The organism is Candidatus Bathyarchaeota archaeon (genome assembly GCA_029882535.1).
GTDB lineage: Archaea > Thermoproteota > Bathyarchaeia > Bathyarchaeales > SOJC01 > JAOUKM01.
This window is the reverse complement of sequence record JAOUKM010000011.1, coordinates 1-46441: the sequence shown is the minus strand read 5'-3', so window position 1 is coordinate 46441 and position 46441 is coordinate 1. Positions and strand designations below refer to the sequence as shown.

The following is a 46441-nucleotide window of genomic DNA, read 5'->3' as shown; positions in this document are numbered from 1 at the left end:
TTAATCCCCGGCTCAGTCGGAGGAGTCTTAGGAACAGCCCAACTCTTCAAGACACCGTTCATTTCCAACCTCAAGTCATAGTGAAGATGAGTTGCATCATGCTTCTGAATCACGTAAATGCTTCCTTCACCCATTTTCTCCCTACCCTCCGGTTCACTCGTTTTATCAAAATCTCTTAGCTGCCTATACTTCTCAAGCCGCCTAGGCACAATCACCTTCCTGTTAAACACCCACACTCTCTGCAACTTCAAATAAATCAAGCGAAATCAGCTTGACTCTGGTAGGAACACCATTCCACGACCATCCACGAGCCTGATAGTAGTCATCAAGCATCCGCTCAAACTCACTTCTCCTAATTCTGCTGCCTTTTGACACTCCCTTAGGAATAGCGTCTTCAAACACTCGGCCAGGCAAAGAGTCAGCCTTTCTATCAAGCCCCTCTCTAGCGTTAAAAGCTCGTTGCAGATTGTACACCCTCTCACCAATTGTGAAAAGGTCAGCAACACTAGGCTCCATCCCAATAACCGCTTCAATCATTTCCGGATAAGCTTCGGCGAAGAACATATGCCGAGTAAACTTGCACACACCTACAATGTCGTATAACGTCATCAAGTCTTCATGAGCCTTAATTTCATAACCCTTATTCTCAGCCGAAAACCTGTCTATACCCGAGAACTTCCACCATTTTCCAACAAGCTCCGTTCCATAAACCACTGCTGTCAAGTGGTCACCGCCGCGAACAGCAACAGCCACTGCAAGTCCCATTCCCTTAATTCCTCTAACATCATAAGCTGGCAACTCAAGTCCCTTAGAGTGAATAGCGAAGTGACTAGAGCCTCTACCCAGCTTTTCACTGGCTGCCTTTACGCCGTCTGACAAAAGTGCACCGACTTTTCCTTCTCTATAAGCCATCTTCCGCAAAACTTCCAACGTCGCGTCAACGTCTCCGAACTTTAACTCCACACCATCCAAATCTTCCCTAGTAAGCAATCCCTTCTCAAAAGCTTCCATAGCCCACGAAACAGTACACCCCGCAGAGATAGCGTCCAATCCATAAAGGTCGCACATCATCTGAATGTGGCATAGCGCTTCAAAATTGTCAATTTCAAGATTTGCACCAAGAGAATACATTGTTTCATACTCTGGGCCGTCAAGTTCAGTGCCTGCATATTTGCCTTCATCAATTCGAACAATTCTGCCACACGGTTTAGTGCAATTTGGGCAAGGTTTGTTTCTAACAGTGTATTTTGGCGCCCAATAATAAGGATCTAATTGGGTTAACTCCCCCTCTTTTAAATCGTCGAAAGATTTTTGGAAGTAGCCTTGTTGCCAGTTGCGACTCGGATGAACACCCTTGTCCTTATTCATCCAAACGTAAAACTCTCCTGTTCCATACTTCATATCCAGCTGCGAGCCAGGATTTTCTCTAATACTCTTCGTCCATTTAATTACCAAATCATGCAAAGCCTGTGAGTCGGCGTATTCAATTTTAGAAGTGCCTTTCACAGCAATTGCCTTAAGTTTTTTAGAACCCATAACAGCGCCAACACCCGTTCTCGCAGCCTGCCGTTCACCGGAGTCAATTCCAGCTATTTTTGAAAGATTTTCACCAGCTGGCCCAATCACAGCAGTTGAAAAACCTTCATACCGTTTCTTCAACATCGCAGCAGTTTCCCGCACGTTTTTGCCCCAAAGCTCATCAGCACTATCTATTTTCACCACGTGATCAGCGACAACCAAGACAACAGGTTTCGAACTTTTCCCTTCTATTACTAGAATATCATATCCAGCTTTCTTCAATGCAGGCCCAACCGAAGCGCCTGCGGCTGCTTTTCCAAATCCACCAGTAAGAGGAGACTTCGCTATGAAAATCGTTTTTGAAGCAGTTGGGATGCCAGTTCCTGTCAGAAGCCCCGGTGCAACAATAAGCTTGTTATCTGCGCCGAGAGCGTTTAAGCCCTTTTTTGTTTCTTTGAAGAGTAACATGCTTGCAAAGCCCATTCCACCTAAAAATTTGTGTGGCCATTCGGGTGGCAGTGTCTCTGCTTTGAAAGAGTTGTTCGATAAGTCTACTCTTAATATTTTACCTGCGTATCCTCTCAATTTCTCCACCAATACTGCCTAGGTAGCATCGAACCATGATTAAGGTTTTCTGTGGCGCTTGGTAAAAAAGCAAATATATAGAGATACTGTTAGTAGTCAAAAACATGAGGAGGAACCGTAAGAAATGTCTATCGATCCGGACTTTATGAAAAAGCCGGTAGCTGGTACCCACAATGGTCATGATGTAAGAGGAGAAATAGATCCGCCTAAGAAACTTGGTATTCACGGAACTCAGGTAGCTGTGGACCAAGACATATGTAATGGAGATGCTATCTGCGTCTCAGTTTGCCCCGTATCAGTTTTCGAAATGATTGACACGCCTGGGCATCCTGTTTCGGAACAAAAATCAGACCCGGTTAACGAGCCTGAATGCATCTTCTGCAAAGCTTGTGAAGTCAACTGTCCCACTCAAGCAATTAAAATAACAGAGCCTTAGTTGTTCACTCCCGTCGCTTCTATCCGCTATCTTAAAAAAAAGACCGTTCAAAAAATGGAAGATAAAGAACGAGTTCAAAAAATCATCAAATTTCTTGCAAGGGAGCATCCAGATGCGAAAATAGCGCTTCACTACCGCAACCCCTTAGAGCTTCTGGCTGCAACAATGCTTTCAGCCCAATCAACCGACAGAACAGTCAACGAAGTTACGAAGAACCTGTTTAAGAAATACCGGAAAGCCGAAGACTATGCAAATGCAGATCTTAAAGAATTAGAAAAAGACATCAGATCTACAGGTTTTTATCGAAACAAAGCTAAGCACTTGAAGGAAACGGCTCAGATGTTGGTGGAAAAGTTTGAGTCGAAAGTGCCGAAGACGATGGACGAATTAACTACATTGCCTGGGGTGGCGAGAAAAACTGCAAATATTGTATTGTCGAATGCTTTTGGAGTTGTTGAAGGAATTGCTGTTGATACGCATGTTCGAAGGCTTGCTCAAAGATTAGGATTAAGTAAGAATAAAGACCCAAACAAGATAGAGAAAGATTTGATGGAGTTGGTTCCGAAAGAACAGTGGCCGAAGCTTACTGATTCGCTTATCTTTCACGGTCGACGAGTTTGTACCGCCAAGAAGCCTAACTGCATAGACTGCGTTATGAACAGACTGTGTCCTTCTGCCTTCTCTTTCGAATAACGATCTAAGCCTTCTTGACACAATTTAGCTTGAACTTTTTTTGGCTTATACCCATTTCTGTGTTCTTTGGCAGAAATTTTGTATTTTTTCGGAAGTTTTTAATACAATCATAGTTCACTTTAAAACTAGAAGGTACATCGTTATGGGTGAAATTAATAGAAGAAAACTAGCTATTGTCGTTCAAGGAGGCACTTTAGATAAACTTTATTGCGCGTTTATCTTGTCCTCTACTGCCGTGGCTATGGACATGGAAGCGCATTTGTACTTTACTTTCTGGGGCTTGAATATGCTTGAGAAAGGAAAAATGGAAAAAGCGAGTTTGCCAACAACGTATAAGCATTTGGAGGAACAAATGAGGAAGAATCTGGAGAGCATGAAGTATCCGACGCCTTATGAGATGCTTAAACGTTTGAAACAGTCTGGTATGCTTAAGATTTATGCTTGCAGTCCATCCATGGAAATGTTCGGAGTAAAAAGAGAAAACTTGATTCCTGAAGTGGACGAAATAGCTGGTGCCGCAGCTTTTCTTGAAATAGCTACTAAAGCAGATGTAACGCTGTTTATCTAACGCAGCATTGGAAACAACACGCTTTCTAGCTTTCTTGGGAGGTGCTCTGCTTTTATTTGAGCGTTAGCATTTTAGCTAGGATCGACATTTCATATATGGTTGGAGCGTTACTGGATGAAGCGAGTTTTGGTATTGGCTGGTACGCCTGGCGTTGGCAAGTCCTCAGTATCTAGTCTCTTGACTTCTCGCCTATGCGGTATACTTGTCAGCTTGGGTAATTTGGTTAGACATGAGGGATTAAGCTGTGGCTTAGACAAGAATCGTGGAACTTTAATTGCTGACTCAGAAAGAGTTTCTAAGCGTGTTAGAGGAATTATTGAGCAAACTAAGGGTTATGTTATTGTTGACGGTCACTTCGCTATGGATGTAGTGGCGGCTGAGGACGTTTTCTTGGCTTTTGTTTTGAGACGTAACCCAGACGAGTTGCGGGAGATTTTGAAGGAGCGAGGTTTTAAGGAGGGAAAGATTGCAGAGAATGTTGCGGCTGAGATTTTGGATGTTTGTCTGTTTGACGCTGTGAAGGCTTATGGGGAGAAGAAGGTTTGTGAAGTTGATGTTTCAGGTAGAACTGTTGAGGAAGTTGTTGACGAAATAATGTGTGTTGTTAATGGTCGCAGCAAGTGTCGTGTTGGCGTTGTAGACTGGTTAACAAAGTTGGAGTCAGAGGGGCGGCTTGACGAGTTCTTGGTTTGATTTAACGAATCATAGACTATAAGCATTTTCTTGGACACATAGAAAAAAGAAGGGGATATAGATGGAAAACCGCCTAGCCTTCTATCTTTTCTAGATAAGGCTTCAAACCATACTGTTCAATGATGTCGCTTTTGTCAAAGAACATGTTGTCGAAAGCTTCGTTTATTAGCTGATTTGCGCTCGCCATGGTGATATCGCCACTGTGGGAGGATTCGAATCAGACGTATTCCACTTTGATAGTCGCACAAACGCTCTCGCATGTTAGATTTCTCTTCGCTTGGGTTCTCTTACAAGACTCACCAACAGGACAGCTGATACGAGTTCAGCGGCTGTAAAAAGGTAGAAGGGTGTGGTTGGGTCAACCTGAAATAGAAAGCCTCCTGTAAGTGTCCCAAATGCTGAAAAAATTGCACCACTAAGTTGCCAAAGAGCTGTTATTCGCCCCCTCATTCTTCTGGGCGTAAAATCAGCCTGCAACGCTTCGTGAGCTGGAGCATAATAGATTCCTGTGATTATAAGGAGCACTGCCACAACCAAGGTTTGGAAGAAAGACCGTGCCAACGAAAACAATATTGTACAAGGCGCACAAGCTAGTAATGAGAATATCATTACGTTTCTTTTCCCAAACTTGTCGCTCAACCATCCGCCCGGAATTTTCAGTGTTATTGAGAGGGATTGAATGCAGGCAATTGGAGCCCACTGTAATGGCGTGAGCCCTATTATACTAGATGCGTAGAGAATGTAGTATGGTCCTACAGCTGCGTTTGCAAACGCTATTAGAGCGTATGAGAGCATTAACGCCTTAAGACCCGTTGGGAACAGACCTCTAAGCCTAATCACATTTTTGAGCTTCCCAAGATGAGAAGTTTCCATATCCGAGTCCTGTCTATACCATAACGTTTCCCTCAAAAATAAAAGGAGGATAAAAGCTGAAATGAACGCCGTAGCTCCAGTATACACACACGCTAGCTTGAAGCCATCAATCAAACCATAATTCTGAATCAGCCAACCCCCCACCAAAGGGGAAAACGTTGCCGGAAGAGAAGAGACAACTTGCAAGACCGCTATTCCAGTGGTTCGCCTTTCAGGAGAAATCGAATCAACTACTAGCGCTCGCGAAGCTGGAGTCGAGATTGATCCAATAGCAGCACCTAAGCTTAGAACTACAAATAGACGCCAATTCAGTGTGAAGACATAAAGCAAGGGAAAAAACCCAGCATAGAATGCTGATGTGACAACAATTGCCCTTCTACCATAATAATCAGCTACAACCCCTCCAAAAAGAAACATAAAAGCACCGATGATTGATGATGATGCAATCATCACACCCAACATCAGGGGACTTCCGCCAAGTCCGACAAAATAGAGCGACATGTAGGCACTTATCAGTCCGCTGCCAAAACCCCTCGCAATATTGCTTGCCCCCAAGACGACCAAGTTCCCCTTAAACATACTTCTGAAGCTAAATCGAGTCGTTTCGCTGTTGTCAGGAATAGTTTCACTAACGCTAATGTCCTCTTTCTTCAATCCTCCTGTAACTAGAGAAACCATGATCGTACGTCTCCCATTCTTTGCCTTTTGGGTTTAAAGGTCACTGTAGTTCCAATATGCAAATAGTAAGAAAATTTTTGTGAGCGATCAATTAGTAGCCAAAATCAAGCTTCACGTTTGTTCCTATGAGAGAACCCGTAAAAATTGTACCGCCCATGTCCTCTCATTATTCATCATCTTTTTGCTTCGACTTCATGACTTATTGGATTGGAGTCAGCAGTTTTTCAAAGTCTCTCTATGCCAAGTGAAGATAGACATCAATATTGCTACTTACATTTACTCCCATCTGAGCAGACATAGATCTAAGACTCCATCCTGTGAAGCTGCATAATGAGTAGTTTCTTAAGCAAGTGTGAAGCCTGTTACCACAAAAAATTCTTGTTGACGAATGTTCGTCTTCGTTCTAGTAAGTGTTTAGTTCACGTTTGGTTAGAAGGATTACGCCTTTTCGGTTTGCGTAGGCTTTTGCGTGGCTGCTGAAAATTTCTGATATTACGATGGGTTTTTTGAAGCCGACGTCTTCTGATGCTTTGTCGAGGTTTATGACTATGTTGACGCCGACTGTGCGTTTCCAGTTAAGTATTTTGACTACACGTTGTTCTTTTGACTTTGTTATTATCAAGCCAAATTTGCGGAGAATGCCAGAGGCACCTTCAAGTGTAATATTACGCTCTATTTTGTAGCCTTTTTTGCGGAAGTATTTTGTTGTAAGTTCGTTGAGAGTGGCGGGGGTCATTTTGTTTTTGTCCTTTTATTATGTATTAAATACTTGTTCGGGTGAAAAAGGTTTTGTAGGTTTCACTATGTATTTGATTGTGGTTTGTGGGGGTTGTGGAAGGTTGTTAGTAGCGGATGCTGGTAAGAAGAGCCGGAGGTGTCCTTATTGTGGGGCTAGAATGCGATTGGCTAAGGCGAAGCGGGTGGGAAGTGCAGAGACTGCTAGGGAAGCGTCTGAGTTGGTGCAGCATTTGAAGCGGAGGCAGTTGTGAGCGTGTTTGAAGCCACCTTCGATTAACTACGGAGATAATATAGTTTACAGCGTTCCCGCCGTGGAGGACCTCAAAGAGCTTGTGAAAAGCTGAAAAAGTCGCTGTTTGCATTTCAAGTCGAAAAGCATACGCTCACAGACGATACATGCTTCGAACGCTTTTTTGAGCTTAGCCTTTGCCTTTCAGTTTGCCAACTTTCAGTTTAAACTCCTGTAAAGACATTTCTGCGACTTTGGGAAATGCCTCTGCTACACAAACTATAATGACCTCTCTCAAGTCTGTCTTAGCAAGTTGATTTTGCTTCAGCTCTTCCTGTTGAAAGAGCTGTACTGTCTGTTTAACTTTGTTACGTAGTTTTCTCGCGCGCACGCCGAAAGAAAGGAGCAGAAATACTGAGAAAAGTCAAGTCCTTCGAGGAAGAAGCAATCAGACACATGAAGAAAGCACTTGAAGAATGGGAAGCACCTTAAGACAAAATTTCACTCTCAACAATCTCCACTTTTTTAGCTAAAAGCATGTAGGATAGTGAGTTAAAGCGATTTAGGAATCTTAGTCAAAACTTTTTCGTCGTATCCACCGAAGATGTTGGCAACTTTCCTTAAATAATCAATTTTTCCAGGATCTATACCCATTAATTTAGCTGTGACTGCATCAGCTTCCACCGAATTTTTGCTTCCCACAAAAACGCCTAATTCTTTCATCTCGTTAATCCAGTAGCATGGTGAGAAGAGACTGCGGTAGATTTTGTTGATGTCTACAATACTTCGAGACAGGTAGCTGTCGTTCTTGCCATGCCATTTTCCATATCGTGCGGGGTCAGGGATTAAGCCAAACAAGTTTTTGGTTGAGAGAGATACATGTTCGCGGATTCGGCGGCTGTTATTGAGACTAATAAAAGTACTGTCTCTAAGCTCGTAGACTTTCGTAGGCACAAAACTGTACACCTCTTGCCTAACTAATATCCCGTATTTGTTGTCAACAAAATCTCTAACTTCATCAGGGTTAAGGGTTCTATTGGACCAAACTTCTTCTGTGACATTTATGTATTCAACGTCATATTTTGACAAGATTTTATCAATACCGCTGAACCTTAGAAACCATTTGTCTTGCTCTTTAATCCACTGCCACTTCGCTTTGGCGTTACTCGGAGTTATTACTTCTTGCGGTTCGGGTCCAGTATTAAGCTCATTACGCCACGCAGTATAACCCTCAATCACTTTGATTCTGCCTTTCAGAGCAGAAAAAAGCCAATCAAGCGTCTCAGCTGAAGTAAAGGTGTTGGCATTGCTCCAATTAGGTTTTACCACAAAAACAACGCCTTTAACATCAAGTTCCTTCAGAAAATGACGAAAATCCTTTGCACTGTCAACTTTACCAACAACTACCATAGGGCGACATCTCTATGAAACCACAACTAAACTACAGAACGTCCAGATTATTAAAATAATTCTTCGCTTCCCATTTTTCGGTTTCAGTTATTTTGAAAGAAGCTAGCAAGACCAACTTGTTTTTTCTTTATTCTCTTTTTGGCTTCCTGCTGTTGTGGTGTCAGTCCGAGAATCTTTTCGATTAAGCTTAAGCAGTTTTCAGGGGCATAACCATGAAAGTGATTGTTGAAGAAGCCAAGAACTTGTTTAACTTGCCTTGAGGTCTCCAACACCTTCGGAATCCAAGGCTCGAGTTCTTCTTCCTTATAGAGATAGTCAAACCACGGCTTTTCTCCTCTTCCATGCCAACGGAAGTAAGCAAAATCTGCTGTAATGTGAACCTCTGGGGGTAGAAGAGGCTCGTCAACGTTTGCATAAGCAACATTGTGTTTCTTCAACAGTTGCCAAGTCTCCCTTCTCATCCAAGAAAGGTTTCGGAACTCAACAGCAAATTTAAACTGAGGAGAGAGCATTTCAAAGAAAGCCTCCAAATTTTCAGGGTTGTAATCGTAACTGGGTGGAAGTTGTATAAGGAGACATCCGAGTTTTCCATTTAATTGAAGTGGCTGCATAATCTCTAAGAAGTTTTCTAGGTCGGATTTCACATCGTCTTTAAGACCTAATTTTTTTTCGTGAGTGATGAGTTTAGGAAGCTTTGCGGTGAAGATGAAGTTTGAAGGTGAATAGCGCAGCCATCCCATGACTGTTCCTCTTGAAGGATACCGATACCAAGTAGAGTCAATCTCGACGATTTGAAAAACTCGTGCATATGCTCGAAGCTTGCTCTTCTCGCCCTTTCTATAGAAAGCTCCCTCCCATTCTTTGTAGCTCCACCCTGAAGTGCCTAGTAAAATATTGTTTATGCTCATAGGATAGCCTTCAGTTCCTTGGTTACTTCTTTAACATCACTGTAGGTCTTTTCATGTATTTTATTAAGCAATTCGGATAAGTGAACTCTCTTTTCAGCTGTCAAATCGATCACTTTCCAGCCTTGATTCTCAATTAGTTCTGCTTTTGTTGAGGGAAATCTAGCATCTTCTTTGAGAACTGCTCTTGCAGAATCAACGCCGGTATAGGCGGTTACTGGAAGAAAATTGCCGGTTTCTTTGTATTTTTTGAACCTTGCTGCATCGCTAGTCATTTTTACTCCATGCCATGTAATGATCGCCATTTTAACTGAGGCGTCAATTGCTTTTCTATCGATTTTTTTTAGTTCATCGTCTGTAAATTGGTAAATGTTGTGTTTTCCTTTACCAAATACTCGGCTATAGATGGTATCGGATTCGCTTGAAGGGTTTTCTCTTGATAAATCGATCGAATGGACTATTTCAAAGTCTCTCATTATATTTGCTAGTTTTGTTTCTTTTTGGCTTCTAATTTCCCAAGCGAGGCGAACTCCTTTCAGGTCAATTGACGAGAAGAGGTCTTTTACTTGGCTTATCTTTTCGTCGTCGAAAACATAGCTTGCGGGTGTTAGCAGATGAAGGAAAGGAGCTTCTAATATTTTACATATACTTATCATTCGACTGAAAACAGCGTAAGCTTCGTCAACCGGTTTCAAACCAATTCTATGAGTTAAATCTCGATGGCACCTCACAGTGAACGTGAAGTCGCTAGGCACTGTACGTCGCCATCTTTCAACCATTTTGACACTTGGGTATTCATAGAAGGTATAATTAACTTCAACAAAATCAAAAACTTCAGAATAGGCTTTCAAAGAGGATTTGTTTGGGATTTTAAAATAAGCCCACCCACCAGTGCCAATAAGATATTCTGTCAATCTTCACCCTCTCGTTTACTTTCACATTCTGACAGATTAAGCTTCATTAACGCTTTTACTTTCACTCTACTGTGTCCCTCCTTTCCTAGAATGTCTTAATGCTTAATCCTTAAGAGCCTCAGAATCCCTTGTATCTAACCCCAACGCTGAGGAGAAAGGAGGTTCACCTTGTCAACAAAGACATTAGTAGAGAGTATCCCATCTCAATTACGCTTGTCTTTCAACATAGAAAAAATAGATAATTTGTTTCCAGGCTTCACCTTAGGTAACTTTGCCGTCCTACGTGGCTCTTCTGCTGTCATGCCTTTGTCAATGCTTCTTTGCGTTAGGGCTCAGCTTCCATACCAGCTTGGAGGCTTAGAAACAAACGTGGTATTTGTAGATGGCGGTAACACTTTCAGATTGTACGATGTTTCTTATATTGCTCAAATTCAGGAGCTCGATCCTAGAAACGTCTTGGAAAAGATCTTCATTTCGAGAGCGTTCACAGCGTATCAAATGACTTCTCTAATCCTCGATAAATTGCAGGCTACAGTTGAGAAATATGACTCGAAACTTGTGGTCATATCGGACATTGCAGAGTTGTATCTTGATAAAGACGTCCCTAAGAGAGAGACTAGAGACGTTTTCAATCAGTTAACTGTTCATCTTTCAAAGTTCGCCAAAGAAAACCATGTGATAGTAGTTGCAACTTATCTTCCACATTATCCATCAGATCGGAACATTTTTTTTAAAGCCATAGCTTGTGGGCGTGCAAATGTTGTAGCCTTAGTAAAACCCTCTAGACATGGTCAACAGTTTGTTTTGGAAAAACATCCTTTCTTCAAATTAGGAAGCATCGATTTTCCTTCAGAGAATCTCACACTCACACAGTTTATGGAGGCATGAATATGGGAAAAACCATAGCATCCTATCGCATGGCCTTGGACAGAGAATTACAGAGATGGAGTGGATTTACGAGGGCTTTGCGCAACGAAGACAGAGCGGCTTTTGAGCAGATGACAGATGCTTGCAGAAACTATGCTTCAGCAGGAAGTAATGCTACACGTCCTGTTGTATTCGAATCTATGGTCATGTCGATCCTTCTAAACCAACAGAAAATGCTGAACAGATTAGAGAAAGAGCTAGATGCAATTAGAAAACAATGCAACCGATCTTAAACGTGTGAAAGGTTGGATACTAGACCTTTATCCTTCTGCGTTTGGACAAATGAGCATCTGGATAATCACTGAGAATGGCGAAAGAATATGCCTTGTAGATGTGTTTAAGCCGAAAATCTACATTTCTGGCAAAAAAGAAGATTTAGAGAGATTATTCACCCGATTCTATGCAAACAGATCCATAGCGTCGTGCAGTTTCGTCTACAAATATGCCAATCCAACTGATACTGAAAAAACCAAGGTTTTAGAAGCTGCGTTAAAAGATTGTAGGAGGGTCCCTTTTTTTGTTCGTAGAGTTTTAGAGGCGGGCAGATACTTGCGTTATCAGTTGCATAATTGTGACTTGAAAAGCGCTCAAGCATATCTTTATGATCGTGACATTTTTCCTCTTGCTTTTGTTGAAATTAAAGTTGAAAGGCACAGGTTGAAATACCGTCTTCTTGATTCGGTGGAGAGTGTTGATTATGAAATCCCGCCTTTGAAAGTTATGAGAATTTATGTTGACATCGCTAAGAAAGGAAAAATAGCCAGCTTTGACGATCCAATAGAGCAGTTGGTCATTTCTCAAGATGGTGAAAAGATAGTTATTGATTCTGGCAGCGAGAAAAATAAGCTGCTACGGTTCATTAGTGTGGTTAAGAGACTTGATCCAGATATTTTATTCACTAGAGGTGGTGATGCACATGTTCTTCCTTATCTTGCTAGAAGAGCATCGCTAAATGACGTTTTGGATAATTTTGTCTTGAGTAGGGAAAATATACCTCTTATAGCCAAACGTAGACGTGGAACAACCTATTTTTCCTATGGTAGAACATATTATCGTGCTCCTACGAGGAGACTTTACGGTAGAGTTCACATTGATGAATATAACTCGTTTATTCAAAGGGATAGTGGGCTTGACGGGTTAATTGAGATTGCTAGAACTTGCAGAGTGCCATTGCATAGAGCTTCTCGTTCTTCAATAGGGTCTAGTATGTCGTCTCTTCAGTTTTATCAGGCTGTGAAAGATGATGTTTTGATTCCTAGGAATAAGCGTATTCCAGAAGCTTTCAAGTCGGCTTATGAGCTTCTAGTTGGAGATCGAGGAGGCTTTGTTTACGAGCCTAGAATGGGGATTCATGACCATGTTGGTGAAGTAGATTTTTCTTCTATGTATCCTTCCTTGATGGCGAAGTACAACATATCTGCTGAAACTGTTCTTTGCAAGTGTTGCTCAGACTCAAAACTACGTATTCCTGAGCTTAGTTACCATATTTGTGAAAAACGTGTTGGAATTGTGCCTAAGGCTTTGAGGTTGGCACTTGGGAAAAGGTTACGTTACAGAAGGTTGATGAGAGAAGTAAAGGATGCTAGGCTAAAGGAAATTTATGATAGGCGTCAAGGTGCTTTGAAGTGGATTTTGGTGACTTGTTTTGGCTATTTGGGGTACAGGAATGCCAAGTTTGGCACTGTTGACGGGCACATTGGTGTTTGCGCTTTTGGCAGACAGGCTTTCCTGAAAGCTGCTCGTATGGCTGAAAGAAAGAGGTTCACTGTAATTCATGGTATTGTTGATTCATTATGGCTTAAGAAGACAGATGCAACAGCGCAAGAATACATCAGCTTATGTGAAGAAATAAGTGAAAAGATTGGAGTGCCATTAAATTTTGAGGGTCGTTATAAATGGATTGTTTTCCTTCCCTCTAAAAGACATCAAAATGTCCCTGTGTTAAACCGTTATTATGGGGCAAAGGAAGATGGCAAGATCAAGGTTAGAGGGTTAGAAATTAGAAGAAGGGATACGCCGAAGTTTGTTTATGATGCTCAGATGGAAATGATTAGAGTGCTGGCAACAGCCAATAACTCTGAAGCTTTCATGGAGAAAATACCTGAGGCTTTGAAAGTTGTTAGAGAGTTTCGAAGGAAATTGTTAGAAGGAGAGGTTTCTTTTTGGGATTTGATAATTACTAAGCGTCTCTCTAAGAATGTAGAAAATTACAAGCAGAAGGTTAGTCAGGTGATTGCTGCCGAACAACTTTTGAAAGAGGGAGTCGAGATTTCTGCTGGAAAAAGCGTTAGGTTTCTTTTTACTAGTGCAGAAAACAAACGGTATGAGAGAAGAGTTAAAGCAGAAGACTTGATTGAAGCTAAGACTAATTCTGATGTTAGAAAATACCTTTTGCTCCTGTACTCAGCAGCTTCAAACATCCTAAGTCCTTTCGGCTATTCAACCAGAGATATTCACGATTCGGTCAGGAGTTTTCAGCTCACAAAACTCGATTTGTTCTGAACTTTATTATAGTCAACGAAAGCAACAATGGAATACCACAAAACTAAAGACGCCCTCCACATCAAACAACTATTAGGACACAAAAACATCAACAACACCCTAATCTACACCCAGCTCATCAGCTTCGAATCCGACGATTACCACGTAAAAACCGCTAAGACATTTCAATAAGCTTGCGAGTTAGCTGAAGTAGGTTTCGAATACTTCACTACAATAGAAGGAGTGCAGGTGTTCCGTAAGCGAAAATAATAGTGTTAAGGCGAAAATCATAGTTGATAAAGATTTATATGGAATGAAAAAAAAGGATACTATCTCACCACTCTCGACTCTACATCATTAATGAAAAAACAGAGGTTCTTACATGAAAAAAACCAAGGTAATAATTATGGGAGCAGCAGGCAGAGACTTCCACAACTTTAACGTCTACTTCCGAAACAACGATTCATACGAGGTAGTAGCCTTCACTGCCACGCAAATACCTGGAATCGAAAAACGAAATTACCCTCCAGAACTCGCAGGACCAAAATATCCACAGGGAATCCCCATATACCCCGAAGAAAAATTGCCCGAGCTTATCAAAAAACATGATGTTAGCGAGGTTGTTTTCGCTTACAGCGACGTACCTCACGAATATGTCATGCACCAAGCATCACTAGTACTGTCTTGTGGAGCAGACTTTAGGCTAATGGGACCGTCCACGACAATGTTGAAAGCCAAAGTTCCAGTAGTTTCTGTTTGCGCAGTTAGAACTGGCTCTGGAAAAAGCCAAACTTCGCGAAAAGTAGCTATCCTCTTGAAGAAAATGGGCTTCCGCATAGCGGTTATTAGGCATCCGATGCCCTACGGAGATTTGGCAAAGCAGATTTGGCAACGGTTTGCGTCTTACGAAGACCTTGACAAGCATGAATGTACAATTGAAGAGCGAGAGGAATACGAACCCCACATTGCCAACGGAATATTGGTTTTTGCAGGTGTAGATTATGAAAAAATCTTGAGAGAAGCAGAGAAAGAAGCGGACATAGTTGTCTGGGATGGCGGAAACAACGACGTCCCATTCTATTGTTCCGATCTTCTCATAGTGGTTGCGGACCCCCACAGACCAGGTCACGAACTCGCGTACTATCCCGGAGAAACAAACTTGAGGATGGCAGACGTTATAATTATCAACAAAGTGGACACTGCCAGCCCAGAGGGTATAGAAACCGTGCGGAAAAACATTAAAACAGTGAACCCCGACGCTTTAATCATCGAAGCATCTTCTCCCATTACTGTAGACAACTCTGATTTGATTAAAGGAAAGCGAGTTCTAGTGGTGGAAGATGGTCCTACATTGACGCATGGCAACATGGCTTATGGCGCAGGAGTTATTGTGGCTAGGAGATTAGGTGCAAGCGAAATCGTCGACCCAAGGCCTTATGCTGTGGGCTCAATAATGGAAACTTTCAAGAAATATACGCATCTTGGAACGTTGCTTCCCGCCGTTGGGTATGGCAAGGAACAAATAAAAGAACTAGAGAAAACGATAAACAACACGCCATGCGATATCGTGGTAATCGGTACTCCCATAGACTTGAGACGGGTTTTGCGCATTAACAAACCTGCTATAAGAGCGAAATACAACCTTAAAGAACTAAGCTCTCCAACCCTAGAAGACGTGCTAAAGAAACACTTCCAAAAGTGAAGCAGATGACTGAGGAAAGTATAACGCGCGTACTAATTAAATTCTATATAGAAGATATCGGCGAAGCTGAAGGCGAATTAATTCGCCACTTAGCACCAAGAACAGTTGATGCCATAACGAAGACTCTTCCAATTGAAGGCAGGGCGGCTTTGTGGAAAGAAGAGGTCTACTTTGAAATTCCAATTAAGATGGGTGACGAGAAAGCTAAACCAAAAGTTGAGAAAGGCACGATTGCCTATTGGCCTATGGGAAACTCTCTCTGCATATTTTACGGGGATACTCAGCCTTATAGCCCTGTTAACATAATTGGGACAGTAACGAAGAACTTGGAGATTTTTGCTGAGACAAAAAGCGGGACTAGAATTAAGGTTGAGAGAAAATAAAGTCTAACTTTAAAAAACAAACGTGCTTTCAGCCCACTTTTTTAAAATCTTTCCGCATTCATCTTTCACAGCACGGCTTTTTGATTTAATTCTTAAAATCCTCAAAAACTCGATTCTTTTCTCAACGCTTCTCGCCTCGGCAGCTCCACCATAATACAATTTCCCTTCTAAGAACTCTTTCATCTGCGACGCTTTCTGTACAAAAAATCCTGCTGCATCAATAGGATTTTCCAACAGCTGCATGTTTGCCCAAATGGCTGCTTCTGCTTCACGTAGTTGGCTGAAACCTTCAATCTCAACAATTTGCCTGATGTAGCTTCTTAAAAAGCCGTAGAATCCAGCAGTCTTAACATGATTCAAAGCTTCCTTTACTCTTTTTTTGAAGCGAGGGTGCCCCTTTACAATTAGTCGATGTTTATATCCAGATTCTACAAGTTCTCTGGCTTTTTCCAATTCATCCACAGTGTAGACTCGTTTGGGAAAACCAGAAACCATCAGTGTCTCTTCTCTTATAGAGAATTAATAAAAAGCTAGTCTATGGGTTTGTAGATTTTGAGATTTCGACTCTTGGAAATAAACTCGATCATGCCTTTGCGCTCTAATTCGTTCAGAAAGCCTCTAGCAACGCTCAAACGTACGTCAAAGCGGGATGCAACAGAATAGGGTGTTATAACCTTCATCTTCTTCAGCTCATTTGCAAACTTGTCACTTTTCAAGCTTGGTGGTGTAATTCCTGGAATAGACTTTTTTTCGCTTGGTGCTGCCGCAGATTTTTCCTTTTTACCACTTTCCTTTTTCTGCGCTTTCGTCATTTGCCTTATAGATTGCTTCTTCTTTCCGCCCATAATTGTCTCCTCAACTACTTGAGAAAAGAGGTGATGCGTCCTTATAGTCTTTTTCTGTCACGCAACCGCAGCAATTTCTTGTTTGTGTTTTTTCTGCCACTGGGATAGCGGAATGCCTAGCTTTTTTTCTATTTCTGCTCTATGAATGTTATTCATTGTACAGAAAGGGATTATGCGTCCGTCAGGCACGGCGTAGTGAATGCAGCATCTTTGCACTCTTTCTAAGTCGAAGTTGTAAGAGTCCATAAAATGCATTGAAGAGAGCAGTATGGCTTTCCTTTGAAGGTCACCTAGGGCTTCATAGCTTGCGGTTTTCAAGACAGGTAGAAGGTATTTTCTCAACATGCCAAACCCTACATGCCTCAACGCTCCGACTAGGCGCATTTTTGCTCGGGTTTCATGCCCCTTTTGTGCTTCTTCGTAAACTTTTTCCATTGTTTCGATAAACTTATCTACGTTTCCATAACGTGTAATTGGCGTTATTTCTCCGTTCTCAACGAAAAGGTAGGTTGCCATGCCACAGTGAGGGTGAGCGGTGAATTCGACGTAACGTTTGTGTTTTATTGCACCGATGGCTTGAGAGATTGGCACTACTGTAGGGACCGGATAGAAGTCGTCTACCTTTATTTTCCCGTCTGTTTGTTCCTCACAGAGACGCATGAAGTCGGGTATGGTTATGCGCATCTTCTCTCTTTCTTCTTCTGGCAAACGCCCGCATAAGCTCACTGGCTGAACGTTTATGCAACGTACTACATCGAAGTTTTCGACTGTAAAGCGTATTATGTCGCCGAGTTGATGGTCGTTTACTCCTTTGACGAGCGTCATCACTAATACGATACTGTCAAGACCTGCTTCTCTACAGTTGTCAATAGCTTTCATTTTTGTTTCTAAAAGGTCGACGCCACGAGTGAAGTTGTAAATGTCACTGGTCAAGCCGTCGAATTGTAAGTAGACGGTACTCACGCCAGCTTCCTTAAGGGTTTTACAGTACTCTACGCTTTGGGCAAGGCGAATGCCATTAGTGTTGACTTCCACGTGGCTAAATCCTAAATCTTTCGCCATCTTAACTAATTCAGGCAAGTCCTCGCGTATCGTGGGTTCGCCGCCACTGAATTGTAATGCGGTGGCTGGAACTGGGCTGTTTTGGCGTAGGTTTTGGAGCATGTCTTGAATTTGCTGTTTTGTGGGTTCGTACACATATCCTGCTGCAGCTGCGTTAGCAAAACAGACGGGACATCGAAGGTTGCAACGGTTGGTAACGTCGATTATGGCAAGACCTGTATGACTTTTATGTTGTGGGCAAATACCGCAGTCCAGAGGACAGCCTTTGATTGCCTGAGTATGTGGGTTGTTTAGACCTTCTCCTTCTTTTCGGTATTTTTCTGCACGCTTGTATTGCTTGTAGTCGCTCCAGTAAAGCGCGGTGTATTCGCCATGTTCTGGGCAGGTTTTTTCTATGTAGACCTTGTTATCTTTTTCATATATGGTAGCGTCTAGAAGTGCGAGACATTCGGGACACAGGCTTTTGGTTTGTTTTATTATTAGCGTCTTTTTCACCACTGGTGGTTGTAAAACGTTTTTAAGTAAGGCGAGTATTTGAAGTTTTTCCGAAGTTTCAGAAGGTGAAAGATGGGTTGGATCAAGTTGTTGGAGAGGGAGCAAGGAGAGTTTTGCGTGATTTAGGGTTGACGACTTACGAGTCAGCTGTTTATCTAAGCCTCGTGGAGAGGGGAGTGATGACAGCTAGTGAAGTGAGTGAGAGTGCTAACGTGCCCTTTTCAAAGGTTTACGAGGTTTTGAACAACTTGGAACGGAAGGGGTGGGTAGATATTGAGCGGGGTAGACCGAGCCGGTATTTTGCGAAGTCGCCTTTAGAGGCATTTGAGGCAGCTAAGCATAAGCTTGAAGGAAAAATGCAAGCTTGGGAGCGAGCAGTGGTTGGGGAGTTGCAGCCTCTTTATGAAAAACGTGAGTTGCGAGAGAAGCCTGATATTTGGATTTTGCGAGGTGAGACTAGTGTGTTGGCGAAGTTGCGAGAGATGTTGGGTAAGGCGCGTAGTCAGGTGATGATTGCAGCGCCATTGTTTGCACGAGGTTTGGCTGAGAAGGCGATGCCGTTGTTGGCTAGTTTAAGATTGAGTGATGTGAAGGTTTTGGTTATGGTTGCTGGTGAGCCCAAAGATTGGGGGTTAGAGGGACTGATGAGTGTTGTAGAATTGAGAGGACGCGACGATATGTTTGGAGGTGGAGTGATTGTAGACGGGGAGGAGGCTTTGCTGTTTTTGGGAGAAGAGGACAAGCCTAGCTTAGTTATTTGGAGTAATCATGTGGGCTTAGTGAAGTTCGCGAAAGATTATTTCCAATATTTATGGAATTCAAGTACGAAGGCTTAGATATTTCGAGAGCTTCCTATGAAGAAGAAAGCGCGTTCAAAAACAGCAAAACTATTTGGAACAAGATTTAATTTAACCTAAACGATATCAATATTCCCACTTGCGAGCGGGGGTTGCCAAGCATGGCCAAAGGCGTAGCCCTGAGGCGGCTATCCCGTAGGGGTTCGTGGGTTCAAATCCCACCCCCCGCATCTGAAATGTAGGCACATTCTGAGCTTGTTTCAGCCAAATAAACCCAATTCAGAACGTTGCGGAAGCCTTGTGACATCTACAACATGGTCACCACAACTTTTACGCAAACCATTAGCATGAATAAGTTAACAGTATCAGTGCACCAAATATTTTTATGCAGGTTCAGCAGAAAAGGGGTTCGTGGAGGTTGTGTTGAAAATGAAAGGTGAAAATATGTCTGTTCAAGGCCTCTGCAATGCCAGGTGGTAGGCGTTCTTTCTTGGTTGATTACTGAAAAGAAGGTATTCTCTTCCGTATTTTGACCAGAAAGCTTTAAATCTTACGTATTTGTTGTTTTTCTGTCGAAAAAAGGTTTGATTAATGAATGTATGACTGGAATAAGATTAGGCAAGATGTGGAGAACTTCAGCAGCGAATTGGAAAAAGAATGGTATCTCAACTTGTCCGGTCTAAAGCAGGAAGTGAACCTCTCACCTATTTATAACAAGTATGGGCATTTGTTCACGAAGGAACTAATTCTAGCACTCAAAGAAAAGAGGGAACATGCAAAAGGAGAAGATGAAAGAAAACTTAGACACCTGCAACGATTCTTCGCCAGTAGATACCTGGTCAACACGGTAAAAGAGGTTACTGAAAAAGCAGATACAATGGAATCGAAAGAAACTGTCAGATTAGATGGAGAAACTATCCCTTTCAGACAAGCGTTTGCGAGAGCGGCAAGTGAACCAAACCGAGAAAAGAGAAGCCGACTCTATGAAGCGAGAAACGAAGTAGTAGAAAGAATCAATGTCCTTAGTCTGGCCAGAACGGAAAAACTACACGAAACTTCAAAAGAGTTGGGTTATTCGAACTATGCGGCGCTATTCGAGACCGTCAGGGGCATTGACTTTCATCAGCTAGAAAAACTGATGCAAGACTTCATCGCCAAAACCGAGTCTACTTATGTCAACAGAATGGAAAACGCACTACTTGATAAGGTTGGTGTTGGACTGGATGACGCGGAACTCCACGATATGGCCTTCCTCCTCAGGGCAAGAGAATGCGACGAATACTTTCCGAAAGAAGGCGCTGTGAGAGCTTTAAGCAAGATGCTAGCAAGGCTCGGTTTCTGCTTAGAAGGGCAGAAGAATATCATGATCGATATGGAGGAAAGACCAACAAAATCTCCAAGGGCTTTCTGTAGCGCGATAAGGATTCCCCAAGAAATCAAATTAGTTATCTTGCCTCAAGGTGGACAGGATGACTATGCAAGCTTGTTCCATGAAGCGGGACACGCCGAGCATTGTGCCTGTACGAATCCAGAACTAGCTGTGGAGTACAAGCGGCTAGGCGATGATTCTGTATCTGAAGCCTTTGCCTATCTTCTGGAATATTTGTTAACTGACGAGAATTGGCTGAAGCAGAATACGCCCTTGAGAGAAACAGATGAATACTTGGACTTTTTCTCTTTAAGCAAGCTCTATTTCTTGAGAAGATACGGAGCAAAACTTTCTTATGAACTCAAACTACACAGAGCCGACACACTAGAAGGAATGGATGAAGTATACAAGGAAACCCTTGAAGAAATTCTAAAATTCAAGCATCCTAAGAACCGTTTCCTCACTGATTGGGATGACGGCTTCTACTGCACGCAGTATTTACGGGCTTGGATTTTCGAAGAGCAATTGAGAGCAACGCTTAAGGAAAGATTCGGAGAAGAATGGTTTAACAACAAAGAGGCCGGAGCATTTCTGAAGAATTTGTGGGCTTATGGACAAAAATACGACGCTGTCGAACTTGCTAGAATGTTAGGATACAGAGATCTAAGCATAGAACAGTTGCTATCTTCGCTTCAGAAACGTTTCAGTTAAAGAGCAGATATTTCGCCAACAACCTCATGTGAACCGCATTCATACGCGCAAATCTATATAGGCAGCGCAAGTGGGGTAGATGGTAAAGTTTATTCCCAAACCGTGCTAACATCTTTACGGACAAGGTGAAGTGGAATGCGGCTCAAAGACGAGAGCATATTGGCAATGGGCATGATATCTATTGCTTTGGGGATTCGAATAGGTTGCTTTTTACACTTTGAATATTCAGGTTTCTCGATTACGGATTTTGTAGAGGGGTTCTTGTTGGGCTGTCTCTAGTGATGAATCTCACTATTTAACTAGAATGCGAAAGAAGTGACATTTAGGCGTGGTTGGTTGGATAAAACTTGACCTCAATAACCACTGAACCAAGAGTTCGAACGCCGTCTGGATTTGGGTTTCGTGGTAGCCCGGGAGTTTCGAACTCTCGCCAAGCATATTTGGTATGCTTTTTTGCCGGTAAAGTTGGGTGGGGGTCCCACCCCCCGCACTTTAAACGAACCCACTGCACAACGTATTTTCCAAGTTTTATGGCAAATGAGAAAGGATGGATACTCAGAAAACACAATAAAACCGATAGGAAGAAGATTAAGAAATCTGGGAAAACACGCTGATTTAGATAATCCTGAGAAAGTGAAGGAGTTCATAGTTAGGGTGGACTGGTCAAACGGTTACAAAGAAAACATCGTTAATGCTTACAATCACTATGCTGTTTTTCACTGTTTAGAGTGGAGGAAGCCCAGGCATCAAAGAGCCTTCAGCATTAAGAAATTGCCCTTAGAATCTGACATAGACCTGATAATCAGCTATACAAGAACAAGAAACCGAGTAGCGTTTAAACTGGTAAAGGAATGTGGACTAAGACCTATCGAAGTTTCAAGATTAACTTTGAAACAAATCGACTTGCACAAAGGTTTAGTTTATCCAGAGACAGCCAAAGGTGGAGAAGCAAGAGTTTTACGAATCAAAAAGGAAACCCTGGCACTACTAAAGCAGTTAGTCTCTAACATGCAATCAGTCAACAAAGAGATATTTCCAAGCTCAAAAACGCTTCAAAGCAACTGGTTCAAGCTAAGAAAAAGAATAGCAGAAACCTATAACAAACAAGAATTAAAGCAGGTAAGACTCTACGATCTCAGACACTTCTATGGAACCATGCTATATCACAAAACCAGAGACATAGTTCACGTTCAGAGAAAAATGGGACACAGATCTCTGAAAAACACACTGATCTACATAGACCTGGCAGATTTTGACACTGAAGAAGAGTTCATCAGCAAAGTAGCTCAAACACCAAAAGAAATTCAACAACTAATAGAAGCAGATTCGAATACGTATGTCAAAAGGACAGATCGACATTCTTCCGAAAAAGGAAGTGATCATGATGGCTACTTCTCCATCATCTAAAGCGTATGCAGTATGCATACATTTTATAGGAGCGGAAGACGAGCCATAACTTGCAGAGATCCACACGTAATTAAAGTGAACTTGATGGTTGTCATACAGTCTGAACGTCTTTTACTGCGAGAGTTTGAGGAGACCGATTGGCAGGCAGTTCATAGCTATGCCTCTGATCCAGAAGTTGTTCGCTTCATGGATTGGGGGCCAAACGCTGAAGATGAGACTAAGGCTTTCATCAGTCGATCCATCTCCTCTCAGAAGGAGAAACCTCGTAGAAAATACACACTTGCTATAACACTAAAAGGAGAAAACAAACTCATTGGTAGCTGTGATGTTTGCGTAGCGAGTTCAGAAAACAAAGAAGGATGGCTTGGATACTGTCTCAACCGCCATTTCTGGCGTAAAGGTTACGCAGCCGAAACAGCCAAGGCATTGCTTGAGTTTGGCTTTAAGCAGCTTGCTTTGCATCGTATTTTCGCTAAAGTTGACCCAGATAACATCGCCTCAAGAAATGTTTTGGAGAAAATAGGCATGCTATATGAGGGTCACCTTCGAGAACACAAATGGGCAAAAGGTGAATGGCGTGACTCTCTGTTGTATGCCATGCTTGAGAATGAATGGAAAAGAACACGTACCAAACACAAAGAATAGATATGCAGCATACGGATGCTTCATAAGAGAACGTGAGGGTTTTGATGGCAGCTTCTCCTTCTGCTCCTCGTTGTGTATTACGTATTACACTTTCAATAGAGGAGGAAGGAGTTGCATATCCTGCTTTTAACAGATGTATACTGAATGTGTTTTATAGAAACAGAAGTTGTCTTCAATCTTCGATTTTCGGGGCTATAATACCTAAGATCCCACTTATCAGAATTATTAGCCCTTGCTGAACTTCTCCATACAAAACCATTAGGACTCCCAAAGCAATGTTTATAGAACCCCCAGCTACATAACGACCTGTCCAGATTATCACGCTGGCAACTATGGCCACAATTCCTATGCTTGTAATCAAGAGAGTTTCCGCTTTGATAGTTACATTGCCTTCGAGCAATCTTAATAGAATCCCAACACCGCCGCCTATAAGAAGAACACCACCGATTATTCCTAATATCAAAGCAATCAAGGCAAGAGCTTGTTCAGTACGCAAGATTGTATCCTCAAGTGTTTACTCAAGAAGATAAAAGAAAAGGATTATGAACTTAAGAGTAATACTACAAATCTATTTTTGCATGTTGTGCTTCCAAAATAGATGTTATAGTAACAATAACGTCTTTTAAATAGACAAACAGCATTATTTGACTTCAGTGATTACTATTGCCTAGGCCTTAGCTTGTCGGTGTACGTCGCAGGACTAATGAGGATATAAAGAAGCGTTTAGGTGTTGAACAGATATACAGTTTGATTACTTCAAAAACTTGGATTTACAAGGAGAAGAGAGAGTTCTACTACAAACGGGACAGAGCTTTAATGTCTTTACTCTTTCTAACTGCTGGCAGAATTTCTGAAGTGTTGTCTTTGACTAAGGAGCAGTTTGACTTTCAAGCTGACAGGAACTTCATTGTCATACGGAACATGATTCTTGTTAAGAGGCTGAAGACTAGAAAGGCAAATCGGTTAATCATAGGAATGCTCCTATTCGTAACGAAGTTCCTCTTCCACTTAAAGGCCCATTATCCAAGTTTACCAAGCTTGTCCAAGGTTATTTAGAATTAATAGGTGAACCCAAAGAGAGACTGTTTAAGTTTAAGCGTCACCGGGCTTGGCAAATAGTCAACCATGTAACAGGACAGTGGTGTCACTGGTTTAGGAGTCAAGCAGAGAGTTATTATGGAAAATATGTTTTCAACACACCCTTTGCCTTGCGGGATTTTTGTAGGTGTGTCTGATATTGAAAGCCTAGGACCCTATGTCAAAACACAGTGGAGAGATTATCAAGAAAAACTTCTTGGAAAGAATTGAATGGTGCGCGCGCGTTACGTGCGCATTCTAGCGGGTTCTCCTTTCTTCCTTGCCAATTACCTCACCGTCTCACCCATGCTTTTGGCCGCGCAAATTTAAAGTTCGTACTTAAACCTTTTTGATGTTTAGACGTGCGTTTCGAGAAACATGTACGACAGTAAGCTGGCTTGCCTATTGTAGGCTTGAAAGGCACCGTGGCAGCTTTACCACAGTCAGTGCATTTGATCTCAAACATCTTTCTTTGGGACAAGAAAAATCACCTCTATTAGCCTTATACTAAACTCTAGAAGCTGTTGTCAGTCTTACACTAACTCGCCGATTGCGAACCTGTTTCCAACTCTCGCTATTTTGAACTTGACGTGTTCTCCTTGTTCAGTGTTTGACACAAATATGACGAATCCTTCGATTTTTGCGATTCCGTCGCCTCTTCTGCTTATGTCCTCAATTTCGGCTTCATATTCTTTGTCAACTTCAACTGGTGCCTTCATGTTGAATCTAGGTCGTCCACTGCTTTGCCATTTTTTTTCTTGGATATATGAATACGACATTCTATCACCTCATTTGATTTGTCAGCTAGAATTGCTTTGATACACCCCAAAAAAAGCAAAAACCTTGGTAAGCGTTCTACCCTTTTCGGAAAGCTCTAACTGCTTATCCCTAATTGCACCAGCCCTCCTTATTAACCCTTGTATGCACACTTCCACGCGGTAGGGTATTAGCTCCATGAATGCTGTGTAAAAAGGGAAAATGCGCGAGCACATATAGGTTCTTGACTATTGAGTACACACATATCTTAATATGTGCCCAAGCGTATTGTATTACTACGTAGAATTCTCTAAAAAATACTGACAAGAAACCTTCCAATTTTGTCATTCATCTTTCAGATCATTCTACTAAAAAACGTAGGGTTGGAACTGTGAAAATAGAAAACAAACAGATTAGCAGATCAGCGCAATCTTGGATCACCAGAGCAGAAAAGAACAAAAGCTTCAAGAAGAAAGATCAATTTCCAAGCCTTCTAAAGGATCTCAATACAGCATGCATATATGTAGATGTACAGAGGGATTTGTAATTTGTCTCGTTCTGGGCTTTCGGGGTTTAATTTTGTAATGCGTTACAGAATTAGCTTAAAATTAAAGAACGTGGGAGCCACTTCAAAAGAAAAAGCTGTGACTGTTGAAGAGGCTGAGTTAAACTCGCAGGAACAACAATGGTTACCTTATTTTGCTGGAGCTTTCCTTGGCGAAATAAAGAAGACAGATGACAAACGATACTATGTCTAGAAATACACATGCGCGCGCAAGTATACGACATCTGATTTACAATTTCGCATTTCGGATTGGTGTTAGACCGACAGGACTTTGTACCCTGTTATCCATGCATACAATGAAAAAAGCCACACATGCTTACCCACTTCCTGCAAGTCAGTGAGCAGGGCCACCCAGCCGTTGATAAATTTGTTGGTTGGTTGGTTGGGTTCAAATCCCACCCTCCTCACGCGCACGCATGCATGCATATGCGCTTACAGTCCTTTCCTGCGAAAAATTTATTAGTAAAAAAAATGTTTCCATGTTGACTAGATTTGCCCAGTTCCGATAAGACGAACGATGAGAACGAAATTGCTAAAATAATCCACGATTCCTTCGGATGGGCTCTAACCAAAGATCGAGCACTCTTTGAAAGCCTCTTTGCAAAAGATGATGACTTCTTTACATATTATCCAGACTCTAAGAGCACCGTCGTAGGATGGAACCAGTTTGAAACATTCCTGGATATGTGGATGAACCCACGAAACAAAGCTAAAGGATTTGATATCAGAAACCTAAGAATTGTAATTTCAAAGACGGGAGAGGTAGCCTGGTTTTCAGCTATAGTGGACGATGAAGGAGAATATAATGGGAAGCCTTGGGGCACGAAAGACATTCGATGGACGGGAGTTCTGGAGAAACGCGGTGGGAGCTGGAAGATATGTCAACAGCATATGTCAGAAGCAAACGATAAGAGCTTAAAATAAAGGTTGTAAAAATATCAGCGGTTGGTAATGAGTCTGTGTGGGGTTAAAGATATGCCTCAAACTCGCGCGCGCTAATTACTTGAACAAAAAGGAAGGAATGTAGGGGGAATTCGGGAGATATTTCCATCTTGGGCAGTTCTAACCGGACTATACTACCAGAGTTCGAATAATACTGCTTAGTTCTAAAAGATCAACCAACATAGAAAAAAAGAGGGGGAGGTAGACTTTCGAGATGTGCCCTTGCTGGGTTATGGTGGTGGTATTGGTGCTACTTTGTAGGGGCGCATCATTTCGTTGTCTTCATGATCCAAAATGTGGCAGTGCCAGACGTATCCAGGTCCTGTCGTAGGGTCGAATGGATATGTAGCTGATCCATCAATGGGCGCAAAGCGGACTCTGATGACAGTTACCTCGCCTGGGTTGACTTGGATGGTGTCTTTCCAGCCCATTTCGTTGGCAGCAGGAAGGACAGGTTTTCCCTTCAAATAGGTAGCCAAGGCAGCAAGACCTGTGGCAGGCGCGCCTACGTTTACTGTCGGCATAGTGAAAGGCAAGTCTGTCATTGGATTTACAACGCCATTCGCCGCGTACCAGTCAGCGAGGTATTTGTTGATATCGAAATTCTGGCGACTAACAAGCTGGAACTGTACGAGATGCAGGTGGATAGGATGGGTGTCTGCTGTCGGATTGACAATAATCCAGTCCTCAGTCGACCCAAGTTGTGGGGTTTCTGAAATTGCTTGGATTGAGTTTCCTGCCCACTTTTGTCCATCAAGGAATATCTCTGTTGGTCCTAGCATTCCCATTTTCTCAATGAGAGTCAAGGTTCTGCTTGGCGCATCAGGAGTTAGTACTGGTATTGTGCTGGGGAGTGTCAGTGGAATAGTTGTGGGCTGATTTGCGTCACTGAGCGGGCCGTTGATAGTGAATTGCATTATTGTGCCTACTGTTCTTGGGTCGGGTGATACACCATTCGGAAATGGAGCCTTGGCTCTATTCCGGACGATAACCCTGTCACCCGGGAAAAGGGTCGAAAAGTCGACAATTATGTCCGCCCTCTCGCCTGGTGCGATGGTCAAGCGTGTCAGTGGAACTGGTGCTGGCAGGTAGCCGCCATCCGTTCCGATCTGATAGAACGTCAAGGGTGGAGGATTCAGCATTGGATTCAAAGGTCCGGGTTTGACTTGGAACCATAGGTCGTAGAAACGAGCGTTTGAGCCGTCAAGTAGGCGGAAGCGGTATAGAGCCCGTTCCACGTTGAGGTTGGGCCAGACTTTGCCGTTAACCATGATTGTGTTGCCGAAGAACTCTGGTTGCCAGTAAGGGTGAACCATGGGGTCGAGGCCAATTTTTGGGAACCACATTGAGCCGTCACCGTTGAACGATCGATCCTGGATCACTATGGGATACTCATAATTGCCAAAAGGCAATGGTGTAGTGTCAGCAGGATCTCTGAGCAGATAGAACCCTGCTAGGCCCGACATCACGTTGATTCGGGTTATGCCCAGAGCATGGTCGTGGTACCATAGGGTTGTAGGAGGCTGCTGGTTGGGATAATAGAATCTTGCTTCATCAGAATTTCCAGTTCCAACGGCAGTTACGTTGAAAGCATCGCCTCGCATTCCATTGTAGGTAAACCATGCTTCGGGATGTCCATCAGACGTAGAATGGACTTCACCACCGTGCAAGTGTGGAATCAACGGAACAGGGCTTTGAGCGTTGTATCCTTCTGGGTTTCCAGAGATTATACTGCCATTGTATCCGGGAGGAAACATCGGATAGATTCCCTGCATCGCTAGTTCCATTACTCGTGTCATATTGATTGCGTTGGGATTTGCCCAATGAAGGGTTGGATCAACAGCAAACATGTGTAAGGATGTTATCTTGTTCTGCCACGTTACGTTGACGGGAGTCCCTTTCATGGCTTCAAATGTCGCGCCAGGCGCAAATCTGAAGTAGTCATTGTATAATCCAGTGAGTGGGTTATAATCCACTATACCTCCGTAACCCCACACCTCTGTCTCTGGAAAGGGCGGTGGTAATATTTGCTGCGTGAAATTAGTCATGTCAACTGTGTAATAGTCAACTCCACCGACAGTTGTCGGCACGTAGACTGGAGGTTTAACCAATTGATTGACGAACTTCGGTATCATCAGGGGATTCAGTGTTGGAAAATCTGCTGGCACTGGCTTTGCAGCATAAGAACTCATGATCCCTGAAGCAAATATGCTTGCAAGTACTAATAGGATTGTCAACAAGGAAGGAAGTATTATCTTCGTTTTCATTTTCTTTGCTCCTTTTATCTTTTACCTAACTTTGAAGTACATTGTTGAGTCATTATTTAAAATTGTGTGACTGTGATACCACAGCAACAGATTCGCGCATTTATCATGACACAAGACTTGATTTCTCAAATCAATTTCCTGAAGGAAGTACTGGCGCTGAAAAATGAGGCGCGTGCAAGAAAGCGAAATCTATATTTAGAGATTAGAACAAGGGTGTGTCCTATGCTAAGCTTTTCGGATTTCGATTTTTCCCCAGTTTGTTGTCTATTCCAGCAGACAAAACTGCACTGTGAGCCTTAACTAGCTATGTGTAAAGATTTGCAGGGACTCTGCATTCGTTTAGAGTGAGGGTGCTGTACCGAAATCTTCGCAGCCGAAGGCTGATGTGGGTCAATGACAGAAATAAGGCCAATCGGTCGCATTATTCGACGATCCAAATCTTTACTCGTATGTGATTGCACGCGCGTCTGTTTCAGTTCTTGCTTTGGCAACTACAGATTCAATGAATGATGTTTTTGCTTCAGTGTAGCATTCATGATCCGAACCATATTCTACTGCAAGTCTTTTCTTCAATTCGTGATAATCTTGAGCGACTTCTGGATGAGCTCGAAGATAGTTATGGAACAATAGATGTCTTTTACAGAAATCGCTTAACAATTCAACCATGTGTAGGTCATAATGTCGTTCCCTTGGTGGTCTGCCCTTGTGGAAATATCGTCTTTCAGGCATTGATTCTTCATACTCTGGAGCATACTCGTAGCCAATACTTTCAAGAGGTTCAATACACTTGTTAGCGTCTTTGAGATTCTTGATAGCGACAGTGATGTCAATAATCGGTTTGGCACCTAAACCAATGACGGCAGTGCTTCCTACATGTTCAATTCCAACAACAAAGCGTCCTATGACCTTAAGGATCAGACGCTTCTCATTCTCAAACAATTCAGACCATTGAGGGTTATAGTCCATAACTTTGACTAGTCTTTTCATTTCTCTAAACTTAACTGAAAAACGACAATAAAAAGCTCTATATTAGCACGCGAAAAGGTTTTATCAATTCTGGTTTAAACGAACTTGTTGAAAAGCTGGTTATGCCGCGCACGCGCCGATTTACATCACTCAGAAATTCACATTGCATATCTGTAAATCAAGAGGGATAGTAAACCTATATAGCGCGCGCACATAAAAAATCCAGATCACAAAGCTGAGGATTTGACGATGTTCCAAGTATCACAACAACTACGAGACATTGCTCAGAAAGTCATGGATTGGGCACTACCTATTGAGCGAGAACAGGTTGCGGTTTTCTATGCTGGTCTCGAAAATCTAGATTTGGCATACGCCTTTGCAGCGGAATGCGCAGTAAGAGGGATAGAAGTTCTAGTTCGAAGCCAAGGGGATTATATCTCAGATGCTAGGCTTCTAGAAGCTCCAATTGAAACCTTCGCAGGGTTTCCGAAGATTCCTCAGGCATTGATCGATGTCGCTGACTGGTTTATCTATATGAACGGAAGCCGTTTCGATAACTCAATCTATCAAAGATCAGAACTTAAAGAGAGACTAGTAGAAATCCAAAATATCTCAAAATGGAATGCTTGTAAGCTTCAGCAATTGTGTTTGGAGAAGAAGACGCACTTGGTAGGATTTCTGGATCCTTGTTTGCAGCAGGCTCAAGCTCTAGGTAAATCTTTCGAGGAAACTCGTCGACTGTTCCTTGCATCACTGGATATTGACTATGAGAAATTAACAGAATTGGGTCAACGATTAATTGCAATAATGGAAAGAGGCGGAGAAATTCACGTGAAATGTCCGAGAGGCACTGATCTGACACTTAGAGCTGATGGGCGCTCTTGGATTAATGACGATGGGAAATCGTCAGTCATACCTTATCTCCACAACTTGCCGGTAGGAGAAGTCTTCGTAGCACCTTTGGAAACAAGCGCATTTGGAGTAGTGTATCCTAGAGATCTTCCAGGAGATACAACCACGGGCTTCCGGCTCGAGTTCAACGGTGAAGAGAAGGCGAAAGTCTCTGCAGAGAGAATGTTTGAGCTGGCTAAGCCTCGCCTTGAAAGCGCGACTGGCAACCCCTACTCAATTGCTGAGTTTGCCATTGGCACTAATCCCTGTGGCAACATGCTCCTAGCAACGGAAAAAGCATACGGCACATGCCACGTGGCTCTGGGGGAAAACACTTGGCTTGGCGGCAGTAATGAATCTTCTCTGCACTGGGACTTCCTCATTGATAAACCAACAGTCACAATCAACAAGAAACCAATTCTGAAGAATGGAAAATTCATTATATGACAACTGCTCCGCGCGTGCATATCCTTCGTCAATTTCTTCCTTTCTGGAAAACGTAAGAAGGCAGCGACAAGAATCAGAATGCCTGCTCGATGCGCGTGCGTTGTAAACAAAACCATCACAAATCAAAATTAATCTTGAACTTATGGAAAAAAGGGGAGTTGCGGGTGACATCTCTACTGTGGAGTGGGTTCGAATCCCAACCCCGCACTACCGATTTTCGTACTATTTTTCTGAGTGTCTACATCCACGATTGAGTACAAGCAAATAGATTTATGTTCTAGAAAATGCATTTATAATATATCTGGATGACTCATGAGTTCGTGTTTTCTATCAAGGAGAAGGGAATCTCTAAGCATTACAATCGCCATTTTGAAAGCATCAAGGAAGGGTATCAGGAAAACGCATCTACTTAGCTCGGTATCCATGAGTTACGGACAGCTTAGCAGGTATCTTGAATTTTTGAAGGCCAATGGTTTTCTCGAAAAGAGTGGTGACTTGTATAAAACTGGAGAAAGAGGATTGGAACTGATAGAGGAATTTGAATCTTCACCTTTAACACGCAGCATATTAGCTACTTGACACTGTGAAAATGCATAAATATCCCCCTTTTTTCTATCGCGCTAAGGTTGATGTAGCCCTGGGGAGCTTTGAACTCCCGTTTAAGTTCCGTCAAACCAAGGGAGACGGAATGAACCAAGTCACTCGCTCAACAAAAGCTACAAAAATCCCGAGAATTTAAACCGATGTTTAAACCTAGCCCCCCGCACTATCGCTTTTCGGAAAATGGATTTAATTCTAAGGTTTTTTAATGAGCAGAACAAGGATAGGAGTATGTTAGCTTATTGCTAAGTTCTTCAGAAACTCTAGAAATGGCGTAAAAATGCACAGTAACATCAGAGAGAATCCTACAACAATTAAGGCTACACCCAGAACAGGTCTCGCAGGATATTTTACAGTCGTAGTGAACTTAGTGAAAATGTAATCATGTAAAACTCGCGTCTTCCTTTTCTCCATAAAAGAGACTCCTACCACGACCAAAATACAACCTTCCAACGCAATAATCGCGTAGTAGTAGTAAAAGACTTCTCGCAGAACGAACCTAAATAAGAGCATATTTAGTCCTAGTATGAGCAAAAAAATAAAGACACTCCAGATGACAACTCTCACCGCATTCTTAACCAGATTAGTAAAGTTCACTCAATTTTTCACCGATTTTTATTCATAGTTTAATTGAAGAGGGGCATTATAAAAATTGGGATTTATGTTATTTCAGTCGAACTAATTTTTAGAATCGCTTGTTTTCTCTCATTTCGCTTAACATAATAACTGAATTTGTATTCTGCTGGTTACTTCACCTTAACGGTATATGTAACCTTCGCAAATAACTTATCGAGAAAGGTTGCGCATTACATTTTTGTCGCCTAATCTCAGTTTTATCTTCGCCCAGAACATACGGCTACAAATTATTATAAGCGGGTAGGCAATTATCCAAGCCATTGCATACAATTCGCCATAGTAGTTGTGAAACAACATCCAATCACCACCATTTATTGCAATAACATAAATGGAAACTATTCTTAGAATATTAATAAAATAAGTTACAAGCGCGCCGAAAACGAAATAGATTATCCTTTGTCCCCATGGAATGCTTGTCTTCTTGAGAAAAAACAGAATTGTGAAAGTGTAGATGAGAAGGCTCTGCACACCTGAGCATGGCCAAGCTATACTAAACGTTCGCTCGCCTTGGGAGTTCCAAGCCTTCAGAACGGGCATTCCCTCCATTGAAGAATAAAAGCTTGTCTGGTAGCCCACGAAGTTTAGAACACTCGCTGCAAGCACAGCTGTGGTGGGAACAAAAATTTGGAATGGAGTGAAACTTCCATAAGGATACAAATTGTCTATAAAGTACACTGTTCCAATGGCGCCTAAGAAAAATGCTGAAATAGAAAAATCTTTCAAGCCATCAAATCCTTGCGCGAGCATTGTGATCGCAACAAATAGTGCCGTAAAAACTAAGTATTCAACGGAAAGAGGCATCCAATCCGCCCACTGCACATTGAAATGTCTGGCTAAGTCTAAAATTGCTTCGTTGAGTCCAAAATAGTTGGCAGCAGTAACGTACACTGATGGAAGTAACAAAGCTACCGCAAGCACAACAATTCTTGTAGGTTTTAAGATATTGAATGTTTTTGACTGAAATTTTTCCCAATCAAGCAGCAACTCTAGAATGATAAACCATAAGAAGAAAAAGTAGAACGTTCTGCCTTTCCACGTTGCTTGAAACGAGTTTGGATCTAAAAAGAAAAGAATAGCGATAGGTACACCAAACGAGAAGAAAATAGCCAAAGAGGTTTGCACTTTCTTTAAGTGAATTTTTGCCAAAACTTGCTGAATGAGATGGAATGTCTTGAACTTGGAACTTTCTCCGTGGGCATCGGATAACTTTTTCAAAAGCCTTCTCCTTTTCAAAAGCATGCATATGATCATCTTATATATATTATGTTAGTTGGATCTTAAGGAATAATTTGCACTGGGACAGAAAAGACCAGTGAGACTAGCTAACTTTATAGCTCATGGCAATAATATTTATATAAAAAGCAAAGGCAAAGGTTGTTGCAATGTTTAACAAAACAGTTATTCTAGTGATTCTTTTGTGTTTGCTAGCATTGCCGATGACGTTTTGGGCATTAACTGACTTAGAGGCAACTGCTAACACTAGTAACATCAACGCTTATGAAGGTGGGCTATTCGGTCTTAGCAGTTCCAACAGCACTATTTGGGTTCCAGATAACTACACAATGATACAGGAGGCTATTAACGCAGCAAGTTTCGGAGACACTGTCTATGTAAGAGCAGCAACATATTACGAAGATGTTGTTGTCAACCAAACCATACTACTAATCGGAGAGGACCCAGAAACAACTATTCTTGATGGTAAAGTTGAAAGCCCCCGTATTTTAGGTGTAGTAGCGTCAGACGTTGTCATAAGCAATTTTACCATCCAAAACACAAGAGTAGACCTGCCAGCTTACGGAGTCTCTATTAAAGACAGCCAAAACGTTACTCTAAATAATGTTATAGTAAAGAACTGTTACACAGGCATATGGCTTTACAATGCTTCACATTGCGAAATGCTCAACAACATAATTGTGAACAACACTTTTAACGGGATTGATTTACCTTCTGGAAGCAGCAACAACAGCATTGTTAGCAATTCGATAATTTTAAACACTAAAGGACTGCTTATTCAAGCGCCTACATGCCAGAACAACACTTTTTACCATAACAATTTTGTCAATAACACGATTCAAATAGAGGTACTTTGGGCTGGTCCAAATACATCGTGGGACAATGGAACTGAAGGAAATTACTGGAGTGACTATACAGGTGAAGACGATGGAAGTGGAGGACGAGTCGCTGGTGATGGCATAGGCGACACTGAAATTCCTTGGCTGGGAGTTGATAATTATCCGCTTATGGAACCTTGGGGACCACTTCCGCCAATACCGCCTGTAGCTCGTTTCAGCTACTCGCCAGAGTCACCAGTCGTAGAAGAAACTGTAACTTTTGATGCTTCAACCAGCTACGATCCCTATGGATCCAGCCTTAGCTATAGATGGGATTTCGGCGACGGTGCATACGACCCAGAATATTCACCAAAAGGAAACATAACGACACATGCCTACAACGCCACAGGCAACTACAACGTGACCTTAACAGTTAAAAAGGACCCAAACGGGCTAACAAGCAACATAACAAAAACCATCACTATACAAAAAATGAGTAGCAACATAACAATAAACATTTACCCTCAAATAGTAGAAGTTGGCTCCAATGTAACGATAAGCGGAATCATTACAGATCAGCACGAAAACCCCAGACCATGGGAGAACATCACGATTCGTTACCTGTTTTACCCTTTTGGAACATGGACTATGCTTGCCACCGTGAAGACACAGCATGACAGTAGCTACAACTTTGTTTGGACAACTACCGAAGCAGGAACTTATGTCCTCCTCAATGCCAGTTGGTTAGGTGATGATAAAACTTTAGGAGCCGAAGGGATTGTGTTGCTTGGGATAAACAAAGCTACAAGCAAAATCACAATTGACGTTGAACCGGAAACAGTTAAAGTAGGCTCAAACGTTACCATAAAAGGCTCTATAGATCCTACACGTGAGAATGTAAATGTTTCCATCCAATTCTACGCTGTGGGCGAGCTTAATCCTGTGGTTGTAGTGGTTAAAACTGATACAGATGGCTTCTACAGTTATACGTGGAAAACGTCGGAAGTAGGTACATATGAGATTGAAGCCCGTTGGGATGGCGACCGAAACACGTTGTCGGCAGAAACTGAGACAAAAGCGGTTGAGGTCGAGGCTGAAGCCCCTCCTGTAAACATAATTCCCTACGTAATTGTAGTAACGGTGATAGTTATTGCCTTAGCTTTTTCTGTGTACTTTATACTGAAGAAGCGACGTTAATGTCTCTAACTTGTTCAGTTCTTCAAGGGGGAAATATTAATCTTCTGTAGTCTTTGGAAGATAAGCAAGTTGTTTCATGGCTAGAAAGGTTAATTAAAATCGAGATGTTTTAACATTTTAAAAAGCTAGCAAAGGTGCCTATCGTGAGAAACGAATGGTTGGTTTTTGGAATAATTCTACTGTTTGTTGGTCTAATTGTGACATCTGCAGCGGTTAGCTCTCAACAGGAGAAAGTAGTGTCTCGAGATGACGTAGATAAAAAGTTGGACCTTCTTACGAACGCTACTTTTTGGTGGATTGCAGGTAACTTCAGCAAAGGAAGAAGATTATACCTAAGTATGCAGCCTGGTCCCGGTTGGACTGCCGAACCGCCTTCGGTGTACGAAATGTATCTTCTAAAAGTTCCTGTTACGATTACTGATCCACATGGAGAAGAGACTAGACTTTTTGCAATATTTGGAACAGATCCTAAAAGCACTCAATCGGATGTTGTTCGGTTTTGGGGCGTTAACCTTACATCGAATGATGGGGGACTAATTTTTGAGAAGTCCAACGAATTCCAAATGGTAGGAATTACTTATTATCAAGAGATAAGTGCAATCGTTACCATAGATGGTGTTTACAATGCAACAGTCAATCGTAACATAGGTGTTTGGAGCCCACCTTCAATACTTTTACTTCAGAGTTTACTGATAGAGAATGAGTATCCTTACTGGTTTGTTATCCCAATAGGTATTGCGCTCATGATTGCCGGGGTGTCTTTATCTATATGGGTGACCAAACACCCGAAACACTAACAATTTGATGCTGTATTGAAATACCAAATGCGCCAAGAAAAAAAAGTTAGTTAGGATTTTGCTTCCTTTCCTGTGTATAGGTGACATGCCACTAAATGTCCTTTACCCATGTCCACAAGTTGTGGTTCCACTGTACGGCAAATATCACCAATGTATGAAGGACAACGTGTATGAAATCGACAGCCAGAAGGAGGATTCACCGGGCTTGGAATCTCACCTTTAATCACTACTTCAATGCGTTTAGCAGTAGGGTCAGGAACTGGCACAGCCATGATCAAGGCTTTTGTGTAAGGATGTAAGGATTCAAAAATGACTTGTTCATTAGTGCCTTGTTCCATAACTTTGCCAAGGTACATTATGACGATGCGATCACACATATGTCTAGATAGTGCCAAGTCATGTGTGATGTATATGAACGAAGTTTGATGCTTTTCTAGCAGTGAAAGCATGAATTGAAGAATTTCAGCTCTAATTGAAACATCCAACATAGAAACTGGTTCATCTGCAACTATGAATTCAGGGTTAATAACGAAGGCTCTAGCTGTTGCGACTCTTTGTCTCTGACCTCCACTTAACTCGTGAGGATATCTAAAAACGAACTCTTCAGGAGGAGCCAACTCAGCATCTTCAAGAACATTGTAAACCTTTTTCTCTAACTCCTTCTCATCTGCAATGCCGAGCACCCTCATCGGCTCTGCTATAATATCCCCCACAGTCATCCTTGGGTTTAATGACTCATATGGATCTTGAAATACTATTTGCATCTGTCGTCGCAACGGTTTCATTGCGGCTTCCTTCAGATGGGAGATATCCTTTCCTTTGAAATATATTTTCCCAGAGGTTGGCTCAATAAGTCGCATAATTAGTCTACCTACAGTTGTCTTTCCACTTCCACTTTCTCCAGCAAGTCCTAATATTTCGCCCTTCTTTAATTCTAAATCGATTCCGTCTACAGCGTGAACAAAAAGTTGCTGTTTGGTAAGTAAAGTTTTAACGAAACCTAGCTTTACGGGAAACCATTTTTTCAAGTTTTCAACTTTTATTATAGTTTCTTCCATTAGTATCACCTAGTGACAAGATGGCAAGCTACAAAATGGCCTTTAGACACTTCTTTGAACTTGGGCTCCTCTTTTCTGCAGATGTCCATCGCATAATCGCAACGAGGGTTGAACCTGCAGCCTACTGGCGGATCTAAGAGATCTGGTGGCGAACCATGTATTGACACGATTTTTTGTCTCGGAGCATTAATGTTTGGAAAAGCTGAAATTAACCCCTGCGTATAAGGGTGTGCTGGTTTCTTAAACATTGTTACTACATCTCCAAGCTCTACTATCTTTCCCGCATACATAATGGCGAGTCTTTCGCATGTTTCTGAAATGATCGACAGGTCATGTGTAATCATTATTATTGCCAAGTTTAACTTATCCCTTAACTCGCTCATCAGTTTCAGAACTTGAGCTTGGACAATGACGTCCAAGGCTGTTCCTGGTTCGTCTGCAATTACAATGTCTGGGTTACACGCAAGAGCCATAGCGATCATTGCACGTTGTCTCATCCCCCCACTAAATTCGTGAGGATAATTTTTTGCCCTCTCAGGTTCCAAGCCCACCATTTCAAATAGTTTAGCAATTCGTTCCCTTGCTTCTTGTTTGGTTACTTTCGGCTCGTGCTGCTTAATTACTTCGATTATCTGGTCTTCTATTTTGTACATTGGATTCATAGCGTTCATGGCGCCTTGGAATATAAGGGAAATACCTTTCCATCGTATTTTGTTTCTTAACTCTTCTTCGGATAATTTGGTGATGTCCACATTCCTGAAAAGCATCTTACCTTTTAATATTTTGCCGTTTGACGGCAGAATCCTCAAGAGAGATAAGGCTACAGTAGTTTTTCCGCAACCTGACTCGCCAGCTAGTCCCATTGCTTCTCCTTTTTCCAATGAAAAACTGACGTTTTCAACAGCCTTCACATGACCTCTCATAGTCTTATAATAAGTTGTCAAGTTTTTTACGTCAAGCACAGACATATATGCACACCCAGCTTCATTAAGCTTGTAAATACATGCAAGCGTGCATATATATATAAGCTTTGACCAATGGATAAGAAGCTTTTTATTTTTCAGTCACTGTTCAAATCTTGGCGAAATCTATGGAGGATCGATGGCAGAACAAAAACATTCAATTGCCTATCCTATCTGACTACATCGGGCAATTTTTTAAACAGAGCGGCTTTTCTGTCTCACTTAATGGATTTAATGGAGACTATCGTATCACGGCGCAACCAAAGAGTGATCATTCGATTGCCGAAGATGTTCATGTTTCTCTTAGCGGCAATCCAAACGATTTCACCGTGAAATTTATTGCTGGATCTCGGTCGCGGATGCTTGTTAGGTCTGGTACTATTTTGCAGCTTTTTGGAGGGGGATTCTTAAGTTTAAAAGGTATAAAATCTCAGGAGGCTTTGGAAAAGTTGGAACGAAAGTTTTGGATTTACGTAACTGAGAAAGTTAGCCAGTTGGTATGTTCGGAGCGTGAGACGCCTTGACAGTTGATGCTTTGTTTCAGCGTCTTTCTCTAAGCCTTGGGTTCAATATTTCGTCCAAAGAAAATCCCAAAAGGATGAAAGCTGTTGCAAGGAGAGCAATCGCAATACAAGGTGGAAATATCCAGAACCAATATTCTGTAAGCCCTTTTGTGACTGCTATTCCGGATGCGTTGAAGTCATACAGTACTTTTCCCCAAGAGGGAATCGTGCGGTCGCCTAATCCCAACCAGCTTAGTGAGGCTTCATATATTATGGCGCCTGGAACTGAAGTGGCTAGTGTAACGTAGACTAGAGTAAATACGTTGGGAATAATATGTTTTGTTATTATGTAGAATTTTCCGGCGCCAGCCGCTTTTGCAGCTTCGATGAATGGTCTTTCGCGGATGCTTAGCACCATAGATCTTACAGAACGGCTAAAACTCATCCAGCCAAAGAAAGTTATGAGTATTATGATATTCCACATGCTGACTAGACCATATGTTGCTTTCATAACTGCAATTAAAACTATGAATAGTGGCAATGTTGGAAGGACCAAAAGTAAGTCAGCAAATCTCATTATGCCCTCGTCAACGATTCCACCGATGTATCCTGCAGTTAACCCCAAGAATAAACCGATAATCGTAGAAAACAGGGCGGAAAGAACACCTACGATCAGGGACACTCTTGTTCCATGAACCAACGTTGAGAAGATGTCTCGAGGGGGTATTGGATTACCATTATCTGTACCCAAAAGCCCAAAGGCGTTTCCATATATTATCATATTTAAATGGTCAATGTACACAGTTGTATCTTTCTCTTTGTCAAGAAAGTCTACACCGATAACAAGCGACATGTTAGCTGGCATTGAAAAGATTACTTGTTCGGGAAAAGCGAATCCAACATTTTGCCTAGTCTGTGCACTCGTAGACACCTCTTTTGTATGAACATAATCTAATATACGTCCCTCTTTTATATTTGTAGCTAGGAAACTTGTAATCAGAAAAGTTTGATTTTTGCTGTTATTTCGTACCATTATAGTTATATTGACGTTTCTTAATGTAGAAGCTTCTACATGTATGGACATATGCAAGAGGAAGGATTTTGGCGATTCCCAGTATTGATATTCAAACGACTTAGACATTACTACATTGACTTCTCCTTCAGGAACGGGTTCCTCCGGCTTTGGGCTGTATGATATTTCCACACATCCATCGTTTTTAAACCCTTTTTGGCTGTTGTATTGTGTGTTTATGAGATCAGGAGAACTTGCTTTCCATTGCCAGTCATTTTTAAATATTTGCTCTGAAGAAAACATGTGATCTGGCACTACTTCTATGGTTTCCACGATATCTGAACCAGTCAAGTACGTTGCTTCAAAGAATGTTCCCCCTGGGAGATCTTTCAATATTTTTATTTGGTCCCGATATGCTAGGTCCCAGCTCCATTCTTCTTCAAACGTTAGGTCTCTCACGGTGTTATTCGGGAAAGTTGCGCTAACTCTTTTGGGCTCTGCAGCATATAAGGATAAAGGAAGGTAGTTCTTAGAAGTATTTTCTCCTACGAGACCAAATAGTTGAAAGGTTTCATTAATTTCAGGGACATTGAGATATGAATTGTAGAATGTTTCTATATTTTCAATAGGGCCTTTGTAGACCCAAGGCAGATATTTATACCATGTTGGGTAGCATAGTGTATCAGTGAGTTTAGGGCCGAGTTCTTCGCCATACGCTGGATATTCCCCTACACCACGCCACGGGCTTATGGGATCGTAAGGAGCAATCACTGGTGCTAAGATTCCTACGAGTACGAAAAAAACTATAATGACTATTCCAATAGTTCCGCGTTTGCTTCGACTGATCTGACTTAGGGTTCGTCGGAATCTTGTTATCATGAAGGCTGTTCTAGCTTTTCTTGTTGCCATTTTTCTCACCCATATCTAACACGAGGATCTATTATGCCGTATAACAAATCTGCGATGAAGTTCGCGACAATTACGAGTAACCCTGTTACATAGAAAATGGCACTCAAGACAGGAAGATTTGGGAAAGGATAAATTGAGTGCCATGTTAGCAATCCCATACCGTTGTATGAGAAGAGTGTTTCAGTTATTATTGCACCGCTTATTAGAAAGGCGAACGCTATTGCAACGTTAGTTATGAGAGGTAATGAAGCATTTTTCAAAATATGTTTGAATAGAACAGTTCTTTCTTTAAGACCTTTAGCTCTTGCAGTTAGCACATAGTCTTCGTTGATTGTTTCAAGAACACATGCTCTTGTTAGAAGGATCCAACCTCCAACGGAGAACATAAACAAAGTAATCACTGGTAACACTATCATAATTCCTCGTCCAGCTATAAATTCTAGAATGTTTGCTGGAGGATTACGCCCCCACTCCACTGGAAAGGTTCCTCCAGCAGGGAACCAGTCGAGCTGAATGGCAAAAAGGAATATCATTATCCAGCCTATAAAAAATATAGGAACTGAATAGCCCACCAATGAGCCCGTTACCACGAACGTATCAAAAAGTCCTCCTCTCTTATTAGCCACTATTACTCCAATAATAATTCCAATAAGGATGGAGATAATCACTGAGCTTCCCATAAGTATAATCGTGTTAAACAATGGTGTCAGCACAGTGTTCCAAACAGGTTCTCCACTGCCGGTTTCTCTGCCAAAGTTAAAAGTCAACATGTTAGAAATTGTTAGGAGATATCTTTCGTGTAAGGGGCTGTCAAGCCCAAAAGCGTGTCTCAACTCGTTATATCTGTCTTCATCTATCCTTCCCCTTTGACCTGCTACAAACTGCGCAAGTGGATCTCCAGGCATCATCGAGAATATCATAAAGTTGACTGTTATTACAGCCCAGATTAAGATAATTGAATAAAAAATTCTTTTTCCAATGTATCCTTTGAGCCCCATGTATCCCATCTCAGATAATCTTTCGTGTTAGAAGATCACGTGCAGCATATTTAAGTTTTGGTGCATGAAAGTAAAAAAAAGAGGAGATGTTGAGCTTATTGGTTTTGGCTATGGATTTTATGGGGGTATTGCCCATTTTAGTCCGTATTTGCCTGTGATGCTTACTATGTCGTAGATGCCTATGTGTGCAAGGTCGGTTTTGTCTAGGTCTGCACCTGGGAAGTAGCCAGGGTCATATACCTTGTCGCCGCTGTGGCAGTAGCTTCCTGTGGCTTTTACTACGTCGTAGATGTTGATTTGGAAGTAGCCGCTGTCGCGTCCAGGAATCTCCCATCCGGGTTGTCCTCCTGGAGTGTTCCACCACCAGCGCCAGTCAGTCTCACCCAAAGGTGGATCTTCAAGCCAGTAGTATGGGTTTTTGTTCAGCGTAGCATATCCGCCTACGCCTTCCGTTATGCCTAGGGCGTAGAAGGGACCGAAGCCGTACCACGTGAGTTCCCAGTCTAGGCCTGCAAGGTAGTAGCCGTGGGGGTCAAGATCGTCTGTGTAGAAGTTGATCGTGTATGTTCCAGCTCCTACGTCGCCTTCAAGCATAATCCAGTTATGCTCTCTGTCTTCGTAGCCACCGTAAATGTAGTAGTCGACTGGCACGTCGTCAGAAGTCACCTGTACTATGTTTTCTGCTGTCAATTTGAAGTGGGTTCCTGTACTGCAGTTTGAGCCGTCACTTGTGAAACTTGCAGAGCTTGGATTGCATAGTGGGTCGATCAGCTCGTCTTTGGCGAGTATCGGGTATTGCGGTGCGGTGTAGAACCAGTAGCTTGCGTCGTCGAAGTAGTACTTAATCGTGTAGTCGTCGATTATTTCGCTGTGGTGCAGGTCTTCGTAGCTTGGATAGTTCCAAGCATCAGGGAAGCAGTAAGTGTACCATGCCGAGAACTCTAAGTCATGCGTGTTTAGATTTCGTACATAGTTGCCTGTTCCTGGTTCAGCTATCCCACAGTCTGACCTCAGATAGTACGTAACTGTGGATTTCTCAGAAGGCTCGTTTGGACCTGGGTATGGATCGATCCACGTTCCAACTTCCCAGTCTTGAGCCGCTCCAGCTTGATCTATTGTAAGATCGTATGGGTTCACCATCAATAAGGCATTGAATATCCTGTCCATCGTTGCGTAGTCATAGTACCATGTTGAGTACAATGGGTTAAGTGCCTTAGGTCCGTTTACTGTTCCCATCCTAATTGGGCCGCCAGCACTTTGGTATGCATTCCAGAACTGGTACGCGTTGTCGTATCCGTAGCCGAACTGGTTGATAACTCCGCACATGGTCTTACGCCAGCCGACGTAGCTTGTGTAGGACCATAGAGGAATGTTGACACACAAATCAGCCCAGCCTAATCCGCCTGCCGCTAGAGCAGAAATGTTAGCTGCAGCAATACTTGGTGTGAAATATACAGCGCGAACATATTCGTCAAGCAGCGGATAGTTGGGGAGGTTTGAACTGTTCATGCCTGTTACGTAGTTTGATCCATATGAGAACCAGTAGTCACTGTGGTATCCGAAGTAAAGGAACGTTGGGTATCTTCCTAGGCTCCAGCCGCCTGTGTAAATGTGGTAGTTTAGGTCTCCCATAACAGGCGGGAAGCAAACGTCTGAAGTACCTTCGATTGCGGTGTATGGGACATCTAAGGTGTCCAACTGGTATGTAAGGTGTATGCCGGCATCGTGCCTTTTGTCTTCAGTTCTTATGTAGAAGATAAGCGGGTCCATGTTGCCTCCGGCTTCTGCGCCATCCCAACCAACAGGATAGTTTCGAGTGCCATCAGGTTCAGTGTCAACGAATCCTGCAGCGTCTAGTAACGTTGCAGCCTTAGTTATGTCGTACTTCCACTCGTAGTTCGCTTGGAGTAGGGTTTCGTTCCACCAGGTGATGGAGTTCAGTGGAATTGGAACGTTGAGTATTCCTCCAGCGCCCAGCAAGATTTCATCCACGATGTATTGCTTGTCCACCGCGCATGTTAGAGCCTGTCTGAACTCTTTAACGGTTAGAGGGTTTCTGATTCCAGGATAGGTACCAGCTACGGTGTAGTTGTTGTTTAGGTCAAACTCAGACATTCCGTTTTCAACATACTCTGCAATGGCGATGTTTGGATCAGCTTCCGAGCTCACTCTCTGCTCATGAGTCAACGACCACTGATAAAAGTCGATGTCATCAGCCATTAGAGCAGCGAAACCAGCCTCTGGACTACCGTAAAATCTAATGTCAGCATCAGCCCTCGGTGCTGCGCGTACTGGAAACACTACGCCGATAGATATTAGCATCAAAGCTGCCAAGAACACAAATGCTAAAATGCTTGCTTTTTTCATTGATTTTTTCTCCTTCCTCTTTCAGCAAGTTATCGATATCCCAACGGATAATTAAAGTTTTTGGAAAAATGTTCTAGGTCAAAAATTTAACCTACAAGTTAAGTTTAAAGCCACAAGAATGCGTTAAACTTATCAGATATCCTAATACTATTCTAATCGAGTGGTTCAACGTTTGGAAGCTGACTTCTGGAATCGCCTAAACATCTTCGAAAGTAAAGTAAGAAGATATATCTTAAGATTACTATTAGAATTGGAATGGAGATCCTTATCAGATATTGCCAAAAAACTAGAAAATGACTATAACCTGAAAATAACACTGCCAGGACTACTCAAGCATATGAAACAATTAGAAGAAATAGGACTGATACGACATGAATCAGGCATTTTTGCAAAGAAGCCTGATGCAAGAAAGACTGTATATTTGCTAGAAGGGAGAGAAAGAGTTGAAAAACTTCTTCAACATCTAGAGGACAACGTTGGAAATCTACTACAAACAGGGATAATATTCAGCAAAACTGCTAAAATGGCACGTAGAATTCAAGGGATGCGAAACAATGTTTCTAAAGAAGAAATAGGCTGCCTCAAATCATTACTTACCCAATGCGAATCAGAAAAAGTAAACAGTTACCTAACAGGAGATGAAAAGAAAAAAGTAAAGCTTTGGAGAATTATGATAAGACTGCTAGAAGAAAAATAGGTTTAGAGACGAAAATCTTCTTAAGGTTTGACCAAATTCCAAATCAACTCTACCACGTTCTTCTTTTCAGGACTCGGAAGATCACCGAGAAGATGCGCTGCCACTTGAAAAATACCCTTCGAAAACTCGCTATCAGCGAATTTTTTATACGCCAAAAAAGCTTTCTGATGCCTTACTCCGCCATATGACTTTAGCACCCTCTGATCTTCCTTTATTCGTGCTATACAAGAAATTTCAAGAAGATTTTCAAGGTCTTTAACAAATTCATCATTGAACCTCTCAGGTGTTTTGATTCTATTTAACACAAAACCAAGTGGTACACACTGGAGAAAATACCTACCCAAACGAATGGTGTCTATGGCTGACTCAACACATAGTACAAACTCGTCTTCGGTTAGGAGAAGGATAAAGTATTCACATACTCCTAACGACAAGAAAGCTGCTTTACCCAAGGGAAACGGAACATCTATAAGCATAAAATCTGCTGTCAAGTCAGAGATTTTCTTTGCAAAACTCACAGGATCTATGTCAAGATACCCTTGAAGGGAGATTCCCGAAGGAATCAAAAACAGATTGTCGACTTTCGTGGAATATACTGCCTTCTCAATCTTCAAATCATCTTTTACAACTTCATCAAGCTTACAGTCACTAGTAGATATATTGACGTCGAGGATTTTTTGCAGAGGATGGTTCGGATCTCCCTCAATTAAAATCACCTTTTTGTCTTTACCAGCTAGAGCAGCACCTACGTTTGCACTCATAAGGGACTTGCCTACCCCACCCTTTGAAACTGCAAACGTAATAGATTTCATATTATTTCAAAAAACTTTCATAATCAACGCTTAAAATCTTAATCTGTTCTTAACCCAGAGGTTAAATAAAAACAGACTAGTCTGTGACTCTTTCTTTCTCTTTTTTCTCAAACTCCAACTTGACAATATCTTCAAAATTTTCGCGAGGTCGTACTTTTATTTTATATTTCTTTTCGAATTTCTTGATTTTGGCTTTCCTTCTTTTTACATCAGCCTCAAAGAATGCCCGTGCAGTGTCTAAATATTTATGTGCACGCATTTGCAGTTCAAACTCGTAAACTTGAATAAGTTTTTTCTGCTTAATGGACATCCTGTGATATCTTATGACAAGCAAAAAAAGAACAGTCACAACCGCTGCCAAGAAAATCGTTACCCAGAACCACAATTGATACCATACAGGTTGCTCTTGGGATAACAAGATGATGGTAGTCGGCTCATGCTCTGAATAATCATAGGTGAAGTACAGCCAAGTATGTGTCTTGTTTCTGTGAACGGTACTAGCCGTTAAGGAGATGTTGTAATTTGCAATCACCTTGTAAGGAGGCCCAACTAAGTCATGAGGAATGCAAATGCGGCAGAAACCTTTGCCTTCACTATTATTAACCTGAAAACTCACTTTAGCAGTATTGTTAGCTTGATGGTAAAGATGTCTTAAACTTGAAATTGTGGAATTTGAGACTACGTTAAGGGTATAAGCTTTATTTCTTACCGAGAGGTTGAACTGCATGAAGATACTCATTAAAGGGTAACTGTCGTTGGTGTTTTCATTGATAATATATGCTGTATCACCGATTCCATTCTCGATCTTATCTGACCCATTATAACTGCTCCAATAGTTCCCTTCGATACCATTGTTCCAAGAATTTT

At 42.0% G+C, this 46441-nt stretch carries 46 protein-coding genes and 1 tRNA gene; 23 read left to right on the top strand and 24 right to left on the bottom strand.

Annotated elements, in window-relative coordinates; all coding sequences use genetic code 11:
• On the bottom strand, positions 1-212 hold a 212-nt coding region (locus OEX01_04585), incomplete at its 3' end, for a 3'-phosphoesterase (GenBank protein MDH5448263.1).
• A gap of 10 nt (positions 213-222) precedes the next feature.
• Positions 223-2103 carry an aldehyde ferredoxin oxidoreductase family protein gene (locus tag OEX01_04580; protein MDH5448262.1) on the bottom strand — a complete coding sequence of 627 codons (1881 nt, stop codon included), beginning with the start codon at positions 2101-2103 and terminating at the stop codon, positions 223-225.
• 124 nt (positions 2104-2227) lie between these two features.
• On the opposite strand from OEX01_04580, the gene OEX01_04575 reads away from it, so the two are divergent.
• The 4 genes from OEX01_04575 (at position 2228) to OEX01_04560 (ending at position 4493) form a co-directional block, all read left to right on the top strand.
• The gene (locus OEX01_04575; protein ID MDH5448261.1) at positions 2228-2539 is read left to right on the top strand and encodes a 4Fe-4S binding protein; all 312 of its coding nucleotides are present in this window, start codon (positions 2228-2230) and stop codon (positions 2537-2539) included.
• 54 nt (positions 2540-2593) lie between these two features.
• Positions 2594-3232, top strand: coding sequence for an endonuclease III (gene nth, locus OEX01_04570; GenBank protein MDH5448260.1), 639 nt, complete (start codon positions 2594-2596; stop codon positions 3230-3232).
• 142 nt (positions 3233-3374) lie between these two features.
• Positions 3375-3800: a DsrE/DsrF/DrsH-like family protein gene (locus tag OEX01_04565; protein ID MDH5448259.1), complete on the top strand. Its 426-nt coding sequence runs from the start codon at positions 3375-3377 to the stop codon at positions 3798-3800.
• 114 nt (positions 3801-3914) lie between these two features.
• Positions 3915-4493 carry an adenylate kinase family protein gene (locus tag OEX01_04560; GenBank protein ID MDH5448258.1) on the top strand — a complete coding sequence of 193 codons (579 nt, stop codon included), beginning with the start codon at positions 3915-3917 and terminating at the stop codon, positions 4491-4493.
• A gap of 261 nt (positions 4494-4754) precedes the next feature.
• On the opposite strand, the gene OEX01_04555 is transcribed toward OEX01_04560, so the two are convergent.
• The 5 genes from OEX01_04555 to OEX01_04535 form a co-directional block, all read right to left on the bottom strand.
• The gene (locus OEX01_04555) at positions 4755-6044 is read right to left on the bottom strand and encodes an MFS transporter (GenBank protein ID MDH5448257.1); all 1290 of its coding nucleotides are present in this window, start codon (positions 6042-6044) and stop codon (positions 4755-4757) included.
• A gap of 403 nt (positions 6045-6447) precedes the next feature.
• The gene (locus OEX01_04550) at positions 6448-6780 is read right to left on the bottom strand and encodes a restriction endonuclease (protein MDH5448256.1); all 333 of its coding nucleotides are present in this window, start codon (positions 6778-6780) and stop codon (positions 6448-6450) included.
• Between the two features lie 783 nt (positions 6781-7563).
• Positions 7564-8421, bottom strand: a complete 858-nt coding sequence (locus OEX01_04545; protein ID MDH5448255.1) for a DUF362 domain-containing protein — start codon at positions 8419-8421, stop codon at positions 7564-7566.
• A gap of 83 nt (positions 8422-8504) precedes the next feature.
• Positions 8505-9329 carry a DUF72 domain-containing protein gene (locus OEX01_04540; protein MDH5448254.1) on the bottom strand — a complete coding sequence of 275 codons (825 nt, stop codon included), beginning with the start codon at positions 9327-9329 and terminating at the stop codon, positions 8505-8507.
• A complete protein-coding gene (locus tag OEX01_04535; GenBank protein ID MDH5448253.1) occupies positions 9326-10240 on the bottom strand; it encodes a DUF72 domain-containing protein in 915 nt (304 codons plus the stop codon). The genes OEX01_04540 and OEX01_04535 overlap by 4 nt, the downstream gene beginning before the upstream one ends.
• Before the next feature lie 168 nt (positions 10241-10408).
• Here OEX01_04535 and OEX01_04530 point away from each other — a divergent pair, with 168 nt between their 5' ends.
• The 6 genes from OEX01_04530 to OEX01_04505 all read left to right on the top strand — a co-directional run bounded on the left by OEX01_04530 (position 10409) and on the right by OEX01_04505 (position 15733).
• On the top strand, positions 10409-11128 hold the full coding sequence (locus tag OEX01_04530; protein MDH5448252.1) for a hypothetical protein: 720 nt from the start codon (positions 10409-10411) through the stop codon (positions 11126-11128).
• Between the two features lie 2 nt (positions 11129-11130).
• Complete coding sequence (locus OEX01_04525; GenBank protein ID MDH5448251.1) at positions 11131-11400, top strand: hypothetical protein; 270 nt, start codon at positions 11131-11133, stop codon at positions 11398-11400.
• Positions 11369-13669 carry a hypothetical protein gene (locus tag OEX01_04520; protein MDH5448250.1) on the top strand — a complete coding sequence of 767 codons (2301 nt, stop codon included), beginning with the start codon at positions 11369-11371 and terminating at the stop codon, positions 13667-13669. The genes OEX01_04525 and OEX01_04520 overlap by 32 nt, the downstream gene beginning before the upstream one ends.
• A gap of 27 nt (positions 13670-13696) precedes the next feature.
• The gene (locus OEX01_04515; GenBank protein MDH5448249.1) at positions 13697-13840 is read left to right on the top strand and encodes a hypothetical protein; all 144 of its coding nucleotides are present in this window, start codon (positions 13697-13699) and stop codon (positions 13838-13840) included.
• A gap of 190 nt (positions 13841-14030) precedes the next feature.
• Positions 14031-15350, top strand: coding sequence for a cyclic 2,3-diphosphoglycerate synthase (locus OEX01_04510; GenBank protein ID MDH5448248.1), 1320 nt, complete (start codon positions 14031-14033; stop codon positions 15348-15350).
• Positions 15351-15355: 5 nt separating this feature from the next.
• Positions 15356-15733 (top strand): cyclophilin-like fold protein, encoded by a 378-nt coding sequence (locus OEX01_04505; protein MDH5448247.1) that lies wholly within the window; start codon positions 15356-15358, stop codon positions 15731-15733.
• 9 nt (positions 15734-15742) lie between these two features.
• On the opposite strand, the gene OEX01_04500 is transcribed toward OEX01_04505, so the two are convergent.
• From OEX01_04500 to OEX01_04490, 3 genes are read right to left on the bottom strand one after another with little or no spacing between them, the layout of a single operon-like run.
• Positions 15743-16228 (bottom strand): hypothetical protein, encoded by a 486-nt coding sequence (locus OEX01_04500; GenBank protein ID MDH5448246.1) that lies wholly within the window; start codon positions 16226-16228, stop codon positions 15743-15745.
• Positions 16229-16263: 35 nt separating this feature from the next.
• Positions 16264-16578 (bottom strand): hypothetical protein, encoded by a 315-nt coding sequence (locus tag OEX01_04495; protein MDH5448245.1) that lies wholly within the window; start codon positions 16576-16578, stop codon positions 16264-16266.
• A 57-nt stretch (positions 16579-16635) separates the two neighbouring features.
• Positions 16636-18120, bottom strand: coding sequence for a radical SAM protein (locus OEX01_04490; GenBank protein MDH5448244.1), 1485 nt, complete (start codon positions 18118-18120; stop codon positions 16636-16638).
• Between the two features lie 92 nt (positions 18121-18212).
• On the opposite strand from OEX01_04490, the gene OEX01_04485 reads away from it, so the two are divergent.
• The 5 genes from OEX01_04485 (at position 18213) to OEX01_04465 (ending at position 23064) form a co-directional block, all read left to right on the top strand.
• Positions 18213-18971 carry a hypothetical protein gene (locus OEX01_04485; GenBank protein ID MDH5448243.1) on the top strand — a complete coding sequence of 253 codons (759 nt, stop codon included), beginning with the start codon at positions 18213-18215 and terminating at the stop codon, positions 18969-18971.
• Between the two features lie 106 nt (positions 18972-19077).
• A tRNA-Leu gene (locus OEX01_04480) sits at positions 19078-19162 on the top strand.
• Positions 19163-19527: 365 nt separating this feature from the next.
• The gene (locus tag OEX01_04475; protein MDH5448242.1) at positions 19528-21012 is read left to right on the top strand and encodes a M3 family metallopeptidase; all 1485 of its coding nucleotides are present in this window, start codon (positions 19528-19530) and stop codon (positions 21010-21012) included.
• A 537-nt stretch (positions 21013-21549) separates the two neighbouring features.
• Positions 21550-22419, top strand: coding sequence for a site-specific integrase (locus OEX01_04470; GenBank protein ID MDH5448241.1), 870 nt, complete (start codon positions 21550-21552; stop codon positions 22417-22419).
• A gap of 84 nt (positions 22420-22503) precedes the next feature.
• Positions 22504-23064 (top strand): GNAT family N-acetyltransferase, encoded by a 561-nt coding sequence (locus OEX01_04465; protein MDH5448240.1) that lies wholly within the window; start codon positions 22504-22506, stop codon positions 23062-23064.
• A gap of 172 nt (positions 23065-23236) precedes the next feature.
• Here OEX01_04465 and OEX01_04460 read toward each other — a convergent pair whose 3' ends face one another.
• Positions 23237-23560: a hypothetical protein gene (locus OEX01_04460; GenBank protein MDH5448239.1), complete on the bottom strand. Its 324-nt coding sequence runs from the start codon at positions 23558-23560 to the stop codon at positions 23237-23239.
• A 251-nt stretch (positions 23561-23811) separates the two neighbouring features.
• Between OEX01_04460 and OEX01_04455 the strand changes: the two genes are divergently transcribed.
• Positions 23812-24120 (top strand): site-specific integrase, encoded by a 309-nt coding sequence (locus tag OEX01_04455; GenBank protein ID MDH5448238.1) that lies wholly within the window; start codon positions 23812-23814, stop codon positions 24118-24120.
• Positions 24121-24433: 313 nt separating this feature from the next.
• Here the strand turns inward: OEX01_04455 and OEX01_04450 are convergent, their stop codons facing one another.
• Positions 24434-24607, bottom strand: a complete 174-nt coding sequence (locus OEX01_04450) for a hypothetical protein (protein MDH5448237.1) — start codon at positions 24605-24607, stop codon at positions 24434-24436.
• 67 nt (positions 24608-24674) lie between these two features.
• Positions 24675-24860, bottom strand: coding sequence for a TRAM domain-containing protein (locus tag OEX01_04445; protein ID MDH5448236.1), 186 nt, complete (start codon positions 24858-24860; stop codon positions 24675-24677).
• Between the two features lie 585 nt (positions 24861-25445).
• Between OEX01_04445 and OEX01_04440 the strand changes: the two genes are divergently transcribed.
• Complete coding sequence (locus OEX01_04440; protein MDH5448235.1) at positions 25446-25655, top strand: hypothetical protein; 210 nt, start codon at positions 25446-25448, stop codon at positions 25653-25655.
• Positions 25656-25954: 299 nt separating this feature from the next.
• Positions 25955-26386, top strand: a complete 432-nt coding sequence (locus OEX01_04435; GenBank protein ID MDH5448234.1) for a nuclear transport factor 2 family protein — start codon at positions 25955-25957, stop codon at positions 26384-26386.
• Between the two features lie 248 nt (positions 26387-26634).
• Here OEX01_04435 and OEX01_04430 read toward each other — a convergent pair whose 3' ends face one another.
• Positions 26635-28596, bottom strand: coding sequence for a multicopper oxidase (locus OEX01_04430; protein ID MDH5448233.1), 1962 nt, complete (start codon positions 28594-28596; stop codon positions 26635-26637).
• A 516-nt stretch (positions 28597-29112) separates the two neighbouring features.
• Entirely contained in the window at positions 29113-29658 is a 546-nt protein-coding gene (locus OEX01_04425) for a GrpB family protein (protein MDH5448232.1), read from the bottom strand.
• A 228-nt stretch (positions 29659-29886) separates the two neighbouring features.
• Here OEX01_04425 and OEX01_04420 point away from each other — a divergent pair, with 228 nt between their 5' ends.
• Positions 29887-30975, top strand: coding sequence for an aminopeptidase (locus OEX01_04420; GenBank protein ID MDH5448231.1), 1089 nt, complete (start codon positions 29887-29889; stop codon positions 30973-30975).
• Between the two features lie 834 nt (positions 30976-31809).
• On the opposite strand, the gene OEX01_04415 is transcribed toward OEX01_04420, so the two are convergent.
• Together OEX01_04415 and OEX01_04410 are read right to left on the bottom strand one after the other, a co-directional pair.
• Positions 31810-31989: a hypothetical protein gene (locus OEX01_04415; protein ID MDH5448230.1), complete on the bottom strand. Its 180-nt coding sequence runs from the start codon at positions 31987-31989 to the stop codon at positions 31810-31812.
• Between the two features lie 372 nt (positions 31990-32361).
• The gene (locus OEX01_04410; protein ID MDH5448229.1) at positions 32362-33426 is read right to left on the bottom strand and encodes an archaeosortase/exosortase family protein; all 1065 of its coding nucleotides are present in this window, start codon (positions 33424-33426) and stop codon (positions 32362-32364) included.
• Between the two features lie 167 nt (positions 33427-33593).
• Here OEX01_04410 and OEX01_04405 point away from each other — a divergent pair, with 167 nt between their 5' ends.
• Positions 33594-35459, top strand: a complete 1866-nt coding sequence (locus tag OEX01_04405) for a PKD domain-containing protein (protein MDH5448228.1) — start codon at positions 33594-33596, stop codon at positions 35457-35459.
• Positions 35460-35602: 143 nt separating this feature from the next.
• Entirely contained in the window at positions 35603-36256 is a 654-nt protein-coding gene (locus OEX01_04400) for a hypothetical protein (protein MDH5448227.1), read from the top strand.
• A gap of 50 nt (positions 36257-36306) precedes the next feature.
• Here the strand turns inward: OEX01_04400 and OEX01_04395 are convergent, their stop codons facing one another.
• Both OEX01_04395 and OEX01_04390 read right to left on the bottom strand, forming a co-directional pair.
• The gene (locus OEX01_04395) at positions 36307-37314 is read right to left on the bottom strand and encodes an ABC transporter ATP-binding protein (protein MDH5448226.1); all 1008 of its coding nucleotides are present in this window, start codon (positions 37312-37314) and stop codon (positions 36307-36309) included.
• Between the two features lie 5 nt (positions 37315-37319).
• The gene (locus OEX01_04390; protein ID MDH5448225.1) at positions 37320-38282 is read right to left on the bottom strand and encodes an ABC transporter ATP-binding protein; all 963 of its coding nucleotides are present in this window, start codon (positions 38280-38282) and stop codon (positions 37320-37322) included.
• Positions 38283-38404: 122 nt separating this feature from the next.
• Here OEX01_04390 and OEX01_04385 point away from each other — a divergent pair, with 122 nt between their 5' ends.
• Positions 38405-38800, top strand: coding sequence for a hypothetical protein (locus OEX01_04385; protein ID MDH5448224.1), 396 nt, complete (start codon positions 38405-38407; stop codon positions 38798-38800).
• 16 nt (positions 38801-38816) lie between these two features.
• Here the strand turns inward: OEX01_04385 and OEX01_04380 are convergent, their stop codons facing one another.
• The 3 genes from OEX01_04380 to OEX01_04370 all read right to left on the bottom strand — a co-directional run bounded on the left by OEX01_04380 (position 38817) and on the right by OEX01_04370 (position 44065).
• Entirely contained in the window at positions 38817-40700 is a 1884-nt protein-coding gene (locus OEX01_04380; protein MDH5448223.1) for an ABC transporter permease, read from the bottom strand.
• 5 nt (positions 40701-40705) lie between these two features.
• The gene (locus tag OEX01_04375; GenBank protein ID MDH5448222.1) at positions 40706-41698 is read right to left on the bottom strand and encodes an ABC transporter permease; all 993 of its coding nucleotides are present in this window, start codon (positions 41696-41698) and stop codon (positions 40706-40708) included.
• Between the two features lie 117 nt (positions 41699-41815).
• Complete coding sequence (locus tag OEX01_04370; GenBank protein MDH5448221.1) at positions 41816-44065, bottom strand: ABC transporter substrate-binding protein; 2250 nt, start codon at positions 44063-44065, stop codon at positions 41816-41818.
• 160 nt (positions 44066-44225) lie between these two features.
• Between OEX01_04370 and OEX01_04365 the strand changes: the two genes are divergently transcribed.
• Positions 44226-44762, top strand: coding sequence for a helix-turn-helix domain-containing protein (locus tag OEX01_04365; protein ID MDH5448220.1), 537 nt, complete (start codon positions 44226-44228; stop codon positions 44760-44762).
• A gap of 20 nt (positions 44763-44782) precedes the next feature.
• Here the strand turns inward: OEX01_04365 and OEX01_04360 are convergent, their stop codons facing one another.
• On the bottom strand, positions 44783-45574 hold the full coding sequence (locus OEX01_04360) for a MinD/ParA family protein (protein MDH5448219.1): 792 nt from the start codon (positions 45572-45574) through the stop codon (positions 44783-44785).
• A 76-nt stretch (positions 45575-45650) separates the two neighbouring features.
• Positions 45651-46441 (bottom strand): hypothetical protein (locus OEX01_04355; GenBank protein MDH5448218.1); only part of this gene is annotated, 791 nt, incomplete at its 5' end.

Coding starts and splice junctions, on each gene's coding strand:
- OEX01_04575 (MDH5448261.1), top strand. CDS start 2,228: ATGTCTATCGATCCGGACTTTATGAAAAAGCCGGTAGCTGGTACCCAC.
- nth (MDH5448260.1), top strand. CDS start 2,594: ATGGAAGATAAAGAACGAGTTCAAAAAATCATCAAATTTCTTGCAAGG.
- OEX01_04565 (MDH5448259.1), top strand. CDS start 3,375: ATGGGTGAAATTAATAGAAGAAAACTAGCTATTGTCGTTCAAGGAGGC.
- OEX01_04560 (MDH5448258.1), top strand. CDS start 3,915: ATGAAGCGAGTTTTGGTATTGGCTGGTACGCCTGGCGTTGGCAAGTCC.
- OEX01_04555 (MDH5448257.1), bottom strand. CDS start 6,044: ATGGTTTCTCTAGTTACAGGAGGATTGAAGAAAGAGGACATTAGCGTT.
- OEX01_04550 (MDH5448256.1), bottom strand. CDS start 6,780: ATGACCCCCGCCACTCTCAACGAACTTACAACAAAATACTTCCGCAAA.
- OEX01_04545 (MDH5448255.1), bottom strand. CDS start 8,421: ATGGTAGTTGTTGGTAAAGTTGACAGTGCAAAGGATTTTCGTCATTTT.
- OEX01_04540 (MDH5448254.1), bottom strand. CDS start 9,329: ATGAGCATAAACAATATTTTACTAGGCACTTCAGGGTGGAGCTACAAA.
- OEX01_04525 (MDH5448251.1), top strand. CDS start 11,131: ATGGGAAAAACCATAGCATCCTATCGCATGGCCTTGGACAGAGAATTA.
- OEX01_04520 (MDH5448250.1), top strand. CDS start 11,369: ATGCAATTAGAAAACAATGCAACCGATCTTAAACGTGTGAAAGGTTGG.
- OEX01_04515 (MDH5448249.1), top strand. CDS start 13,697: ATGGAATACCACAAAACTAAAGACGCCCTCCACATCAAACAACTATTA.
- OEX01_04510 (MDH5448248.1), top strand. CDS start 14,031: ATGAAAAAAACCAAGGTAATAATTATGGGAGCAGCAGGCAGAGACTTC.
- OEX01_04505 (MDH5448247.1), top strand. CDS start 15,356: ATGACTGAGGAAAGTATAACGCGCGTACTAATTAAATTCTATATAGAA.
- OEX01_04500 (MDH5448246.1), bottom strand. CDS start 16,228: ATGGTTTCTGGTTTTCCCAAACGAGTCTACACTGTGGATGAATTGGAA.
- OEX01_04495 (MDH5448245.1), bottom strand. CDS start 16,578: ATGGGCGGAAAGAAGAAGCAATCTATAAGGCAAATGACGAAAGCGCAG.
- OEX01_04475 (MDH5448242.1), top strand. CDS start 19,528: ATGTATGACTGGAATAAGATTAGGCAAGATGTGGAGAACTTCAGCAGC.
- OEX01_04470 (MDH5448241.1), top strand. CDS start 21,550: ATGAGAAAGGATGGATACTCAGAAAACACAATAAAACCGATAGGAAGA.
- OEX01_04465 (MDH5448240.1), top strand. CDS start 22,504: ATGGTTGTCATACAGTCTGAACGTCTTTTACTGCGAGAGTTTGAGGAG.
- OEX01_04450 (MDH5448237.1), bottom strand. CDS start 24,607: ATGTTTGAGATCAAATGCACTGACTGTGGTAAAGCTGCCACGGTGCCT.
- OEX01_04445 (MDH5448236.1), bottom strand. CDS start 24,860: ATGAAGGCACCAGTTGAAGTTGACAAAGAATATGAAGCCGAAATTGAG.
- OEX01_04430 (MDH5448233.1), bottom strand. CDS start 28,596: ATGAGTTCTTATGCTGCAAAGCCAGTGCCAGCAGATTTTCCAACACTG.
- OEX01_04425 (MDH5448232.1), bottom strand. CDS start 29,658: ATGAAAAGACTAGTCAAAGTTATGGACTATAACCCTCAATGGTCTGAA.
- OEX01_04420 (MDH5448231.1), top strand. CDS start 29,887: ATGTTCCAAGTATCACAACAACTACGAGACATTGCTCAGAAAGTCATG.
- OEX01_04415 (MDH5448230.1), bottom strand. CDS start 31,989: ATGGAGAAAAGGAAGACGCGAGTTTTACATGATTACATTTTCACTAAG.
- OEX01_04405 (MDH5448228.1), top strand. CDS start 33,594: ATGTTTAACAAAACAGTTATTCTAGTGATTCTTTTGTGTTTGCTAGCA.
- OEX01_04395 (MDH5448226.1), bottom strand. CDS start 37,314: ATGGAAGAAACTATAATAAAAGTTGAAAACTTGAAAAAATGGTTTCCC.
- OEX01_04390 (MDH5448225.1), bottom strand. CDS start 38,282: ATGTCTGTGCTTGACGTAAAAAACTTGACAACTTATTATAAGACTATG.
- OEX01_04385 (MDH5448224.1), top strand. CDS start 38,405: ATGGAGGATCGATGGCAGAACAAAAACATTCAATTGCCTATCCTATCT.
- OEX01_04380 (MDH5448223.1), bottom strand. CDS start 40,700: ATGGCAACAAGAAAAGCTAGAACAGCCTTCATGATAACAAGATTCCGA.
- OEX01_04375 (MDH5448222.1), bottom strand. CDS start 41,698: ATGGGGCTCAAAGGATACATTGGAAAAAGAATTTTTTATTCAATTATC.
- OEX01_04370 (MDH5448221.1), bottom strand. CDS start 44,065: ATGAAAAAAGCAAGCATTTTAGCATTTGTGTTCTTGGCAGCTTTGATG.
- OEX01_04360 (MDH5448219.1), bottom strand. CDS start 45,574: ATGAAATCTATTACGTTTGCAGTTTCAAAGGGTGGGGTAGGCAAGTCC.